The sequence below is a fragment of the Aeromonas sp. Prich7-2 genome, from assembly GCF_017939255.1.
Taxonomy (GTDB): Bacteria; Pseudomonadota; Gammaproteobacteria; order Enterobacterales; family Aeromonadaceae; genus Aeromonas; species Aeromonas caviae.
On the sequence record NZ_JAGKRI010000373.1, the window covers coordinates 1,975 to 59,645 of the forward strand.

46 protein-coding genes and 1 pseudogene (1 of these 47 running past the window's edge) are annotated in these 57,671 nt (G+C 62.5%); 24 read left to right on the top strand and 23 right to left on the bottom strand.

Annotated features, from left to right (window positions below; genetic code table 11):
* The first annotated feature begins 25 nt into the window (after nucleotides 1-25).
* The 3 genes from J9892_RS23920 to J9892_RS23930 all read left to right on the top strand — a co-directional run bounded on the left by J9892_RS23920 (nucleotide 26) and on the right by J9892_RS23930 (nucleotide 5,275).
* Nucleotides 26-3,874, top strand: a complete 3,849-nt coding sequence (locus tag J9892_RS23920) for a type I secretion C-terminal target domain-containing protein (RefSeq protein ID WP_210539155.1) — start codon at nucleotides 26-28, stop codon at nucleotides 3,872-3,874.
* Between the two features lie 87 nt (nucleotides 3,875-3,961).
* A complete protein-coding gene (locus J9892_RS23925) occupies nucleotides 3,962-4,519 on the top strand; it encodes a hypothetical protein (RefSeq protein ID WP_042879892.1) in 558 nt (185 codons plus the stop codon).
* A gap of 54 nt (nucleotides 4,520-4,573) precedes the next feature.
* On the top strand, nucleotides 4,574-5,275 hold the full coding sequence (locus J9892_RS23930; protein ID WP_010675156.1) for an SIMPL domain-containing protein: 702 nt from the start codon (nucleotides 4,574-4,576) through the stop codon (nucleotides 5,273-5,275).
* Nucleotides 5,276-5,435: 160 nt separating this feature from the next.
* On the opposite strand, the gene J9892_RS23935 is transcribed toward J9892_RS23930, so the two are convergent.
* Entirely contained in the window at nucleotides 5,436-6,812 is a 1,377-nt protein-coding gene (locus tag J9892_RS23935; RefSeq protein ID WP_053288369.1) for an amino acid permease, read from the bottom strand.
* Between the two features lie 356 nt (nucleotides 6,813-7,168).
* Here J9892_RS23935 and J9892_RS23940 point away from each other — a divergent pair, with 356 nt between their 5' ends.
* On the top strand, nucleotides 7,169-7,444 hold the full coding sequence (locus J9892_RS23940) for a hypothetical protein (RefSeq protein WP_081000923.1): 276 nt from the start codon (nucleotides 7,169-7,171) through the stop codon (nucleotides 7,442-7,444).
* Nucleotides 7,445-7,573: 129 nt separating this feature from the next.
* Here the strand turns inward: J9892_RS23940 and J9892_RS23945 are convergent, their stop codons facing one another.
* Nucleotides 7,574-8,386, bottom strand: coding sequence for a pyruvate, water dikinase regulatory protein (locus tag J9892_RS23945; RefSeq protein ID WP_010675153.1), 813 nt, complete (start codon nucleotides 8,384-8,386; stop codon nucleotides 7,574-7,576).
* Between the two features lie 307 nt (nucleotides 8,387-8,693).
* Between J9892_RS23945 and ppsA the strand changes: the two genes are divergently transcribed.
* Together ppsA and modF are read left to right on the top strand one after the other, a co-directional pair.
* On the top strand, nucleotides 8,694-11,066 hold the full coding sequence (ppsA, locus tag J9892_RS23950) for a phosphoenolpyruvate synthase (protein ID WP_125117302.1): 2,373 nt from the start codon (nucleotides 8,694-8,696) through the stop codon (nucleotides 11,064-11,066).
* A gap of 118 nt (nucleotides 11,067-11,184) precedes the next feature.
* Complete coding sequence (modF, locus tag J9892_RS23955) at nucleotides 11,185-12,639, top strand: molybdate ABC transporter ATP-binding protein ModF (protein WP_210539156.1); 1,455 nt, start codon at nucleotides 11,185-11,187, stop codon at nucleotides 12,637-12,639.
* Nucleotides 12,640-12,657: 18 nt separating this feature from the next.
* On the opposite strand, the gene J9892_RS23960 is transcribed toward modF, so the two are convergent.
* The 3 genes from J9892_RS23960 to J9892_RS23970 all read right to left on the bottom strand — a co-directional run bounded on the left by J9892_RS23960 (nucleotide 12,658) and on the right by J9892_RS23970 (nucleotide 13,850).
* On the bottom strand, nucleotides 12,658-12,849 hold the full coding sequence (locus J9892_RS23960) for a hypothetical protein (RefSeq protein ID WP_223915819.1): 192 nt from the start codon (nucleotides 12,847-12,849) through the stop codon (nucleotides 12,658-12,660).
* Between the two features lie 5 nt (nucleotides 12,850-12,854).
* Entirely contained in the window at nucleotides 12,855-13,394 is a 540-nt protein-coding gene (locus tag J9892_RS23965; protein ID WP_109113225.1) for a hydrolase, read from the bottom strand.
* A gap of 69 nt (nucleotides 13,395-13,463) precedes the next feature.
* Nucleotides 13,464-13,850, bottom strand: coding sequence for a VOC family protein (locus J9892_RS23970; RefSeq protein WP_210539157.1), 387 nt, complete (start codon nucleotides 13,848-13,850; stop codon nucleotides 13,464-13,466).
* Between the two features lie 338 nt (nucleotides 13,851-14,188).
* On the opposite strand from J9892_RS23970, the gene J9892_RS23975 reads away from it, so the two are divergent.
* Complete coding sequence (locus tag J9892_RS23975) at nucleotides 14,189-15,010, top strand: MetQ/NlpA family ABC transporter substrate-binding protein (RefSeq protein ID WP_041214971.1); 822 nt, start codon at nucleotides 14,189-14,191, stop codon at nucleotides 15,008-15,010.
* A 53-nt stretch (nucleotides 15,011-15,063) separates the two neighbouring features.
* Here the strand turns inward: J9892_RS23975 and J9892_RS23980 are convergent, their stop codons facing one another.
* Complete coding sequence (locus J9892_RS23980) at nucleotides 15,064-15,786, bottom strand: phosphatase PAP2 family protein (RefSeq protein WP_029314731.1); 723 nt, start codon at nucleotides 15,784-15,786, stop codon at nucleotides 15,064-15,066.
* 250 nt (nucleotides 15,787-16,036) lie between these two features.
* Here J9892_RS23980 and J9892_RS23985 point away from each other — a divergent pair, with 250 nt between their 5' ends.
* The 7 genes from J9892_RS23985 to dedD all read left to right on the top strand — a co-directional run bounded on the left by J9892_RS23985 (nucleotide 16,037) and on the right by dedD (nucleotide 24,949).
* Entirely contained in the window at nucleotides 16,037-17,158 is a 1,122-nt protein-coding gene (locus J9892_RS23985; RefSeq protein ID WP_210539158.1) for a 4-phosphoerythronate dehydrogenase, read from the top strand.
* A 147-nt stretch (nucleotides 17,159-17,305) separates the two neighbouring features.
* The gene (locus J9892_RS23990) at nucleotides 17,306-18,322 is read left to right on the top strand and encodes an aspartate-semialdehyde dehydrogenase (protein WP_041214974.1); all 1,017 of its coding nucleotides are present in this window, start codon (nucleotides 17,306-17,308) and stop codon (nucleotides 18,320-18,322) included.
* A 293-nt stretch (nucleotides 18,323-18,615) separates the two neighbouring features.
* Entirely contained in the window at nucleotides 18,616-20,742 is a 2,127-nt protein-coding gene (locus J9892_RS23995) for a FimV/HubP family polar landmark protein (protein ID WP_210539159.1), read from the top strand.
* Nucleotides 20,743-20,908: 166 nt separating this feature from the next.
* Complete coding sequence (gene truA / locus J9892_RS24000) at nucleotides 20,909-21,718, top strand: tRNA pseudouridine(38-40) synthase TruA (RefSeq protein ID WP_042880093.1); 810 nt, start codon at nucleotides 20,909-20,911, stop codon at nucleotides 21,716-21,718.
* A 119-nt stretch (nucleotides 21,719-21,837) separates the two neighbouring features.
* Nucleotides 21,838-22,701: an acetyl-CoA carboxylase, carboxyltransferase subunit beta gene (gene accD / locus J9892_RS24005; RefSeq protein ID WP_010675139.1), complete on the top strand. Its 864-nt coding sequence runs from the start codon at nucleotides 21,838-21,840 to the stop codon at nucleotides 22,699-22,701.
* Between the two features lie 2 nt (nucleotides 22,702-22,703).
* A complete protein-coding gene (folC, locus tag J9892_RS24010; RefSeq protein WP_210539160.1) occupies nucleotides 22,704-23,963 on the top strand; it encodes a bifunctional tetrahydrofolate synthase/dihydrofolate synthase in 1,260 nt (419 codons plus the stop codon).
* Nucleotides 23,964-24,142: 179 nt separating this feature from the next.
* A complete protein-coding gene (gene dedD, locus J9892_RS24015) occupies nucleotides 24,143-24,949 on the top strand; it encodes a cell division protein DedD (RefSeq protein ID WP_113977525.1) in 807 nt (268 codons plus the stop codon).
* Nucleotides 24,950-25,062: 113 nt separating this feature from the next.
* Here dedD and J9892_RS24020 read toward each other — a convergent pair whose 3' ends face one another.
* From J9892_RS24020 to J9892_RS24035, 4 genes are all read right to left on the bottom strand, one after another.
* Complete coding sequence (locus J9892_RS24020) at nucleotides 25,063-25,407, bottom strand: TusE/DsrC/DsvC family sulfur relay protein (protein WP_039038798.1); 345 nt, start codon at nucleotides 25,405-25,407, stop codon at nucleotides 25,063-25,065.
* A 122-nt stretch (nucleotides 25,408-25,529) separates the two neighbouring features.
* A complete protein-coding gene (yccS, locus tag J9892_RS24025; RefSeq protein ID WP_113977526.1) occupies nucleotides 25,530-27,671 on the bottom strand; it encodes a YccS family putative transporter in 2,142 nt (713 codons plus the stop codon).
* A gap of 264 nt (nucleotides 27,672-27,935) precedes the next feature.
* Nucleotides 27,936-28,592, bottom strand: coding sequence for a Bax inhibitor-1/YccA family protein (locus J9892_RS24030; protein WP_010675134.1), 657 nt, complete (start codon nucleotides 28,590-28,592; stop codon nucleotides 27,936-27,938).
* Nucleotides 28,593-28,755: 163 nt separating this feature from the next.
* Complete coding sequence (locus J9892_RS24035) at nucleotides 28,756-29,694, bottom strand: AraC family transcriptional regulator (protein ID WP_234823592.1); 939 nt, start codon at nucleotides 29,692-29,694, stop codon at nucleotides 28,756-28,758.
* Between the two features lie 130 nt (nucleotides 29,695-29,824).
* Here J9892_RS24035 and J9892_RS24040 point away from each other — a divergent pair, with 130 nt between their 5' ends.
* Nucleotides 29,825-31,981, top strand: a complete 2,157-nt coding sequence (locus J9892_RS24040) for a TonB-dependent siderophore receptor (RefSeq protein WP_246876748.1) — start codon at nucleotides 29,825-29,827, stop codon at nucleotides 31,979-31,981.
* A 97-nt stretch (nucleotides 31,982-32,078) separates the two neighbouring features.
* On the top strand, nucleotides 32,079-33,125 hold the full coding sequence (locus J9892_RS24045) for an alpha/beta hydrolase-fold protein (protein ID WP_210539162.1): 1,047 nt from the start codon (nucleotides 32,079-32,081) through the stop codon (nucleotides 33,123-33,125).
* A 501-nt stretch (nucleotides 33,126-33,626) separates the two neighbouring features.
* Here the strand turns inward: J9892_RS24045 and prpF are convergent.
* The 4 genes from prpF to prpB form a co-directional block, all read right to left on the bottom strand.
* Nucleotides 33,627-34,826 (bottom strand): 2-methylaconitate cis-trans isomerase PrpF, encoded by a 1,200-nt coding sequence (gene prpF, locus J9892_RS24050; protein ID WP_210539163.1) that lies wholly within the window; start codon nucleotides 34,824-34,826, stop codon nucleotides 33,627-33,629.
* Between the two features lie 157 nt (nucleotides 34,827-34,983).
* Nucleotides 34,984-37,602 (bottom strand): Fe/S-dependent 2-methylisocitrate dehydratase AcnD, encoded by a 2,619-nt coding sequence (gene acnD, locus J9892_RS24055; protein ID WP_210539164.1) that lies wholly within the window; start codon nucleotides 37,600-37,602, stop codon nucleotides 34,984-34,986.
* Nucleotides 37,602-38,759, bottom strand: a complete 1,158-nt coding sequence (gene prpC / locus J9892_RS24060; RefSeq protein ID WP_010675128.1) for a 2-methylcitrate synthase — start codon at nucleotides 38,757-38,759, stop codon at nucleotides 37,602-37,604. The genes acnD and prpC overlap by 1 nt, the downstream gene beginning before the upstream one ends.
* A 64-nt stretch (nucleotides 38,760-38,823) precedes the next feature.
* The gene (gene prpB, locus J9892_RS24065) at nucleotides 38,824-39,723 is read right to left on the bottom strand and encodes a methylisocitrate lyase (protein WP_210539165.1); all 900 of its coding nucleotides are present in this window, start codon (nucleotides 39,721-39,723) and stop codon (nucleotides 38,824-38,826) included.
* Between the two features lie 382 nt (nucleotides 39,724-40,105).
* Between prpB and J9892_RS24070 the strand changes: the two genes are divergently transcribed.
* On the top strand, nucleotides 40,106-41,659 hold the full coding sequence (locus J9892_RS24070; protein ID WP_210539166.1) for a PAS domain-containing methyl-accepting chemotaxis protein: 1,554 nt from the start codon (nucleotides 40,106-40,108) through the stop codon (nucleotides 41,657-41,659).
* A 103-nt stretch (nucleotides 41,660-41,762) separates the two neighbouring features.
* On the opposite strand, the pseudogene J9892_RS24075 reads toward J9892_RS24070, so the two are convergent.
* Nucleotides 41,763-43,355 (bottom strand): annotated as a pseudogene (locus J9892_RS24075) (ABC transporter substrate-binding protein).
* Between the two features lie 88 nt (nucleotides 43,356-43,443).
* Between J9892_RS24075 and J9892_RS24080 the strand changes: the two are divergent.
* The 6 genes from J9892_RS24080 to maiA all read left to right on the top strand — a co-directional run bounded on the left by J9892_RS24080 (nucleotide 43,444) and on the right by maiA (nucleotide 48,990).
* The gene (locus J9892_RS24080) at nucleotides 43,444-44,088 is read left to right on the top strand and encodes a TIGR01621 family pseudouridine synthase (protein ID WP_113977541.1); all 645 of its coding nucleotides are present in this window, start codon (nucleotides 43,444-43,446) and stop codon (nucleotides 44,086-44,088) included.
* The gene (locus J9892_RS24085; RefSeq protein ID WP_210539167.1) at nucleotides 44,085-44,738 is read left to right on the top strand and encodes a haloacid dehalogenase-like hydrolase; all 654 of its coding nucleotides are present in this window, start codon (nucleotides 44,085-44,087) and stop codon (nucleotides 44,736-44,738) included. Before J9892_RS24080 ends, J9892_RS24085 begins: the two co-directional genes overlap by 4 nt.
* Nucleotides 44,739-44,977: 239 nt before the next feature.
* Entirely contained in the window at nucleotides 44,978-46,132 is a 1,155-nt protein-coding gene (gene hppD / locus J9892_RS24090; RefSeq protein ID WP_198497968.1) for a 4-hydroxyphenylpyruvate dioxygenase, read from the top strand.
* The gene (locus J9892_RS24095) at nucleotides 46,125-47,273 is read left to right on the top strand and encodes a homogentisate 1,2-dioxygenase (protein ID WP_198497967.1); all 1,149 of its coding nucleotides are present in this window, start codon (nucleotides 46,125-46,127) and stop codon (nucleotides 47,271-47,273) included. Before hppD ends, J9892_RS24095 begins: the two co-directional genes overlap by 8 nt.
* 10 nt (nucleotides 47,274-47,283) lie before the next feature.
* Nucleotides 47,284-48,282, top strand: a complete 999-nt coding sequence (locus J9892_RS24100; protein ID WP_010675121.1) for a fumarylacetoacetate hydrolase family protein — start codon at nucleotides 47,284-47,286, stop codon at nucleotides 48,280-48,282.
* 69 nt (nucleotides 48,283-48,351) lie between these two features.
* Nucleotides 48,352-48,990: a maleylacetoacetate isomerase gene (gene maiA, locus J9892_RS24105; RefSeq protein ID WP_010675120.1), complete on the top strand. Its 639-nt coding sequence runs from the start codon at nucleotides 48,352-48,354 to the stop codon at nucleotides 48,988-48,990.
* A gap of 72 nt (nucleotides 48,991-49,062) precedes the next feature.
* On the opposite strand, the gene J9892_RS24110 is transcribed toward maiA, so the two are convergent.
* The 5 genes from J9892_RS24110 to J9892_RS24130 form a co-directional block, all read right to left on the bottom strand.
* Nucleotides 49,063-49,686, bottom strand: coding sequence for a glutathione S-transferase (locus tag J9892_RS24110; protein WP_198497965.1), 624 nt, complete (start codon nucleotides 49,684-49,686; stop codon nucleotides 49,063-49,065).
* Nucleotides 49,687-49,814: 128 nt separating this feature from the next.
* Nucleotides 49,815-50,315 carry a thioredoxin family protein gene (locus J9892_RS24115; protein WP_210539168.1) on the bottom strand — a complete coding sequence of 167 codons (501 nt, stop codon included), beginning with the start codon at nucleotides 50,313-50,315 and terminating at the stop codon, nucleotides 49,815-49,817.
* Nucleotides 50,316-50,482: 167 nt separating this feature from the next.
* Complete coding sequence (gene asnB / locus J9892_RS24120; protein WP_010675117.1) at nucleotides 50,483-52,147, bottom strand: asparagine synthase B; 1,665 nt, start codon at nucleotides 52,145-52,147, stop codon at nucleotides 50,483-50,485.
* Nucleotides 52,148-52,353: 206 nt separating this feature from the next.
* Nucleotides 52,354-52,722, bottom strand: a complete 369-nt coding sequence (locus J9892_RS24125; RefSeq protein WP_039038770.1) for a cupin domain-containing protein — start codon at nucleotides 52,720-52,722, stop codon at nucleotides 52,354-52,356.
* A gap of 141 nt (nucleotides 52,723-52,863) precedes the next feature.
* A complete protein-coding gene (locus J9892_RS24130) occupies nucleotides 52,864-53,613 on the bottom strand; it encodes an HAD-IIA family hydrolase (protein WP_010675115.1) in 750 nt (249 codons plus the stop codon).
* Between the two features lie 201 nt (nucleotides 53,614-53,814).
* Here J9892_RS24130 and J9892_RS24135 point away from each other — a divergent pair, with 201 nt between their 5' ends.
* Complete coding sequence (locus J9892_RS24135; protein ID WP_210539169.1) at nucleotides 53,815-54,834, top strand: adenosine deaminase; 1,020 nt, start codon at nucleotides 53,815-53,817, stop codon at nucleotides 54,832-54,834.
* A 74-nt stretch (nucleotides 54,835-54,908) separates the two neighbouring features.
* On the opposite strand, the gene J9892_RS24140 is transcribed toward J9892_RS24135, so the two are convergent.
* From J9892_RS24140 to J9892_RS24150, 3 genes are all read right to left on the bottom strand, one after another.
* On the bottom strand, nucleotides 54,909-55,895 hold the full coding sequence (locus tag J9892_RS24140; protein WP_210539170.1) for a zinc-binding dehydrogenase: 987 nt from the start codon (nucleotides 55,893-55,895) through the stop codon (nucleotides 54,909-54,911).
* 141 nt (nucleotides 55,896-56,036) lie between these two features.
* Entirely contained in the window at nucleotides 56,037-57,146 is a 1,110-nt protein-coding gene (locus J9892_RS24145) for an alkene reductase (RefSeq protein WP_210539171.1), read from the bottom strand.
* Nucleotides 57,147-57,322: 176 nt separating this feature from the next.
* On the bottom strand, nucleotides 57,323-57,671 hold the end of the coding sequence (locus tag J9892_RS24150; RefSeq protein WP_210539172.1) for a TerC family protein. It continues 1,193 nt past the right edge of the window; only the last 349 of its 1,542 coding nucleotides appear in the window; its start codon lies beyond the right edge, outside the window; its stop codon occupies nucleotides 57,323-57,325.

A 57,671-nucleotide genomic window follows, 5' to 3' on the forward strand; every position in this document is an offset into this window, starting at 1 on the left:
TGTGCAGGGGGCGGATGGCGCGGCGGTGACCGCGGGCACCCTGAGCGGGACCTACGGCAGCCTGGTGCTCAATGCCAACGGCACCTACACCTACACCCTCAACCCGAACGACGGTGACTTCAAGGCGCTGACCGGGGGCGGGGTGGGCAGCGAAGTGTTCACCTACACCCTGACGGATGCGGACGGAGACGTGAGCACGGCGACCCTGACCCTGACCATCAAGAACGACGATGACGGGGTGACCATCACCAACCTGACGCCCAAGGGCGAGGGCGGGGATGCGAAGGTGTACGAGGACGACCTGCTGGCGACCCGTGGCGCGAATGAGTCGGCGGGGTCGGACAGCAGCAAGGAGTCGACCACGGTGACGGGGGACTTCACCATCAGCGCGCCGGACGGGGTGAAGACCCTGAGCGTGGGTGGCATCAACATCGTGGTGAACGGGGTGGTGGCGGGCTTCCCGCTGAGCGGGGTGACCACGCCGCTGGGCAACACCCTGACCATCACCGGGTACAACCCGGCGACCGGGCTGGTGAGCTACAGCTACACCCTGAACGACAACGAGGCGCACCCGACGGCGAACGGCAACAACAGCCTGTTCGAAGACTTCGCGGTGAGCCTGGTGGACAGCGACGGGGATTCGGCCTCGAACACCCTGAGCGTGCAGATCGTGGACGACGTGCCGACGGCGAAGGATAACAGCGTTACGGTGACGGAAGCCGGGTTGCCTCCATTCAACCTCGTCTTGGTGATCGATACTTCGGGCAGCATGCTCTGGAAGATAGGCACGACCACTAATGGATCCCCGAATCGTCTGGAACTGGCCAAGAGTGCGTTGAACCACATGATTGACTCTTATGTGGCTCTGGGGGTTCCCCTGACCATCACAGTAATCGATTTTGCCAGTGGTGCTTTGCTGATCCCGCAGACGAGCGATCCCGACGTGGCCAAGGCCAGCATCTCCGGCCTGCCAACAGATGGCGGTGGTACCAACTACAATGCGCCTCTTGTATTAGCACAGAACCAATTGACAGCCGATCTAGCCAATCCGGCATTGGCTGGTTACGAAACCAAGGTCTACTTCCTGTCGGATGGTGCACCCAATGAGGGCAACGTTCCGGCAGGCTGGACAAGCTTTGTGAACAACAACAACGTGGAGGTCTATGCCGTTGGCCTCAACGTCAGTGGCAACGCATCGGCCATTTCGCAACTGGCCCTGGTGGAGGATAACGGTGACACCGTGACTCTGGTCGATAATATCAATGACCTGGATGCCACCTTGCAAGCCACAGTGCCGCCACCGGCAACCGGCAACGTGATCACCGACGTAGATGGCAGTGCTGGTGTGGATGTTGCGGGTGCCGATGGCCCCGTGACCGTAGTGCAGATCAGCTTTACCGTCACCAATCCGGCTGTTTATGCCGGGGTGGCCGACAGCATCAACGGCAATGTCGTGACCTTCCTGGTGCAAGGCGGCACAACGGGTCCCATCCCGACGCCGGCAGGGGGCCGACTGACCGTGAATGCGGACGGTTCCTACTCCTACTCACCCCCCAATGATGTGGCGGCTCATACCCAGGAGGTCTTCACCTACACCATCGTGGATTCGGACGGCGATACCTCCAGCGCCCAGCTGAAAATCCTGGTACTGGATACGTCCCCCATCGTCGCCTCCGTGTTTGAAGACGGCCTGCCCACAGGCTTGCCAGGCAACAATCCTCTGCTGACGACGGTCAGTGGGTCTCTGGCGCAAATGGTGGCGGATAGCGTGGGGGTTAGCTTTGGCATGGGGTCGACGGCAGGGCTGCCTGCACTGACCTCGGGGGGCGTGGCGATTACCTATAGCATCACTCATGGTGCCGGGGTCGATACGCTGGTTGCCATGGCTGGTAGCAAACCCATCTTCACCCTGCAGGTGGAGAGTGATGGGGATTACACCTTCACCCTGCAAGGCTCCATTGATCATCCCCAGGGAGATGGAAACGATCTGGAGCTGAAGGCCCTCAACCTGTCCAGCGTGATCAGCGCACATGAAGGCGTGGACAATGTCGCATTGATCCGCAACTTCATCGTCCAGGTGGAAGATGATGTGCCCTTCGTGATGACGCCCGCCATGGGGGTCATGTTGAACCAATCGGGCGTGACCGGCACCTTCTTGCTGGATGGTGATGGTACCTTGTCAAACAACTATGGCGCGGATGGTGGGAGCATCCGCTTTGACAGTGCACTTAATGGCAGCAACAGCGGACTGACGTCCGGTGGCTTGCCCATTACTTATTCATTATCCTCAAACGGAACAGTGCTCACGGCTTCCACGGCTGCAGGGACTGTCTTCATCGCGACCTTGCAGCCTGCCTCTGCCACTTACCAAGTCCAGATGATAGGAGAGGTTGATGGTGGTCAGACCACGATAGACTTTAATGGTGGTGGCTATAACTTCGTCGGTGGCAACGGTCCTTGGGCTGGATTCACCGCTGTGGCTAATGACAGCAAGGATCTGCTGTTGACGGCGATGACGGGTGGGGTGGACGGCGGTACCGTTAATACCACAGCCAATACCGGGGGGATCAGTGGTGGAGCATCTATCGGCCTCGGTGAGGCTATGCGGATCGACTTTGTTGTCGATCTTACAGGTTCTCCTGGGAGTAGTGGGTCTTATGGCGACCCAGCCACACATGCCTTTGAGGCACACTACGACGTCAATGGTGCCTCGGCTCTGTTTACCGCAATCGGCAGTAGTGGATCCAGCGTGAAGATCGTTGCCCGTCAGGATGTAGACAATGACAACGATATAGGCGATGGAAACAAGGAGTCGTTGACAGCGGTGGCCATCAGCTTCAACGGCTCGACTAAGGTTGTCAGCATAGCTGCAGGCATGTCGCAGATTGTCTCCGTGGGAGGGCGAAACTTTACGGTGAACTTCAGTGATGATGATCCCGGTGCTGGTGTGGCCTATGTCGCAACCGTGGTGGGGGTGGTGAGCAATACCAAGTTGGCTGCCTACACGGCGGATGGGTATAACAGCCTAGAATTCCACTACGCTGCGGGCAGTGACTTCAAGATAGGGGACTTTGGTTCCAGCGTTGCCACTCCTGGGATCCCGGTCAGTCTGCAACTGCCAGTCACACTGATTGACGGGGACGGCGATGCAGTCCACAGCAATATCGGACTAAGCCTGTTGCCGGAAGCCCCGTTCACAGCAGACTATGATGCCGCCGCCAGCGCTGTGAATGTGACCTTCAACAGCACGCAAGGGCATGCCATCGGCTCCGATTTTGGGGACAGCATAACAGGGAACAGTCTGGACAATATCTTGTCGGGTGGCGCCGGTGATGATCTGCTCTTAGGAGCTGGCGGCAAGGATACCTTGGTCGGGGGAACCGGAAACGACCAGCTGGATGGAGGCAGTGGTAACGATACCTTGCTCGGAGAGTCCGGCAACGACACTCTGACGGGTGGCCTTGGCAACGACATCCTGCTGGGGGGGGATGGCAATGACCTGCTGATTGGGGGTACCGGCAGTGATACCCTGACTGGTGGGGCTGGCAAGGATACCTTCAAATGGATGGCAGGTGATGCAGGAGGCACGGATACCATCAAAGACTTCACCACGGGGGCCAATGGAGATGTTCTGGACCTGAGTGAACTGCTCAGTGGTGAGCATGCCGATGCGAGCACACTGGATCACTATCTTACCTTTGCTCCTGGTCCGGGCAGTGGCAAGTCGACACTGACCATTGATCTGGATGGAGCGGGAAGTGGCACCACGACTCATATCATCCTCTTTGACAACGTGGATCTGACGGCTGGCAAATCCAATCTGCAGATCATTCAGGATCTGCTGGATCAGGGCAACCTCAAGGTCGATCCGTAAGCAGGGTATGGGGGCCGGGTGTGCCCGGCCCCTGTTATTTGATGGAGTGGGCAGATAAGATAGCTGCAGTATCAGGAGAGGGTCACCATGCAGTCATTCAACTGGGTCGACATCGACGGCATTCGCTATAGCTGGAACGGGCAGGACAATATCGTCTGCACCGGCCGCTTTGGCTATCAGGCCACGATGACGGGTGACACGCTCAACGGTCTGGAGCTGGAGAGCGAAGATGGTGAGGTGGCGGGGTTGCTGAATGTGGACTTTGCCGCTTCTCGTATCAGCTTCACGCCAGCAGAGGATGCGCCCCTGCCCCACATGATGGTGCTGGTCGGCCATGAGTGGGGGCAGCAGGAGTATTCGTTGCAAAGTCTGAGCGATACCTCCTTGCAGGGGCTGCTCAGCCACGGTGAGGAGCTTGACTGGGGGGCGCTGGCCGTTGTGACGACGTCCGAGCCGAATCTGCCATCACAAGGTCATGTTCTGTCGTGGGATTCGTTCCACTTTGAGGATGAATCGCTGTTTGGCAGCCCGGCGCCTGCTCCCGTGATGACAAGCCATGGCAATTCAGGAGGAGGGGAGATCAGCATCAATATCGACATGACCAATCAGGTGCTGGACCAGATCCCGCCGACACACGATATATGAATCCCAATCGACGACATGCATAATGACCTCCATCTAAATGATGGAGGTTTTTTTATGTGGCGTCCCCTTCTTACCCTGTCCGCGCTGGTTGTCAGTGCTCCGTTGCTTGCCATCGAGGTTCCTCAGGCCCCCCATCTGGTCGTCAGTGGCTATGCGGAGCAGAAGGCTGAACCAGACATGCTGACGCTCAATGTCGCCGTCACGGCACTGGAGAAGCAGGGCATCAAGGCCAAACAGCAGGTAGATACCAAGGTAGCAGCCTTCTTTGGCCAGCTGGAGAGCCTCGGCATCAAGCGCAGCGACGTGGAGGCTGGCAATCTGGTGATCTCCCCCGAGTACCAGTACCCCCAGAACAAGCAACCCGAAATGGTGGGTTACCGTGCCCAGCGTCAGCTGGCGGTCAAACTCTACCAGCTCGACAAGTTGAGCCAGCTGATGGACACCGCCCTCAAGGCGGGTCTGGAGTCCGTGACCCAGATAGAGTACGGCCTGAAGTCACCACAGGTCATCAAGGAGCAGGCCCGGCTTGGTGCTGTTGCTGATGCCACGAGCAAGGCGGAATCCCTGGCCAAGGCTTTCGGCATGAAGCTTGGCAAGGTATATAGCGTTGAATACCGCAACAGTTCCCCCATGCCGGTCTATACCCGTGCCATGAAGGCTGCGGCAGCCCCTGCCGCCGACATGATGGAAAACAGCTATCAACAGCAGCAGATCAGCATCACTGACAATGTAGAAGCCGTCTTCCTGCTGGAATAACACAGCCCCTTTGTCCATCACTCAAACCCGAGGCAACCCCTCGGGTTTGTCATTGCAGGGGCTGGCAGGACAAGTGAGCCGCGAATTGGGTCAGGTGAAACGGGAATGGAATAAAAAATGCCGGTCAGTGACCGGCATTTTTGCTGGAGAGGGATGATGCCTAGCCCAGGTTGGTCGCCAGCTTGCGTTGGCTCTTCTGTTTGAGCAGATAGCCGATACCGAGTACCAGGACCCAGGCCGGGATCAGCTCGACCGAGATGCGGGTGCCGTCGTTCATGTACATGATCACCAGGATGGCGGCCATGAAGGCGAGGCAGAGGTAGTTGCCAAACGGGCTCCACAGTGCCTTGAACTTGGTGGTGACGCCTTCTGCAGACTTCACCTTGCGGAACTTGAGGTGCGCCAGGCTGATCATGGCCCAGTTGATGACCAGGGCGGAGACCACCAGAGACATCAGCAGACCAAAGGCCTTGCCCGGGATCAAATAGTTGATGAGCACGCACAGCAGGGTGGCCGCGGCCGAGATGGTGATGGCGGTCAGGGGCACGCCGCTCTTGTTGGTCTTGAGCAGGGCCTTGGGGCCGTTGCCCTGCTTGGCCAGGCCAAACAGCATGCGGCTGTTGCAGTAGACGCAGCTGTTGTACACCGACAGCGCGGCGGTCAGCACCACCAGGTTAAGTACGTTGGCTACCAGGTTGCTGTCGAGCGCATGGAAGATCATCACGAACGGGCTGCCGCCTTCCACTACCTTGCCCCAGGGATAGAGGGAGAGCAGTACGGTGAGGGCACCGATGTAGAAGATGAGGATGCGGTAGATCACCTGGTTGGTGGCCTTTGGGATGCTCTTCTCGGGATTGTCCGCTTCCGCTGCCGTGATGCCGACCAGCTCCAGACCGCCGAAGGAGAACATGATGAAGGCCATTGCCATCACCAGCCCGCCGACGCCGTTGGGGAAGAAGCCACCCTGGGCCCAGAGGTTGCTGACCGTGGCCTCGGGGCCGCCGCTGCCGGAGAACAGCATCCAGCCGCCGAATCCGATCATGCCGAGAATGGCGACCACCTTGATGATGGCGAACCAGAACTCCATCTCGCCGAACGCCTTGACGTTGGAGAGGTTGATGGCGTTGATCAGCACGAAGAAGAAAGCCGCCGACATCCAGGTCGGGATCTCGGGCCACCAGTACTGGACATAGATACCGACTGCCGTCAGCTCGGCCATGCTCACCAGCACATAGAGCACCCAGTAGTTCCAGCCGGAGGCGAAGCCGGCGAAGTCACCCCAGTACTTGTAGGCAAAATGGCTGAATGAGCCGGCAACCGGCTCTTCCACCACCATCTCGCCCAGCTGGCGCATGATGAGGAAGGCGATGAAGCCGCCGATGGCATAGCCCAGCAGCACCGCAGGGCCCGCCATCTTGATGGTGTCGGCAATGCCGAGGAACAGGCCTGTACCGATGGCACCGCCCAGTGCGATAAGCTGGATATGGCGGTTTTTCAGACCGCGCTTGAGCTCGTCGCCGTGTTGTTGAAGATCCATGCTTCCTTCCTTACGTCGCTGAAATCACTCGGCTCGCGTCCCGTCAGCCACAGCACTTCCTCTGCCTGGCGCGGCATCTTGTGCCGAAAACGTGACGAAATCCGTATTTATATCGTTACGGTTTGCCGCTGGCTGTTTTTTGTAGCGGCTACCAACCCGAGCAGAATAGTGATAATCGACCATTCATGCACCTGTTTTCCTCATCATCGGCTGCTATTTTGTGCGACATGCAGGTTTTTCATGATCTGGAAAGGGGTTTTGAGAGTGGTTGCTGGTTTTGTGTTCTGATGGATTTCCATCTATTGACTCAGTCCGGTTTTCATGGCCTTGTTGCCCTTTGATAAAAAGGGACTCATATGATGGAGCGTATTGTGGGTGGCCTGGTGATGGTCGTGCTCTGGCTCGGGATCTGGCTATCCCCCATGTTGCTGACGATGGCGATGAGCAGCCTTGTTGTCTGGGGCTGGTTGGGAGCGGATTACCTGGTGAACCACATCGCCATGGTGCTCATCCTTGCTGCCGGGATGGGGCTGGTGCCAGCCTGCTGGCTGAGCGAGCGAGTCCGCAAGGGCAGGGGACTCATTAATTTTCACGGCATGTTGATGAACAACAAGGAACTCAACAAGCCCTGAGCCTGCTTGCCCCGCGAGTGATGGGATGCCAGCGATGATGCTGGCATCATTTTTTCATCCTGTTCTTCTGTTTCGTTATCTTGCCACTCCTCTGTCTCATGGTGCGTTGTGCTGTCGCAGCCTTGCAGGTTAGCAGAGCTGGCGGCGAAGGCCGGTCGCTTCCAGGATCTTGGCGCTGATCTCCTCGACCGAGTGGGAGCTGGTATCGAGGAAGCGAATCGCCTCCTGGCGGAACAGCCTCTCGACGCTGGCCAGCTCCTGTTTGCATTGATCAAGCGAGGAGTATCGGCTGTTGGCGCGGCGCTGGTTGCGGATCTCGTGCAGCCGCTGCGGCATGATGGTGAGGCCGAACAATTTGTGGCGATTGGCCTTGAGGGCGGCGGGCAGCTCCAGCGATCCCATGTCCTGCTCGATAAAGGGATAGTTGGCGGCGCGAATGCCAAATTGCAGTGCCAGATAGAGGCTGGTCGGTGTCTTGCCGCAACGGGAGACCCCGATGAGGATGATGTCTGCCTCGTCATACTCCCTGGTGGTGATGCCATCGTCGTTGGCCAGCGCAAAGTTGACCGCTTCGATGCGATCGTCGTACAGCTTGCGGTTTTCCATGCCATGGGTGCGATGCAACCTGGGTTCGGCCTTGATACCGAGCTCCTGTTCGAGAGGGCTTACGAAGGTGTTGAGAAAATCGTGGCTGCTGGCCTGGGCCTTGAGCACCTCTTCACGCACCATGGGGTCGACGATGGTGTGAAACAGGATGGGGCGCACCCCGGTCTGGCGAAACTGCTCATCAATGCGTGCCCGTACCTGGCGCGCTTTCTCCTGGGTCTCGACAAAGGGGATGGTGACCTGTTCGAAGGCCAGGGGAAACTGGCTCAACACGGCGTGGCCGAAGACTTCGGCGGTGATGGCGGTGCCGTCGGATACATAGAATACGGTGTGCACTGCGGACTCCTGTGGTGCGCTCCAGGGGGCGGCGAGAAATAAGTATCTCTCGAAACCATATCGTTTTTGTCAACAGATCTGCCATGCCCAAGTTGTGAACTCGCTTGCAAACCTGAGTCGTTACCTTTTTGTGTCGCTATTGTAGAATGCCTGTGTCAAACGACCATCCCCAACTCTTGCTCGGGGATTTTTTTGACAATAAATGGAAAACGTTTTCATGGTCGTTGGCAACAGACACTAACAAAAACACACGACTTGGCACAGCAGGTGAATTGTCACCCTGGCCCCCCAACCTGGAGACATGCAAATGCAACAGTACGTACTCTGGTACGAACAGCTCGGTATGCAGGACGTTGAACGCGTCGGCGGCAAGAATGCATCCCTTGGCGAGATGATCAGCAACCTCTCGGGGGCCGGCGTGTCCGTGCCGGGCGGGTTTGCGACCACGGCCTTTGCGTTTAACGAGTTTCTGGAGTTAAGCGGCCTCAACGGCAAGATCCATGATCTGCTCGACAGTCTGGATGTGGATGACATCGCCGCCCTCAACCGGGCCGGTCAGCAGATCCGCGACTGGGTGGTGGAAGCGCCCTTCCAGCCCGCTCTGGAGCAGGCGGTGCGTGAGGCCTACGACAAGCTGAGCGCCGGGCTCGAGGCATCCTTTGCCGTGCGCTCCTCTGCCACTGCGGAAGACATGCCGGATGCGTCGTTTGCCGGTCAGCAGGAGACCTTCCTCAACGTGCGCGGTATCGATGCCGTCATGACGGCCATCAAGCATGTGTTTGCCTCTCTGTTCAACGATCGCGCCATCTCCTACCGGGTCCATCAGGGCTATGACCACAAGGGGGTCGCTCTCTCCGCCGGGGTACAGCGCATGGTGCGCTCGGATCTCGCTGCCTCAGGCGTCATGTTTACCCTGGACACCGAATCCGGCTTCAACGACGTGGTCTTCATCACCGGCGCCCAGGGCCTGGGCGAGATGGTGGTGCAGGGGGCCGTCAACCCGGACGAGTTCTATGTGCACAAGCCGACCCTCAAGGCCGGGCGCCCTGCCGTGGTGCGCAAGACGCTGGGCTCCAAGCTCATCAAGATGACCTACTCCGGGGATGCCGGTCATGGCCGTCAGGTGAAGGTGGTCGACACCACCGATGCCGAGCGCAACCGCTTCTGCATCACGGACGAGGAAGTGATGGCCCTGGCAAAGCAGGCCCTCATCATCGAGCAGCATTACGGTCGCCCGATGGACATCGAGTGGGCCAAGGATGGTCAGGATGGCAAGCTCTACATCGTTCAGGCCCGTCCGGAAACCGTGCGTAGCCGCCAGGAAGCCAATACCCTCGAGCGCTTTGCCCTCAAGCAAACCGGCAAGGTGCTGATCGAGGGGCGCGCCATCGGCCACAAGATTGGCGCGGGTCCGGCCCGTGTCATCTCCTCCATCAGCCAGATGGATGAAGTGCAGCCCGGCGATGTGCTGGTCACCGACATGACCGACCCGGACTGGGAGCCCATCATGAAGCGCGCTTCCGCCATCGTCACCAACCGGGGTGGACGCACCTGTCACGCCGCCATCATCGCCCGGGAGCTTGGCATTCCGGCAGTGGTGGGTTGCGGCAACGCCACCGACCACATCCAGGATGGTCAGCTCATCACCGTCTCCTGTGCGGAAGGGGATACCGGCTTCATCTATGACGGCGAGCTCGACTTTGACGTGGCGGTGACCGAGGTGGGCAACATGCCGCGCCTGCCCATCAAGATCATGATGAACGTCGGCAATCCGGACCGCGCCTTCGATTTTGCCCAGTTGCCGAATGCCGGTGTGGGCCTGGCCCGCCTCGAGTTCATCATCAACCGCATGATCGGGGTCCACCCCAAGGCGCTGCTGGAGTTCGATCAGCAGACCCCGGAACTCCAGGCCACCATCACCGGGATGATCGCGGGCTACGAGAGCCCCAGGGAGTTCTACGTAGCCAAGCTGACGGAAGGGATCGCCACCCTGGCGGCCGCCTTCTGGCCTGAGCGGGTCATCGTGCGGATGTCGGACTTCAAGTCCAATGAGTACGCCAACCTGGTGGGGGGCCGTGGTTACGAACCCCATGAAGAGAACCCCATGATCGGTTTCCGTGGTGCGTCGCGCTACATTGCCGACAGTTTCCGCCCCTGCTTCGCCCTCGAGTGCGAGGCGATGAAACGGGTGCGGGATGTCATGGGGCTGACCAACGTCGAGGTGATGATCCCCTTCGTGCGTACCCTGGGTGAGGCGGAGCAGGTGGTGGAGATACTGGCTGAGAACGGCTTGCGCCGTGGCGAGCGCGGCCTGAAAGTCATCATGATGTGCGAGCTGCCTTCCAATGCGCTGCTGGCGGACAAGTTCCTCGAGCACTTCGACGGCTTCTCCATCGGCTCCAATGACATGACCCAGTTGACCCTGGGGCTGGATCGGGACTCCGGGCTCATCGCCCACCTGTTCGACGAGCGAAACGAGGCGGTCAAGGCACTGCTGGCCATGGCCATCGCCGCCGCCCGCAAGGCGGGCAAGTACGTGGGGATCTGCGGCCAGGGGCCGTCCGATCACCCGGACTTCGCCGCCTGGCTGGTCGAGCAGGGGATCGATTCCGTGTCGCTCAACCCCGATACCGTGGTCGACACCTGGCTCTATCTGGCCGAGCAGCACAAGGCCGGCTAAACCCGTCCCCGCTTTTTGATGACACGGCGCCGCAATGGCGCCGTTTTTGTCTGCGCCCCCCTTTTTCTGTTACAAGGGGAAAGAGCAAGGTGCTCCGCACCCATCACAGGACGATCCCATGACCTCATTGCAGTGGCAATCCGCCACCCTGGCCCTGCGTGGCCACCACACCCTGGTTATTCCCGAACTCTGTCTCACCCCGCAGGCCTGCTGGGCCTTCGTCGGCAGCAACGGCAGCGGCAAGACGGCGCTGGCGTCGGCCCTGTGCGGCGAGCTGGTCGTGCGTGCCGGAGCGGTATGGGGCCGAGTCCGGGCCGAGCGACTCTCGTTCGAGTCGCAGCAACAGCTGGGGGAGCTGGACTGGCAGCGGCGCAATACCGACATGCTGGGAGAAGAGGAGGAGGCGGGGTATCGGGTATCGACCCTGATGCTGGAGGCGGGGGGCGAGGAGCATGAGGCACGCGCGCTGCTGGCCCGTTTTGGCATTGAATCCCTGTGGGAGCGCCCCTATCGTTACCTCTCGAGCGGGGAGGGGCGCAAGCTGCTGCTGGCCCGGGCCCTGCTGGGGCGACCCGAGCTGCTGGTGCTGGACGAACCCTTCGATGGCCTGGATCAGGGGGCCAGGGCTTCTTTGATGATGTTGCTGGCCGACCTGGTGTCAGAGGGGCTGCGTCTGGTGGTGATCGTCAACCGTTTTGATGAGATCCCCCCCTTTGCCACTCACCTCGGCCTGCTCGGCGAGTGTCGTCTGCTGCTGGCGGGGGAGCGCGAGGCGGTGCTCGGCAGCCAGGAGGTGGCCCAGCTGGCTCGCGCCGAAACCGTATCCCCCCGTTTGCCGCCACCGCTGACGACACCCGAGCCCTTGCCTCCCGGCCCTCGGGTCGTCATGAAAGCCATGCGTATCGCTTACGGGGATCAGGTGATCATCGACGGGCTCGACTGGACCATTGACGAGGGGGAGCACTGGCAACTGGTGGGACCAAACGGCGCTGGCAAGTCGACCCTGCTCTCCCTCATCACCGGAGATCACCCGCAAGGTTACAACAATGAACTCCATCTGTTCGGACGGCGGCGGGGCAGCGGCGAGAGCATCTGGGAGATCAAGCGCCATATCGGGCTCGTGAGCCCGGCGCTGCATCTGGACTATCGTGTCAGCTGCCCGGTGCAGACAGTGATCCTCTCCGGTTTCTACGACTCCATCGGGCTTTATACCCGGCCGGGGGATCGTCAGCTGGCGCTGGCCAACCAGTGGCTGGCCCTGCTGGGGCTGGCCGATCAGGGGGCGCAGCCTTTCCACTCTCTCTCTTTCGGTCAGCAGCGACTGGTGCTGATCGCCCGGGCTCTGGTCAAGCATCCGCCGCTGCTCATCCTGGACGAACCCCTGCAGGGACTGGATCCCCTCAACCGTCACCTGGTGCGGGAGATGGTGGCGCGCCTCGTTGGCGAGGGAACCCAGCTGTTGTTCGTTTCCCATCATGCCGATGATGCGCCCCCCGGTCTGACCCACAGGCTGAGCTTCGTGCCAAGAGAGGGGGGAGGATACGACTATCTGCAGGAGCGTCTGGGGGGCTGAGCCGTCCGGGCGGCATGGTCAGAGAGGGGCTGGTTCGGCGAGGAGCGGCGGCATCCCTAGCAGCGTCCACCACAGTCCGAAGAAGAGCATGATCCCCAGCCAGAGCCAGGCCAGATAGTGACGGGTGGCCGCCATCCCCGTCACCGTCACCATGAGTGCCGCCCCGAAGGCGATGAGGGCGAACAGAAAGGGCGCCATATTGTCCATCATGGCGGTCATTTCACCAGGGAGAGGATCTTGCGAAATGCCGGATGGCGGCAATCCCCCATCAGCTCATAGAGGCACATCTCCACCGAGGTGAGGGCGGCGCCCCGGGCCGCCAGCTGAGCGATGGCGAGATCCCGGTTGGCAAGGGTGCGGGACGACACCGCATCCACCACCAGCGAGACCCCGGCACCGCTGGCGAGAAGCCCCAGCACGCTCTGGTAGACGCAGATATGGGTCTCGATGCCACATACCAGCCAATGCTCTACCCCGCTTTCGGCCAACGCGGCCGCCACCGTCGGCTCACCCAGGGCGCCGAAGCTGTATTTGGGCAGCACAAGATCGCCTGCCTGCAGCGACTGCAATTCGGGCACTGTGGCACCGAGCTTGTCCGGGTTCTGCTCCAGCCAGACAACCGGCAGCCCCAGCACCCTGGCCCCTTGCACCAGCCTGGCGGTATTGGCAATCAGGGTGTCGCTCTCCTCGACCAGACGGGCCAGTTTGCCCTGGATATCGACGACCAGCAGGCCGGTGGTGTTTTGCTCAAGCATGAATGTCTCCTTGTCTGTGGCGGACTGCCTCGCCTGAAGGCTTTCGTTGGCTGACTGAGTGGCGCTGCTTCACTCGCTTGCCGTGTCTGGGCATTCAAGGTAGGTCATCGCCTCGATGTTGTTGCCATCGGGATCGCGCAGGAAGGCGGCGTAGTAATTGGGGGCATAGTGGGAACGCAGTCCCGGCAGCCCATTGCAGGCAAAACCTGCCTTGATCCCCGCGTGATGGAACGCATCCACCTGTGTCGTGTCGTCGGCCCTGAATGCGAGATGGCAGGAGGCGCCCTGCTGCCCCCGCTCAATCAGAAAGCCCACGTGATCGCGGCCCATCAGGCCAAAACCGGCCGCCGCCTCATCAGACCATTTGAGTTCTATCAAAAGAGGAGTCAGTACGGTGGCGTAGAAGTGCTGACAGGAGTCAAAACGCACCACCTTGATTTCAACATGATCGAACACGGTGACTCCTTGTGTTGTCTGGGTGTAGAGCAGCCCATCAGGCCCTCATGGGAACCGTTGAAATGGGTATCGAATGACCACAATAAGCCAGTTTGACGCCAGGCAGGGAGAGGGCAAGGCGCATAACTGCGCGCTCCGTCAAAGATTTTTCATCCAGTTGCGGGATGCGCTTTGCTTCGTGCTGGCCAAGCTTGCCCGGTTTTGTTGCTTGGCGAAGGCTACGAGCTCTGTTATGGTGTGCTAAATTAGCCGTTTAGATGGCTAGATGGTTGTGTGGTGGCTGCATGTTCGCCCCCGACCGTTCACCGTTTTGATGATCATGTTGACAGGGAGTTTTTATGCAACGTCGTTCCTTCTTCACCCTTTCCGCCCTGGCGCTGCTCGCCAGCAGCCTGCCGCTGTCCGCCTTTGCCATCGATGAGGCGAAGAAAGAGATCGTCATCGGCACCACGGTTGGCGACTTTGCCGACATGGTGACCGACTCTATCAAGCCGCAGCTCGAAGCCAAGGGCTACAAGGTCAAGCTGGTGGAGTTCACCGACTACGTGACCCCCAACATCGCCCTGGCGGACGGGTCGCTTGACGTCAACTGCTTCCAGCACAAGCCCTATCTGGAGAGCTTCGCCAAAGACCGGGGTCTCTCTCTGGCGCCCATCACCCAGGTACCGACCGGTCCCATGGGGCTCTACGCCGGCAAGCTGGGGGATCTGAAGGCGGTGAAAGAGGGAAGCACGGTCGCCATCCCGAACGATCCCACCAACCAGGCCCGAGCACTGCTGATGTTGCAGGATCTGGGCTGGCTGAGCCTCAAGGAGGGGATCAATCCTCTCAAGGCGAGCGAGTTCGACGTGGTGAAGAACCCCCACAACCTCAAGCTGGTGCTGCTGGAGGCGGCGCAGCTGCCGCGCTCCCGTGAGGATGTGGACTTCTCCGTCATCAACGGCAACTTTGCCGCCTCAAGCGGGATCCCGTTCAGCTCCGGCCTCTTCCTCGAGCGCAGCTATGACTTCATCAACTGGGTGGTGGTAAAGAGCGCCGATGCGGGCAAGCCGTTCGCCAAGGATGTGGCGGCCGCCTACAACTCCCCCGAATTCAAGGCTTATGCCGCCAAGCGCTTCGTCGGCTACAAGTATCCCGAGGGCTGGCAGCAGAAGGGGTGAGTGGCGTACAAGCGATAAAAACGGGCACCCAGGTGCCCGTTTTTTATTGGAGGTCAGTAGTGGCGCAACCACCAGCGGGCGGCCAGGAGGGCGGTAAGGCTGCCAAGCAGGGCGCTTGCCAGCACATCCAGGGGCCAGTGCATGCCGATAAGGGTGCGCGAGAGGCCGATCCCGATGGCCCAGAGTGGCAGCAGCCAGGCCCCGGCGGGTGCCCGGGCCAGCCAGATCAGGCCGAAGAACTGGGCGAGGCTCATGGCGGCGATGCTGTGACCGGAGGGAAAGGCGTAGTTGACCTCTGCCTGCCAGTGCTGGCCGAGCCAGGCGGGCAGCGCCAGCAACTGGGTCGCGGCGTGGACCTGTTCGCTGCGAAGGGCCTGGCTTCCCCCATAGAACTGGCGGATGGCGGGGATCAGCTCCTGGCTCTCCAGCCAGATGAGGTAGGGCCTGGGCTCCTCGGTCAGCAGCTTGATGAGGCTCTTGATGACCCAGTCGCTCGCCAGCACGGCAAAGAGGGCGCCAGCCAGCGCCAACAAGGCGCGACCGTCCAGCGTCAGCTTGTGTCTTGTTAGCAGCAGCAGGGCGGCGATGGTGAAGACCAGCCCCGGCAAGTCCACCATGCGGGTGAGGGCGTAGGGCCACCATAGCCAGCCCGATTGCAGGGCCTGGGTCATGAACGGCTGCCAGGGCAGGCAGACGAGCAGCAGCAGGGGAAGGAGCAGGAGGGCATTGAAATGAAGCACCTTGCGGCGTGGCAACGAAGAGGAGTGAGTCGGCATCAAGGGGTCCGGTTCGGTGGCGCGAGCGGCTAGAAAGAGGCGTCATTGTGCCAGTCAGGTTGCTCTGGTCAAGGCGAAGGGGGCGAGGGCAACAGGCTGTTACATATGATGCTGCCGGGCATCGTGCCCGCACCTGAGGCCGGAAGGTGGAAAGATGGCCGCAGAGAGGTCTGCCAACAAGCCTCTGAAAATCCGCCGCGTTTGGGCTAGAATGGCGCGCCTGTGGCCCTTGTGGACGAGATGCGTGCCGATGAAGATCGTCGTTGATGAAAATATGCCCCATGCGGTGGAGCTGTTTGCGGAATTTGGTGAAGTGGTTCCCCTGCCGGGACGAGAAATAAAGGCCGCGGATCTGCAAGAGGTGGATGTGCTGCTGGTGCGCTCCGTGACCCGGGTCAACGAAGCGCTCCTGGCGAGTTGCCCCAGGCTGGGGTTTGTCGGCACGGCCACCATCGGCACGGATCACATCGATCAGGGGCTGCTGGCGGCGCGGGGCATCCCCTTCTTCAGCGCCCCCGGCTGCAACAAGGTGTCGGTGGGGGACTACGTGCTCTCCGCCCTGCTGGTTCTGGCGGAACGCCATGAGCTGACCTTGAGCGAGATGAGCCTCGCCGTCATCGGTGCCGGCAACACCGGCGAGAGCGTGGCCGGCAAGGCCGAGGCGCTCGGGATGAAGGTGCTGCGCTGCGACCCGCCCCTGGCCCGTAGCGGCGCCGCTGGCGACTTCGTGGATTACCGCACTGCCCTGGATGCCGACATCGTCAGCTTCCATGTCCCCTATCTTCGTGAAGGGGATGAGGCCACCTTCCACCTGCTGGGAGCCGAGGAGATCGCCGAGCGTCCGGCCGGGCAGATCCTCATCAACGCATCCCGCGGCGAGGTGTGGGACAACCGTGCCCTGCTTGTCCGCCAGCAGGGACCCCATCCCCTGCGACTGGTGATGGACGTGTGGGAAGGAGAGCCGGAGCCCCTCAATGAACTGGTGCCCCATACCGAGCTGGCCACCCCGCACATCGCCGGTTACAGCCTGGAAGGCAAGGCCCGTGGCACCTGGATGCTCTATGAGGCGCTGTGCCGGCAACTGGGGCGCACCCCGCGCCAGGATCTGCAATCCCTGCTGCCTGCCCCCGAGGTGCGCGAGCTGACGCCGGGGCAGCCGGCGGATCAGGCGCTCATCAAGCAGCTTGTCCACCTTGTTTATGACGTGCGCCGTGACGACGCCCGTTTTCGCAACCGGATCGGGCTGCCCGGCAGCTTCGATGAGCAGCGCAAGCGCTACCCCGAGCGGCGCGAACTTGGCGCCCTGCAACTGAAAGGGCCCTTCGCCGACGACAGATTGGCCCGACTGGGCTTTGCCGTCTCAGAGCAATAAACCCGATTTCAACAAGGGGAAGGGCTTGCCCAGGCGGCGCTTCCCCCCGGCCCGGCATCATGGCGGGCCTGTCATCAAACCGATACGCGTGCCAGCCGGGGCCCTCATGCCCGGCCCCGACGGGCCGCATCACAGGAGAACAGATCAGTGAGTCAGCAATTCAACGTAGCGGTATTGGGTGCCAGCGGCGCCGTGGGTCAGGCCATGATCGAGATCCTGGAGGAGCGCGCCTTCCCGGTAGCGACCCTCTATCCGCTCGCCTCCAGTCGCAGCGCTGGGGACACGGTGCGTTTTGGCGGCAAGAACGTCGACATCCTTGATGTGGAGGCCTTTGACTGGAGCCAGGTGGAGATTGCACTCTTCTCCGCCGGTGCCGAGGTCTCGGCCAAATGGGCGCCCATCGCCGCCGAGCACGGCTGCATCGTCATCGACAACACCTCCTGCTTCCGCTACGACGAGGACATTCCCCTGGTCATTCCGGAAGTGAACCCGGACGCGCTGGCCGATTTTCGCAACCGCAACATCATCGCCAACCCCAACTGCTCCACCATCCAGATGCTGGTGGCCCTCAAGCCCCTGCACGACGAGGTGGGCATCAGCCGCATCAACGTGGCGACCTACCAGTCCGTCTCCGGTTCCGGCAAGGAAGGGGTGAGCGAGCTGGCGGGCCAGACCGCCCACCTGCTCAACGGCCGCCCGGTGGAGCCGACCCTCTATCCGCAGCAGATCGCCTTCAACCTGATCCCGCAGATCGATGCCTTCACTGACAACGGCTACACCCGGGAAGAGATGAAGATGGTGTGGGAGACCCAGAAGATCCTGGGGGATGCCAGCATCGCCGTGAACCCTACCTGCGTGCGGGTACCGGTCTTCTACGGTCACGCCGAGGCGGTCCATGTGGAGCTGCACCAGCCGCTGGACGCCGAGCAGGTCAAGGAGCTGTTGCGCAATGCCCCGGGCGTCACCCTGTTTGATGATGAAGGGGACTACCCGACCCCGGTGCGCGATGCCACCGGTCAGGATGACGTGATGGTCGGGCGGGTACGCCAGGATATTTCTCATCCGAGTGGTATCAATATGTGGATCGTGGCCGATAACGTTCGTAAGGGCGCGGCGACCAACAGCGTGCAGATTGCCGAACTGCTGGTACGCGATTACCTCTGAGGCCGGATGTCGGCCCCGGGCGGGGAGGGAACCCCGCCTTGATGTGGGCGCCCTGGCCCCGGTATGTGACCGGGAACCCACTCTCCGGTTTTTGGAATACCGTGTGATATCAGTGGACTAGGTTTTTTTCTACACTCTGGTTCGCGTCTGGGGCTGCTTTCTGGTCGCCGCCGGGCGCGAAATATGTCGGATCGCTGGCTTGAGACCGGCGCCTGATTTATATTGAGCCGATTGTTTTGGGGTAACTATCCAGATTTTTCAATGTGATAGGGCCGTCATACGAAGGAACGAATATGGGACATTCCCGCATAACGCTGGCAACGCTACTCGCATTGGGGCTTCTGGGCACGGTTCAGGCCGAAGAGGGGGCGCGAGAACCCTTCTTTGTCGAACTCAAGGGACCGGATGGCTCACCGCCCCCCGCGGTGCAACCAGAGCCCCGGGCCCAGCCCGTGGCGCCCGTCACCCTGCCCAGAGCCCAGCCCATCGTGCGTCAGGTGCCTGCTGCGTCGGCTGGCAGTTATGGTCCCGTGCGTCCCACCGACACCCTCTGGAGTCTGGCGAGCAAGCATCGCCCGTCCAACCGGGTAAGTGTCTACCAGACCATGGTGGCCATCTATGACAAGAACCCCCGAAGCTTCGCAGACGGCAACATCAACCATATTCTGGTGGGTTCCCACATCCTGCTGCCCACCGCCGCAGAGGCGGGGCGCATCACGGATGCCGAAGCACGCCGTCGCTTCAACAGCGACAACGCGAGCTGGAAGGGGCTGAGCCCCAAATACCTGGCCAACAAGCAATCCCACGTCGCCCAGCCGGTGGCGAGCAAGCCTGCTCCGGCCAAGCCGACTGTGGTGGCCAAGAGCACACCGCCCAAGGCGGCGCCGATCCCGGCGGCACCCAAGGCGACGGCTCCTGCCCCCGAGGTGAAGGAGACCACCAAAGCGGTCGTCTCCACTCCCGTGGTGGTGAGCGCTGCTGCGAGCAGCGCCGTCAGCACGGCGCCGGCGCCCCTGCCCGCCACTGCGGTGGGCAAACCCTCCACCGAGATGGCGCTGGCCCTGGAGGATGCCAACGCCCAGCTCGGCCAGGTCACCGAGATGAACCACAGGCTCAAGCTGCGTCTGCAAGCCCTGACCGAAGAGGTGGAAACCCTCAAGGCCCAGTTGCAGGATCAGACCGCCCTGCAAAAAGAGGTGGCGGAACTCAAGGCCAATCCGACGCCTCCCGTGGTGGCGCCGGTGCCCAAACAGAGCTGGCTGATGGAGCTGCTCTCTTCGCCGCTCAATCTCGCCATGATCATCCTGCTGCCGGTGCTCCTGGTGCTTGCCCTGGTCACGCTCTGGCTGCGTGCTCGTGCCCGCCGCGAGCTGGAAGAGCAGGAGAAGAGCCTCTCCGAGTCGACCTCCATGGTCATGGGAGACGAGAACAGCGAGTTTGATCAGTTGATGACGGTGGGCATCGCGGATGACGAGCCCCTCCATGGCATGCCGGATCTCAACGAGCCGGAAGTGAGCAGGAAGCAAGATGGCGCCAGTGCTGCCGCCGATGTCATCTTCCGGGATGACGAGACGGCGCTCTCCGCTTTTGATGTGGAGCCTGCGGTGACGACGGCGAACCGGGATCCGGATCTGGTGCCCGAGCTGGATCTGGCCCACGAGGGGGACTTCGATCTGCCCGTGGTGCCGGAACTCGATCTCTCCGACGAGCCCACCTCCTCTGCTCGTGGTCATGACGAGATCATGACCGAGGAGGAGCTGCAGGCCGCTCTGTTTGCCGAGCTGGACGCGGATCTGGAAGCGGATCTGGCCCAGGCCCAGGAGGAGAGCCGCAGCCAGCGTGACGAGACACTGGCCAACTTCGATCTGAGCGATCTAGAGACCGGGTTTGGCGAGCCGACCGACGATGAGCTTGCCACCAAGGCGCCGCACATCGACGAGACGGGGTTTGGCAAGGACGATATGGACGACATGCTGGCCGAGCTCGGGCTGGAGCCTACCAAGCCGACGGCGTCCGAGTGGGATCCCAGCGAGCTGGCCCTGGCGGACTTCGAGGATGCCTTCGCCGAGGTGGAGTCCCATCAGGGGGAGGTGAAACCCCGCGAACAGGTGCAAGACAGCGACTTCGTTGAAATCGACAAGCTGCTGGCCGATGCCGATGCCAGCAGCACGGAGCAGGAACCCTATCAGGGCTTCTCCCTGGATGTGGGGCTGGACGGTTTCCCCGAGGTGCTGCCGGAGTCCAACGGCTTTGATGTGGATGCCGATGACGGCGGGGTGGGGGCCAAGCTGGATCTGGCCCGGGCCTACCTCGAGATCGACGACAAGGAGAGCGCCCGTGAGCTGCTGGAAGAGGCGGTGGCCCAGGGCAGCGAGCACCAGCGCAGTGAGGCGCAGAAGCTGCTCAAGCGCCTGGGCTAGGCAGGCCCTTGTCATCCATGCACCAGAGAGGGCAGCCCGCGGGCTGCCCTCTCTCTTTGGGGGCCCCGCACCGCGGCCTCGCCCGGTCTGGGACTTTTGAGCCCGAGCGCGTATAATCCGCCCCGTTTCTTTCACTGCATCCTTTCATCAGAAGACACCGTTACCCATGCGAATTGCCCTTGGTATTGAATATGACGGCAGCCGGTACTTCGGCTGGCAGCGCCAGCGCGAAGTGATCAGCGTTCAGGAGGAGCTGGAAAAAGCCCTCAGCCGCATCGCCAACCACCCCGTCTCCATCCAGTGTGCCGGTCGCACCGATGCGGGGGTGCATGCCACCGGCCAGGTGATCCACTTCGATACCGAGTCGAACCGCGCAGAAGGCGCCTGGACCCTGGGGCTCAACTCCAACCTGCCCCCTGACATCGCCGTGCGCTGGGTCAGGGAAGTGGACGAGCATTTCCATGCCCGCTTCAGCGCCACCGCCCGCCGCTACCGTTACGTCATCTACAACCACAACTACCGCCCGGCGATCCTGAGCCAAGGCGTCAGCCACTACCACGAAGCCATCGATGCGACGCTGATGCACCAGGCGGGCCAGAGCCTGCTGGGGGAGCATGACTTCAGCACCTTCCGGGCCGTCGCCTGTCAGTCCAACACCCCCTGGCGCAATGTGACCCACCTGTGTGTCAGCCGTTCCGGCCCCTACATCGTGCTCGACATCAAGGCCAACGCCTTCCTGCATCACATGGTGCGCAACATCACCGGCTCCCTGCTGCTGGTGGGGCAGGGGCTTCAACCGGTGGAGTGGATTGCCGAGGTGCTGGCGGCGAAGGATCGCAACCTGGCGGGCCCGACCGCCAAGGCGGGCGGCCTCTATCTGGTGGATGTGGATTACCCGGCCGAATTCGGGTTGCCCCGGCCGCCCCTCGGCCCGCTGTGGCTGCCGGACTCGGCACCGGGTACGACCAGTTTTTAGTAACTGGGCCCGAAAATTTGTGGTTTAATGATCCGTCGTTTATTGCCATCGAGCCGTTAAGTCATTGAACAATCAAGGCTCGATGTGTTTTGTCAGGCACAAATGCATTAAGGAATTCCATGAGCTGGCTTGAGAAGATCCTTCCCAAGAGCAAGATCACCACACCGCGTCGTCACAACATTCCGGAAGGGGTGTGGACCAAGTGTACTGCTTGCGAACAGGTGCTCTACCGGGCAGAGCTGGAGCGCAATCTCGAAGTGTGCCCCAAGTGTGACCATCATATGCGCATCAGCGCACGTGCCCGTCTCGAGAGCTTCCTCGACGCCGAGGGACGCAGCGAAGTCGCGGCCGAGCTGGAGCCGCAAGACATCCTGAAATTCAAGGATTCCAAGCGCTACAAGGATCGTTTGTCTGCCGCCCAGAAAGAGACGGGCGAGAAGGATGCGCTGGTGGTGATGAAGGGCACCCTCAAGGGGGTACCGGTCGTCGCCTGTTCATTCGAGTTCTCCTTCATCGGGGGCTCCATGTCCTCCGTGGTCGGTGCCCGCTTCGTGCGCGCCGTCGAGGAGAGCATCAAGGAGGGCCGCGGCCTGGTCTGCTTCTCCACCTCCGGTGGTGCGCGGATGCAGGAAGCCCTGTTCTCCCTGATGCAGATGGCCAAGACCAGTGCGGCCCTAGATCGCCTCACCAAGGCGGGCCTGCCCTTCATCTCCGTGCTGACCGACCCCACCATGGGTGGCGTCTCCGCGAGTCTGGCCATGCTGGGTGACATCAACGTAGGCGAACCCAAGGCGCTGATCGGCTTTGCCGGCCCCCGCGTCATCGAGCAGACCGTGCGCGAGAAACTGCCGGAAGGCTTCCAGCGCTCCGAGTTCCTGCTGGAGAAGGGCGCCATCGATCTCATCATCGACAGGCGCGAAATGCGCAACCGTCTGGCCGGTCTGCTGGCCAAGCTGATGAACACTCAGGTCATCGAAGACTGAAGATGAGTTCACACATGCAACAATCCCAAAGCCGGTCGCTGGTCGACTGGCTTTCTTATTTGGAGCAGATCCACCCGGCCAACATCGACATGGGGCTGGAGCGGGTCGGCACGGTTGCCCGCCGCATGGGCCTCACCGAACTGCCGTTCAAGGTGATCACGGTGGCGGGCACCAACGGCAAGGGCTCCTCCTGCGCCATGGCGGCCAGCATCCTGATGGCCGCCGGCTACCGGGTCGGTGTCTACTCCTCCCCCCATCTGCTGCGCTTTACCGAACGGGTGCGCGTCAATGGCCAGGAGCTGGCCGATGGCGATCACTGCGCGGCCTTTACCGAGGTGGAAGCCGCCCGGGGCGACATCGCCCTCACCTTCTTCGAGTTCGCCACCCTGGCGGGTCTGTGGCTGTTTCGTCGCGCCGCGCCCGATGTGCTCTTGCTGGAAGTGGGGCTGGGGGGGCGGCTCGACGCCACCAATGTGGTGGAATCGGACGTCGCCCTGATCACCTCCATTGCCCTGGATCACTGCGACTGGCTCGGGGATACCCGGGAGGCGGTGGCAGTGGAGAAGGCTGGCGTCTATCGCAAAGGTAAACCCGCCATCAGCGGGGAGCACAATCCGCCGTCGACCATCGCCAGCGAAGCGGCGCGCCTCGGCGCCTGCCTGCGTCAGGTCGGCATCGATTTTCGTGGTGACGAGCATGAAGGTGACTGGGATTATCACGGCCTGCACCACTGGTCGGGATTGCCCAAACCGGCCCTGCCGCTGATGAATGCGGTCACCGTGCTGGCGGCCCTGGAGTCCCTCGGTCTGCCATTGGCGGAGTCCGCCATCCGCGACGGCCTGGCCAATGCCCGCCTGGCTGGCCGGATGCAGCAGTTGCAAACCTCGCCGCTGGTCATCGTCGACGTGGCCCACAATCCCCACTCTGCGGCCTATCTCGCCAGCCAGCTGCGTCAGCGCCCCGGCAAGGGCAAGCGCCGCGCCGTGGTTGGCATGCTCAAGGACAAGGACATGGCGGGGTCGCTGGCCGAGCTTGACGGTCTGATTGACGAGTGGTTCCTGGCAAGCCTCCACGGCCCGCGCGCGGCCACGGCCGACCAGTTGGCGACGGCCCTTGGCAGCGGCCGGGGCGCGGCGCTCACCTTTGCCAGCGTGGGGGATGCCTACGGCGCCGCCTTGGCCGCATCGAGTCCTGACGATATGGTCATTGTGTTCGGCTCGTTTTACACTGTCGCCGACGTGCTGGCTCTGGGCTCGGTCTGAGCCGTTCGCTCCCCTGGCTCCGTCAACGTGACGACGGGCCGGGTTTTGCACTGGATAATCCCCTTTCAGGCCAAGTGGGTGGCGAGGGACCCGGCTTCGCCAGCCGGCGTGAGGGGAGGCGTTCTTTGCGAAGTGTGCAAGATTGCAATGGATCCTAAGTAACATGGGTGGAAATTAACTTGGCTTCGAAGTTTCAAAACAGATTGGTGGGGACCGTCATCCTGGTCGCCCTGGTGGTCATCTTTCTGCCGGACCTGATGGACGGCAACAAGCTGGAGCAGAAGGACGAGGCCTTCGCCAAGATCCCCCTGCGTCCGGAGCTGGAGCCCGCCAAGCCTGCGCTTCAGGTCTCGGCGGCGAGCACCCTGCCGGCCGAGCATCTGGCGAGTCAGCAGCAGGCCTCTGCCGCGACCCAGTGGCAGGTAGAGGAGATTGGCGATACCGTGACCCTGGCCAATCAGGGGGGAGCCAATCCAGCGGGAGCCAGTCAGGCTCCCATTACCCAGCAGCAGCCGGTACAGGCCGTGGCGCAACCCAAGCCCCAGCCCCAGCCCAAACCCGAGCCCAAGCCGGAAGTGATCGCCAAGAAACCGGTGGAGCAGCCTAAACCCAAGCCGGTGCCAACCAAGCCGGTAGAGGTGCAAAAACCGGTGGAGGCCAAGCCACAGGCGGGCCAGATCAAGACCATGGATGATCTCATCGCGAGCAAGATGGCCCAGCCGACTACGGCACCGGCAGCCCCGGCTCAGGGGAGCTGGATCCTGCAGCTCGGCGCCTTCAAGAATGCAGACAGCGTCAATGCCCTGGTGAGCAAGCTGAGGGCGGCGGGCTACTCGGCCCAGACGTCGCCGAGAACCCCGGTGCAGGGGCAGATCAACCGGGTCTTCATCGGGCCGGATGTCTCCAAGGCCAAGTTGCAGGGCATGCAGAGCCGGATCAGCCAGATGACGGGCCTGAGCGGCTCCGTGGTGGCCTACAACCCCTGACAGCATGATGAAATGAAAAGACCGCGCCTCATGGCAACATGGGCGCGGTCTTTTTTTGTGTCCAACACGGGGGAGGCAGTGTGGCTATCGGGCTATCGGGCTGCCGAGGAGGCCTAGATGCACTTCACCGGCTTGGGGAGGCCTGCGATCTTGGTGGCCTGCTTGGCGGGGCCTTCCGGGAACAACTTGTAGAGGTAGCGGCTGTTGCCCTTCTCCGGGCCGTACTGCTTTTCCATTGCCTTGACCAGGGCGCGGATGGCGGGGGAGGTGTTGAACTCCAGATAGAAGGCCCGCACGAAACGCACCACTTCCCAGTGGGGATCCTCCAGCACTATCCCCTCTTTTTCGGCCAGCACCAGGGCCAGCGCCTCGCTCCATTGCTCGCTGTGGCGCAGATAGCCTTGGGCATCGGTCTCGATGAGTTGGCCGTTGAACTGCAAATGGTGTGGCTCGGACATGACGCTTCCTCGAAAAGGCTATCTCAATGGGGCGGGCATGGTAGCGCCTTGCGTCCCGTCCGGCAACCGGGGCGGCGCTTGGCACCTGCCTCGGGCGGGACTGGTCCGGCGGCTATGTCCGGCTAGGTTCGCCCCTGACCTGTCAGCAACTGGCCGTCGTTGGCCAGCACCAACAGCTCGTCTGCCAACTGGCTGATGAGGGTGAGCTGCTGGCTCAGCATCAGCTGCTCCTCGCTGCTCTCCGGAGCGATGGCTGGACAGGCTCCCGCGAGCGGCGTCGGCATCTCCCCCGCCAGGTGACCGGCGGCCTGCTCCAGGGTCTGGCTGATGTGGCGGCTTATCTCCTCCAGCCCCTCGATGGGCTCGAGTTTGTCGCGATGGGCCCCAAGCGCCGAGATATAGGAGAGCAGAGCATGGTTGCGCCAGGTGAGAGTGAAGCAGAGATCCAGGAAGCGGCGGCGCTTGCTCGGCTCTACCAGCATGCTCTGCCAGGCCATGGCCAGCTCGCTGTCGGCGAGGTGGGCACACTTGCGGGCCACCCGGTAGTCCAGGGATTCATCCCGTTGGCGATGCAGGCTGGCGAGCACCGCCGAGAGGTACTTCGCATTGGCGGACAGGGAGTTGGCGATAAGGGTCGGCAACCGCTTGTATTGCCAGTCGGGCCAGAGCCAGGCCACCAGGGCGTAGGAAAGCAGGCAGCCGAGTAGGGTATCGAGCAGCCGGGGTCCGAGGATGGCGAAGCCGATGCCATCCAGCAGGTTGAACGCCATCAGCACGTAGAGGGTGATGAAGCAGACGGCGGCGCTGTAGTTGCTGCGCACCTGGGTGAAAAACAGGAAGGCGGCCAGCCCCATGATCCCCAGTTGCAGGTGCAGCTCGGGGAAGAACCAGAGCACGGGCACGCCGATGAGGATACCGGCAAAGGTGCCGAGCATCCGCTGCACCAGGCGACGGCGGGTGGCGCTGTAGCTCGGCTGGCAGACGAACAATACGGTGAGCAGGATCCAGTACCCCTTGTCCAGGTGAAACGCCTGCAGAATGCCATAGCCCACTACCAGCCCGAGGGAGAGCCGCAGGGCATGGCGAAACACCATGGAGTTCGGGGTCAGGTTCTGCCTGAGCAATGCCAGCAGGGGCAGGGCGATCGGCCGTGCCAGGGGAGGCAGGCTGGTGGGCGGCGCGGCGGGGTTTTGCAGCTCTTCGGCGCTTTGCAGCAACTGGTTGATGCTGGCCAGGTTGCGACGCAGGAACTTCATCGGTGTCAGCAGGGTCTTGGGGTAGTGCTGCTTGAGGTGGGTGAACTCCAGCTGATCGCCGAGGGCCTCCAGGGTCCAGTGAATGCGTTTGTGGTGGGTGTAGGGCTTGTGCACCAGGATGGCGTAGCCAAGCTGCTGACAGGCGTCGGCAAGCTGTGACAGCACCTCCTGGAAGCCGTCGAGGACGATGCCCTGCTTGAGCTCCGCTTCCAGCTTGCTGTAGGGGTAGTGGCTGGAGGTGGCCCGCTCCTGGATCTCCAGGGCAAGCAGGTAGAGGCGCAGCAGGCCCGCGAGCTCGGGGGCAACCCCGTGGCGGCCGGGGGCATGAAGACGGGCATTGAGCGCCGTCTTGGCCTGGTTCAGGGCATTGACCAGGTTGATGTTGAGCTGGGCCAGATTGTGGCGGATGGCCTGGGCGCCGTGTTCGTCGGCCGGGAAGAAGCGGGATTTCTCCTGCAAGTAGCGGGCGAGGGCGAAGTAGCTCTGGGCCAGTTGCTCGTGCAGGGTCTTGTAGGGCAGCAGCCAGAGCCAGACCAGGGACACCAGGCCGTACCAGAGGGCCCCGGCGCACAGGGCCAGCGGCTGATAGAAGAGATCCGGCGCCTTGGCGGCCCCCAGCATGGTGTAGATGGCAATCAGCAGGGAACCAAAGCTGATGGTGGCGTAGCGCTGGCCGAGGGCACCCACCATGACGAAGATAAAGGTGGAGCCCGCGAGCCCGATGGCAAAGAGCCAGGGGGTGGGGAAGAGATACTGCACGCACAATGAGGCGAACAGGAAGCAGAGCAGGGTCATGGCGAGGTTCTTGACCCGGCCCCAGAGGCTGTCGTCGGTCTCGGCGATGGCGCCGGCCACCACCCCGAGGGAGAGCAGCACGGTGAGCTGGATGTCACCGGTTGCCAGCGCGAAGGCGAGCAGCCCCGCGATGGCGAGCAGGACCTTGAGGGCGAAATAGATGTGGCTGTCTGTCAGCAGCCGGCGCAGCAGGCCGGAGAAATCCATCTGCATGCTAGGCACCCCCCTTGAACGAGGTGAAATCGATGTGGCTGTCGGTCAGCAGACGGCGCAATAAACCTGAGAAGTCCATGGGCATGGGATGAAGGCAACCCTTGAGCGAAACGAAAGCGACAGCATAACCTGTCGATAACGAAACGGCCCTGATTTGGATCAGGGCCACTTCGCTTCATATCCTTGATTTGCAACTTATCCTGACAGAAATGGGCGCCAATAAAAACCCCGCCGAAGCGGGGTCTTGTGCATCTTAAGCATCCATCAGTTGCGGTTGCCGCCAAGCAGGCTCAGCAGGCTCAGGAAGATGTTGTAGATGGAGACATACAGAGTGACGGTGGCAGAGATGTAGTTGGTCTCGCCGCCGCGCACGATCTGCTGGGTGGTGAGCAGGATGGCGCCGGAGGAGAAGAGCATGAACATGGCGGACAGGGCCAGGCTCAGGGCGCTCATCTGCAGGAAGATATTGGCAACCATGGCTACCAGCAGTACCCAGAACCCGACGAACAGCATGCCGCCGAGGAAGGAAAGATCCCGCTTGGTGGTCAGGGCATAGGCAGACAGGCCGAAGAAGGTGAGCGCAGTACCGCCCAGCGCCGTCATCACGATCTCGCCGCCGCCGTTGTTCATGTACATGTTGATGATGGGGCCGAGGCTATAGCCCAGCAGGCCGGTCAGGGCGAAGGTGAACACCAGCCCCATGCCGTTGTCACGGTTCTTCTCGGTCAGGAACATCAGGCCGTAGACACCGATGAGGAACACGGCCCAGTGCAGGGGCGGCATGTTCATGACGGTCGCTACCCCGGCTACCACGGCTGAGAAGCCAAGAGTGAGGGAGAGCAGCATGTAGGTGTTGCGCAGCACCTTGTTGGTGTCGCGCACGGCACCCTGGGTGCCAGTGTAGATAGAACGGGTATCCATCTTGATGTCCTCTTGATTTCCGGGGTGAAGCGACCATTTGTGCTTCGTTAACGCATTGTATGCACTGAATGTGTGGATGACGAGCGCTGATTTCAAGCGCCACCCCACCTGCGTGGTGCCTACTATCCCAGAGCAAAGATGTATTGCGCATGAACAAGGAGGCTCAAGGCGTTGCAGAGGGCGCCTGCTCCTGTTCTTTACCCTGTCTGGCGATCCGCGTCGGCGAGAAGCCGAACTGCTTTCTAAACGCCGTAATGAAATTGGCCACATGGTCATAGCCGGCGTGGGCGGCGGCCCCTTGCAGAGAGAGGCTGCGCGCCTCCAGCCTGGCCCGCGCTTCTTGCAGCTTTCGCTGGCGAAGGTAGCGCTGCAGGCTCATGCCCAGCTCTTTTTTTGCGGCCCGCTGCAAGGTGGAGACGCTCATGCCGAGGGTGGCCGCGATCTCGGTCAGGGTCATCTCGTCCACTTTTTCATCCCTGAGCAGCATCTTGAGGCGCGTCGGTTGCTCGTTCTGGCGCTGGCAACAGGAGGAGGCGGCCTGCTGGAGGTGGGTCATCAGGCTCTCCCATACACTGAGGGCAAAGGCCTTGCGCATCAGCATCTCGGAGGCGTTCTGGCTGCTGGTGAGATTGAGCGCTTCCGCAATCTGTCCAAGGGCAGCTGGCAGGGTCCAGTCGACGCGGCTCAGGTGGCGGCTGAAGGTCTGTGCGAAAGCCTTGCGATGCGCCTGTGCCAGATTGTGGGCGAGCCAGGTGTGGTCCAGGGAGAGGACGATGCTGCGGCTGCGCACCTGGGCTTTGGCCGCCCCCTGCACGATGTCGGGCTCGGTATAGAGGATGGCGGTTGCCACTATGGGGTCGGACTCATGGAAGCGGCACCCCTTGAGCCTGTGAGTGGCGCCATAGGTCATCAGGGCACGGCTCTCGAGAGGAATGGCGATGATCAACTGCGGCGGCAACTCCCGCTCGGTGGCGAAGTCTGCCTTGTGAACGATGTCCTTGTTGTGAAAGCGAAGACCCTCCTGGATCACCAGGTTCTCCACCCTGCCGGTGAAACGGCCTCGCTGGCGTGCGCTGGTGTCCCTTGCCACTGTGTCAGTCATGTGCAATTTGACCATGTCGAAGAGTGAAATGACCACACCGCAAAACTGCGGCGGAAGATGGAGTGATATATTAGCCCCCGGAAAATTAAATGAAAATGATTATCATCTCTATCTTGGGGTCACTGTTACTATGGTTGTCTTGAAGGATAAAGCGCGAAGCCCGCTGGCTCTGGCCATCTCTGCCGCTCTGGCCGTCACCTTTGCCGCCCCGGCAGGGGCACACACACCGGACATCAAGCCGGACGAAACCCTGGTCGTCTATGGCAATCCACTCTACGGGATGTCGCCGTCGGAGGAGACGGGAGGCTATGGGGTCGACTCGGCCACCGTCGGCACCAAGACGCCGGCGGCCCTCAAAGACATCCCCCAGTCGATCACCGTGTTGACCAACGACTACATCGAGGAGCGCAACTTCGTGGCGGTGGACGATCTGGCCAAGTTCACGCCGGGTCTGCGCACCCTGGTCAACGACAGCGGCCGCTCCTCCATCTTCTCCCGCGGCTATGAATACGACGAGGTGAACCTCAACGGCCTGCCATCGCCCATGCAGAGCAAGTACGGCACCCTGCCGTCGCTGGCGGCGGTGGATCGGGTGGAGATCATGCGGGGCCCCTCCGGCCTCTTCAACAGCATCAGCGAGCTGGGGGGCGTGATCAACATGGTGCTCAAGCGTCCGACCGACGCCTTCAAGGGCTCGGTCACGGCGCGCTATGGCAGCTGGGACAGGCATTACCTGGAGGCGGACATGGGGGGCGCACTCAACGACGAGGGTTCCCTGCGCGGTCGCGTCGTGGTGGCCAACGCCGACATCAAGAACCAGGTGGACTACAACAACAACGACAACGGTACCTACTACGGCACCCTGGAGTTCGATCTCTCGGATCGCACCCGCCTCTCCGTCTACGCCCTGCACCAGACCAAGGACATCCTGCCCACCAACGGCCTGCCGGCGTACAAGGACGGCTCCCTGCTCGACATCGGCCGCAGCACCTACCTGGGGTCGGCTGAAGACTTCTTCGACGCCGACACCACGGATGTAGGGGCCTCGCTGCAGCACGCCTTCGCCAACGGCGGGGTGGGTCAGGTCTCGGCCCGCTACATGGATCACGACATGCGGCTGGAGCAGACCTTCACCAACGGCCCCATGGACGCGGCGGGCAACACCGGGCTGATGTTCAACGGCCAGGGGAACCAGCAGAAGAACATGGCCTTCGATGCCAACTACAGCCAGATGTTCGATCTGTTGGGGCACAAGAGCGAGTTTGTGCTGGGCTCCGACTACAAGCGCTACGAGTCGGACATCCAGACCTACACCAACCGCAACCTCGGCAAGATCAATGTGTTCGATTTCGACCCGACCCGGGTCGCCAAGCCGGACTACAGCTACACCAAGAATGATCATGAGGAGCAGTCGGAGCTCGGTCTGTACGGCAAGGTGACCTGGCGTCTGTTGGAGCCGCTCTCGGTGATCACCGGGGGCCGCGTCTCCTGGTACGATCTGGATGCCGTCAGCACGACCCTGAGTTCCGGAGTCCAGAGCGGCGAGTCCGGTACGTTCAACGGCAAGCTCACCCCCTACGCGGGGGCCGTCTATGACCTGAGCGACGAACACGCCTGGTATGCCAGCTACTCCAAGGTGTTCAAGCCCCAGACCAGCCAGGACGAGAGCGGCAACCTGCTCAAGCCCCGGGAGGGCAGCCAGTGGGAAACCGGCATCAAGTCCTCGCTGCGTGACGGCCTGCTCAACACCCGGGCGACCCTCTTCCTGATGAAGGACGACAACATCGCGGCCCAGGCCTACGACGATCAGGGCATCGCCATCACCAACACCTACTGGGCGACCGGCAAGGTGGAGACGCAAGGGGTGGAGCTGGAGGCGAGCGGCTATCTCAGCCAGAACTGGATGGTGATGGCCGGCTATACCTTGACCGACATCGAGGAGAAGGCGGGGGATCACAACCCGAAATTCGACACCATCCCCCGTCACGCCCTCTCCCTCTGGACCGACTACCACTTGGCCGACTGGGTGCAGGGGCTGCACCTCGGGGCAGGCATGACGGCGGTGAGCGACTACGGCTTCAACCAGAAGGGGGTCGAGACCCATCAGGGGGGCTATGCCCTGTTCGATGCGGCGGTGCGTTACGAGATCAACGACAGAATGCAGGCGACCCTGAACCTCTACAACCTGCTCGACCGGGAGTACTTCTACCGGGTCGGCTCCACCAGCACCTTCAACATGTACGGCGAGCCGGCGAACCTGATGGCAGGCTTCACCTACAAGCTGTAACGACCGACGACAGCAGGGCCTGCGGGCCCTGCTGTCGTCTCTGTGCGCCGCCCTACGAGGGATCCCCAAGGCTGGCGACACAATCCTGGTTCATCCAATGACAAGACTCATCATCCTGCTGCTCACCATGATCACACTCTCTTCTGCCCAGGCAGACATGCTCCACTACGCCCAGCGCTTCACCCACCATTCGGCCCTGCTGGGGGAGACGCGGCAATACAGCGTCTCCCTGCCCCAGGAATATGAACGCGAGCCCGGGGCTCGGTTCCCCGTGCTCTATCTGCTCGACGGGGAGAAGAGTTTGCTGGAGGTTGTCGGCATCACCCGGGCCCTGCGGGCCGGGCTCAATCCGGCGATTCCCCCCCTCATCATCGTCGCGGTGCACAACACCGACCGGATGCGGGATTACACCCCGAGCCACACCATGACCTTGCCCAATGGGGCACCGGCGGGGCCCGGCTATGCCGTGACGGGGGGCGGGCCCCGGTTCCTGCGCTATCTGAGTGAGGAACTGCGCCCCCTCATCGAGGAGAGGTTTCGGACCCAGGCGCCGGCCCTGCTGGTGGGTCACTCCCTCGGCGGCCTGCTGGCGTTCGATGCACAGGCGCAAGACGGCGGCCAGTTCCAGGGGGGGATCGCCATCGACGCCAGCCTCTGGTTCGACTATCCCCGCAATTACGAGCGCATCGCGTCGGAGTTGACCGGGCCGCTCAAGCACGCCTCCTCGCTGTTTATCGCGGTGGCCAACAACCCCTTCACCCCGGGATTCGGGCGCTCGGCGTTTCACCGGGATCGCCTGCAGCAGTTTGCGCGGCGGGTAGTGGGGGCACCCGGCGCAAACCTGTACGTCACCAGCCGCTACTTCGAGGAGGAGGATCATCACAGCGTCTATCACCCCGCCGTCTATCAGGGACTCCAGTGGTTGTTTCAGGGCTACCGGCTGGATCTGGCGCCCGGGCACTTGAGCCGACAGGGGGTGATCGCCCGCTTTGATGCCCTGAACCGCCACCTCGGCAGCGCACTGCGCCCGGAGCTGGGGAGCCTGCGGGACATCAGGGAGAAGGCCGCGCGCTGGCCGCAGATGGCGATCCCCGTGGACGAGGCCGATGCCCTGCTGGCCCACTACTACGGGTCGAAGCCGTGAAAGCCGATATTTTTGCCTGTGTCTGGAATCGTCACAACGGCGCCGGAGACGGGTGTCGGTCCGGCGCCATCCCTGGGTAGACTGCCGAAACGAGGGGCGCCGGGTCGGTGCCCCGACAGAGGCAGGGAGTGAGCGATGGCGGTTGCAGGAAAGAGGGGAGGCATGCTGGCCCTGTGGTGCAGCGCACTCCTGATGTCTGGGTGCAGTGGGTTTGCGCCTACGCCCATTCCCGTCACCTATCTGAGTCAGGATCCGCCCCCAGGCTGGCTGCCCCTTGGGGAGACCGCTTATGTGGATGACGGTCGCTGCCCACCAGGGCAGGTCAAGCGGCTCATCGGCGGGGACGCGAAGCACAATGTGCCAAGAAAGGTGGAGTGTGTGGCAAGACCGCAATGATGATGTGATTTTCACAGCCTGAAACATCCAAAAAAAGTGCCCTGAGGCAGTCGCCTTGGGGCTCTTTTCGTCTGGCTGGCCTGGTCGGTGTGATGCCGCAGCGGGCTAGAAGGCATCTCCAGGGACCCGCACCCAGCCTTCCATCAGGATGCGGGCGGAGCGGGACATCACTGCCTTGGTGACCGTCCACTGTCCCGCTACCTGCTCTGCCTGGGCTCCGACTCTCAGGGTGCCGGAGGGGTGACCAAAGCGCACCGCTTCGCGCTCGCCGCCCCCGGCGGCCAGATTGACGAGGGTGCCGGGAATGGCCGCCGCCGTGCCGATGGCCACGGCGCAGGTGCCCATCATGGCGTGGTGCAGCTTGCCCATGGAGAGGGCCCGCACCAGCAGATCGATCTCGCCGGCAATAATCTCCTTGCCGCTGGCGGTGCGGTAATCCTTGGCGGGTGCGACGAAGGCAATTTTCGGGGTGTGCTGGCGAGTAGCCGCCTCTTCGGGGCGCTTGATGAGCCCCATGCGCAGGGCACCGGCAACCCGGATCGCCTCGAAACGGGCGAGCGCTTTCGGGTCTGTGTTGATCGCCTCGCGCAGCTCGGTGCCCTCATAACCGATGTCCTCGGCGTTGACGAACACCGTGGGGATGCCGGCGCTGATCAGGGTGGCTTTCAGTACGCCGCTCTTTACAACAGACGCGGGTACCTCCAGATCGTCCACCAGATTGCCGGTGGGGAAGAGGGCGCCGCCGTCTTCACCCTCGTCGGACGGGTCGAGAAACTCCAGCACGATCTCGGCGGCGGGGAAGGTCACCCCGTCCAGCTCGAAATCGCCTGTCTCCTGCACCTGGCCGTTTGTCACCGGCACGTGGGCGAGGATGGTCTTGCCGATATTGGCCTGCCAGATCCGCACCTCACAGGTGCCGTGCTCCGGGATGCGGGACGGGTCCACCAGGCCGGCGTGGATGGCGAAGGCCCCGGCGCCGGTGGAGAGGTTGCCGCAGTTGCCGCTCCAGTCCACGAATGCCTTGTCGATGGCGACCTGGCCGTAGAGGTAGTCCACATCGTGATCGGGTTGCTGGCTTTTGGAGAGGATCACGCACTTGGCTGTGGAGGAGGTGGCCCCCCCCATGCCGTCCATGTGGGCGCCGTAGGGGTCGGGGCTGCCGATGACCCGCAGGAAGAGGGCATCCCGTGCCGGGCCCGGCTGCTGGCAGCGCTCGGGCAGGTCAGATAAGCGAAAGAAGATCCCCTTGCTGGTGCCGCCACGAACGTAGGTGGCCGGGATTTTTACTTGTGGTATGTGGGCCATAGAGAGTGTCCTAAAAAGAGTCATGGATCCTGCTCCCTCTGGGAGAAGGTGCCCGAAGGGCGGATAAGGGGGATGTCCCCTCACCCCAACCCTCTCTCAAAGGGAGAGGGTGCCTTATGCCTTCCCCTTTTTCAAAGGGGCGGAGCGGGGTTGCGATTTAGCTCACGGCCTTTTGCGCGGTCGACGCCAGGAAGTCCTGGGCGAAGCGTTGCAGCACGCCGCCCGCCTCATAGACCGAGACCTCCTCGGCGGTGTCGAGGCGGCAGGTCATGGGCACCTGGATCACTTCGCCGCTGCGACGGCGGATCACCAGAGTGAGATCGGTGCGCGGCTGGCGTGCTCCCACCACGTCATAGGTCTCGGTGCCATCGAGGCCCAGCGTGAGGCGGGTGGTGCCCGGTTTGAACTCGAGCGGCAGCACCCCCATGCCGATGAGGTTGGTGCGGTGAATGCGCTCGAAGCCTTCCGCCGCGATCACCTCCACCCCGGCAAGGCGCACCCCCTTGGCCGCCCAGTCCCGGGACGAGCCCTGACCGTAGTCGGCACCGGCCACGATGATGAGGGGCTGCTTGCGTGCCATGTAGGTCTCGATGGCTTCCCACATCCGCATCACTTTGCCATCCGGCTCGACGCGGGCGAGGGACCCCTTCTGCACCACGCCGTTCACCACCGCCATCTCGTTGACCAGCTGGGGGTTGGCGAAGGTGGCGCGCTGGGCGGTCAGGTGATCGCCGCGGTGGGTGGCGTAGGAGTTGAAGTCCTCCTCCGGCAGGCCCATCTTCGCCAGGTATTCCCCCGCCGCGCTGCCGGGCAGGATGGCGTTGGAAGGGGAGAGGTGGTCTGTGGTGATGTTGTCCGGCAACAGCGCCAGGGGCCGCATGCCGCGCAGGGTGCGCTCGCCCGCCAGTGCCCCCTCCCAGTAAGGCGGGCGACGGATATAGGTGCTCTGCGCACGCCAGTCGTACAGGGGCGTCACCTTGGGACCCTGATCCTCTTCCTGGGTGAACATGGGGATATAGACCTGGCGGAACTGGGACGGCTTGACCGACGCCTTGACCACGGCGTCGATCTCTTCATCAGACGGCCAGATATCCTTGAGGCGAATTTCCTTGCCGTCCACCACCCCCAGCACATCTTTTTCAATGTCGAAACGGATGGTGCCGGCGATGGCGTAGGCCACCACCAGGGGTGGCGAGGCGAGAAACGCCTGCTTGGCATAGGGATGGATGCGGCCGTCGAAGTTGCGGTTGCCCGAGAGCACCGCCGTGGCGTAGAGGTCCCGCTCGATGATCTCCTGCTGGATGGCGGGATCCAGGGCACCGGACATGCCGTTGCAGGTGGTGCAGGCAAACGCCACGACGCCGAAGCCGAGCCGCTCAAGTTCCTCGTCCAGTCCCGCCTCTTTCAAGTAGAGGGCGACTGTCTTGGAGCCGGGGGCGAGGGAGGATTTGACCCAGGGCTTGCGCACCAGACCGAGCCGGTTGGCGTTGCGGGCCAACAGGCCTGCGGCAATCACGTTGCGCGGGTTGCTGGTGTTGGTGCAACTGGTGATGGCGGCGATGATGACGGCGCCATCGGGCAAGAGGCCGTCAGCCTCCTGGGCACGGGCCTTGTCCAAATCCACGGCGATTCCGCGCTCCGCCAGGGCGGAGATCGGCAGGCGACGGTGGGGATTGGAGGGGCCCGCCAGGGTGCGCACCACGCTCGACAAGTCAAAGTGCAGCACCCGCTCGTACTGGGCGCTCGCCAGGGCATCGGCCCAGAGACCGGCCTCCCTGGCATAGGTTTCCACCAGCCTGACCTGCTCGTCGTCACGGCCAGTGAGCTTGAGGTAGTCGATGGTCTGCTGGTCGATGAAGAACATGGCCGCGGTAGCGCCATACTCCGGCGCCATGTTGGAGATGGTGGCCCGATCGCCGAGGGTGAGGGCGGCGGCCCCCTCGCCACGAAACTCCAGGTAGGCGCCGACTACCTTCTGCTGGCGCAGGAATTCGGTGAGGGAGAGCACCAGATCGGTGGCGGTGATGCCGGGTTGCGGCTTGCCGGAGAGCTCCACGCCGACGATCGAAGGCAGCCGCATCCAGGAGGCGCGCCCCAGCATCACATTCTCGGCCTCTAGCCCACCCACCCCCACCGCGATGACGCCCAGGGCATCCACGTGGGGGGTGTGGCTGTCGGTGCCGACGCAGGTGTCCGGGTAGGCAATACCGCGGTCCGCGTGGATGACGGGGGACATCTTCTCCAGGTTGATCTGGTGCATGATGCCGTTGCCTGGCGGGATCACCTCGATGTTCTTGAACGCCTGCTTGGTCCAGTCGATGAAGTGGAAGCGATCCTCGTTGCGGCGATCCTCGATGGCGCGGTTCTTCTCGAACGCATCGGGGTCGAAGCCGCCGCACTCCACGGCGAGGGAATGATCGACGATGAGCTGTACCGGCACGACCGGGTTCACCTGGGCGGGATCGCCCCCCTGATCGGCGATGGCGTCGCGAAGGCCAGCGAGGTCCACCAGGGCGGTCTGCCCCAGGATGTCGTGGCAGACCACCCGGGCCGGGAACCAGGGAAAGTCGCGATCGCGCTTGTTGTGCACTATCTGGCCGAGGCACTCGCCGAGGATGGCCGGATCGCATTTGCGAACCAGGTTCTCGGCGTGGACGCGGGCGGTGTAGGAGAGCCTGTCCCAGGCGCCGGGGGCGATGGCGTTCACCGCCTCCCGGGCGTCGAAGTAGTCAAGCTGTGTGCCGGGCAGGGGCTTGCGATATTGCGTGTTGATCATCACTTGCGCTCCTTGAGCGGCACGAACTGGAGATCCTCCGGGCCGACGTAGTTGGCGCTCGGGCGGATGATCTTGCCGTCGATGCGTTGCTCGATGACATGGGCCGACCAGCCTGAGGTGCGGGCGATGACGAACAGCGGGGTGAACATGGCGGTGGGCACCCCCATCATGTGGTAGCTGACGGCGCTGAACCAGTCGAGGTTCGGGAACATCTTCTTGGCCTCCCACATGGTGGACTCCAGCCGCTCGGCGATGTCGAACATCTTGGTGTTGTGCTGCTCCTGGCTGAGCTCGCGCGCCACCTCCTTGATCACCTTGTTGCGGGGATCGGAGACGGTGTAGACCGGGTGGCCGAAGCCGATGACCACCTCCTTCTTCTCGATGCGGGCGCGAATGTCGGCCTCCGCCTCGTCCGGGTTCTCGTAGCGCTTCTGGATCTCGAAAGCCACCTCGTTGGCGCCCCCGTGCTTGGGCCCGCGCAGGGCACCGATGGCTCCCGTGATGCAGGAGTACATGTCCGAGCCGGTGCCGGCGATGACGCGGCCGGTGAAGGTGGAGGCGTTGAACTCGTGCTCGGCGTAGAGGATGAGGGAGGTGTGCATGGCGCGAACCCAGGAGTCGCGTGGCTTGTGCCCGTGCAGCAGGTGCAGGAAGTGGCCGCCGATGGAGTCGTCGTCGGTCTCCACATGGATGCGTTTACCGTTGTGACTGAAGTGGTACCAGTAGAGCAACACGGAGCCGAGACAGGCCATCAGCTTGTCGGCGATGTCGCGGGCGCCCGGGTGGTTGTGATCGTCCTTCTCCGGCGACAGGCACCCCAGCACGGAGACGGCGGTGCGCATCACGTCCATGGGGTGGGCGGAGGGAGGCAACTGCTCCAGGGCGGTCCTGACCCCGGTGGGCAGGCCGCGCAGGGCCTTGAGCTTGGCCTTGTAGGCGGCGAGCTCCGCCACATTGGGCAGGTGGCCGTGCACCAGCAGGTGGGCTATCTCTTCAAACTCGCAGCTGGTGGCTACGTCCAGGATGTCGTAGCCACGGTAGTGCAGATCGTTGCCGCTGAGGCCCACGGTGCACAGGGCGGTATTGCCGGCGGCGGTGCCGGAAAGGGCGACGGATTTCTTCGGCTTGAAGCCGGTGGTTTCGGGCAGGGCGCTCATCACATGTTTCCTCATTCAGTCCGTTGATGCGCCAGCCGCCAGCATAAGGCGGCCGGTCGCCGTCTTATTCCTTGGTCGAAAGATCCTGGGTGAACAGCCTGTCCAGGGTCTGCTCGTAGTGGTGGTAACCGAGAAAATCGTAGAGGGACTCCCGGGTCTGCATGGTGTCGACCACGGCGCGCTGGTGGCCGTCGCGGCGAAGCGTCTGATAGACGTTGAGGGCGGCCTGGTTGGCGGCGCGGGCGGCGCTCAGGGGGTAGAGCACCATGTCCACGCCGTGGGCGGCGAGCGCCTCCTTGTCAAACAGCTCGGTCTTGCCGAACTCGGTCATGTTGGCGAGGATCGGCACCCCGGCCGCCTGCCTGAAACGGTCGTACTGCTCGAGCTCGGTGACCGCTTCGGCGAAGATCATGTCGGCGCCCGCCTCCACATAGGCGGCGGCGCGCTCCAGGGCCGAGCCCAGCCCTTCCACCGACAGGGCGTCGGTGCGGGCCATGATGACGAAACTCTCGTCCTGGCGGGCATCCACCGCCGCCTTGATCCTGTCCACCATCTCGGTGACGCTGACCACGGCCTTGTTGGGCCTGTGGCCGCAACGCTTCTGGGCCACCTGATCTTCCATGTGGACGGCGGCCACACCGCCGCGCTCGAAGGCGCGGATGGTGCGGGCGATGTTGAAGGCGCCCCCCCAGCCGGTGTCGATGTCCACCAAGAGTGGCACCTGGGTGGCGGCAGTGATGCGTTCGGCATCGATGAGCACGTCATTCATGGAAGTCATGCCGAGATCCGGCAGGCCATAGGAGGCGTTCGCCACCCCGGCGCCGGAGAGATAGAGGGCCTGGAAGCCGCTGCGCTCGGCCATCAGCGCCATGTAGGCATTGATGGTGCCGACTATCTGCAGGGGCTTTTCGTTGGCCAGGGCCGTGCGAAAACGCTTGCCGGCCGAGGGGGAGAGGTTGGACATGGTGACTCCTTTCATGGGGTGCGTGTCTGCTGGATGTGTAGGGTGAAAGGCATCATCTCACACTACGTTTACGTTAACGTCAATTATGCTTAGGTCCAAGGTCGTATCAAGTGTGCTCTCCCCTGACGGGCCCCTGGTAACACCAGTAACACAGACTCGTTGGAACCATTTTTTGGTGTGATGCATCGTGTGGGAGAGAGGTGAACCTGGGAAAATGCCGAGTGTTTTTTGGCCAAACCTGGTCTTTTGGGGTCATAATCTTGCGCGGCGTCAAACAGGATGCAAATTGTGTCTCAGCCATCCTCCCCGACTGGGTCTCTGCGTTGCTTGCCCGTAGGCGTTTGGCTACGCTCAGTGGGTGATCAAACAAGGGGTGTGCGCCATGAAGAAAAGCCAGGTTCATCTCATCGACGAAGAGGTGGATTTTCCTGCTAATGAACAGCTGGTCTCTACTACGGACCTGCAGGGTGTGATCACCTACGCCAATGATCACTTCTGCCGGGTAGCGGGGTACAGCCGGGCTGAGCTCATCGGCCAGCACCACAACATGGTTCGCCACCCGGACATGCCCAAGGCTGCCTTTGCTGACCTCTGGGGCAAGCTCAAGCAGGGCAAACCCTGGCGCGGCATGGTGAAAAACCGCTGCAAGGATGGGCGTTACTATTGGGTGGATGCCTATGTCACCCCTATCTTCGAGCAGGGGCGGATCAATGGCTACCAGTCGGTCCGCAGTCGCGCCGCGCCGGAGATGAAAGCCGTGGCCGGGCGCACCTATGCCAGATTGAAGAGCGTGGAGCGGGGGGAGCGAAAGGGCGGATTGAGCCTGCGCCCGATGCGCCACGGGCTGGCCATCATCGGTGTCTTGCTGATGCTGGCAGGGGGGGCCTATCTGATGGGGCCCTGGGGGCCGTTGTTCACCCTGTTGCCTCTCTTGTGGCTGGCCCTGATCTATCGTGACACCCTCATCACTACCCCCCGTTATCTGCGACAGCTCGCGGACGAATATGACAGCCTGACCCGGCTCATCTATTCGGGGGAGGATGCCAGTGCCATTGCAGACTTCCACATCAAGCTGTTGCAGGCCAGGATCCGCACCGTCCTTGGACGAGTGGACGATGCGACCCTCTCCCTGCAGGATCTCGCGGTGCATCTGAAAACAGCCTCCAGCGAGGCGAGCGCCGACATCGCCGAACAGGATGTCCAGACCCAGCAGGTGGCGACGGCCATCACCGAGATGGCGGCGACAGCCCACGAGATTGCCCGCAATATCCTGGAGACGGACAACCAGATAGCCCAGGCCAAGGCGCACTGCCAACACACCGATCAGCAGCTGGAAGATACCCAGCACAGGGTGACGGAGCTGGCCACCCAGGCAGAGCATGCCTTCACGGCCGCCGTGGCACTGGCGGAGGAGTCGGACCGCATCGGTGTGCTGATGAGCGAGATCCAGGGCATTGCGGATCAGACCAATCTGCTGGCGCTCAACGCCGCCATCGAGGCGGCGCGGGCAGGGGAGCAGGGGCGAGGCTTTGCGGTGGTGGCGGACGAGGTGCGAACCCTCTCCACGCGCACCCACAAGGCGACCGAGCAGATCCAGAGCAGCATAGGCCAGATCCAGCGTACCCTGAACGGCTGGAAGGGCATGATGCAGCAGAACCTGCAACAGACCCAATCCTGCGTGACCCTGACCCGCCAGGGATCAGAGAGCCTGCATCAGGTGCTGGCGGAAATAGAACGGGTGGTGGACCTCTCGGCCCAGATCTCGACGGCGGCAGAGGAGCAGCAGGTGGTGGTGGAGGACATCAGCCGCAACGTCAACGCCATCTCCCAGCACTCCCACACCAACAGCAACAAGATGCAGGACATGGACGCCTCGAGCGACATCCTGCTCACCAAGGCTCGCCAGCTCAAATCCCTGGGGCAGACCTTCGGGTAAGAGCGGTCAGACTCATGCAATGCAGGAAGGCCACCCCTGGGGTGGCCTTCCTGTTTATTGGTTTCATGGGGGTATCGGCTCTGTGTGCCGGGAGATGAACCAGTCAGCCGGACTGCTCCGCCAGCGTGATGACGCGGCCACCCTTGTCACAATACATGGCCCTGTCGGCCTGGATGAGCCACTGCTCCGGGCTCCAGTCATGCTGGTAGTGGCTGACGCCGATGCTGATGCCCACCTGCATCGGCTGGTCATTGACCACGAAGGGGGTCTGCATGGCCTGGCGGATCACGGCGGTGACCTCCTCTGCCTGACGGATATCGTAGCCCGGCAGCAGCAGGATGAACTCGTCCCCTGCCAAGCGGGCAAAATAGCACTGGTGGCCGATGGCGTCGTGGATCCGTCGGGCCAGTTGGCAGAGGATGGCATCCCCCTGGCTGTGGCCGAAGTTGTCGTTGATGCGCTTGAAGTCATTGAGATCGCAAAACAGCAGGCAGCCCGGATTGTCGCTTTGTACCTGGTGTTTCAACTGCTCCATCAGGCTCAGACGATTGGGCAGCCCGGTAAGGGGATCGAGGCGGGCCAGTTGCAGTATCTCCTGCTCTCGCTGCTTGCGCAGGGCCACTTCCTGGTTGAGCCGCTTGTTGCTCATCAGAAGATAGAGGGAGAGCAGCAGGATGAGACCACCAACACCCAGGCTCAGCAGGAACCATGGACGCCAGAAGCTCCACTGTTCTGAGGGAACCTGATAGAGAAAACGGGTCAGGGAGACCGGTTTGGCAAGGAGGCCTATCTCCACCAGCTGCTGCATGATGTGAGCGAAGCGATCCGGATTCATATACCCGATCTCCACATAGAGCGGCTGGATCATCTCCTTGCTCATCTGCAACTCTTATTCCATGTGGGCCTGACTGCGGTTGACGCCATACTCTGTGCGCAGCAGGGCGATGGCTTCCTCGGGGTGGGTGAGGGCATAGCGCCATCCCTTGAGGCTGGCTGCACGAAAACGTGCCACCCGCTCCGGATTAAGCCGCTCCTGTGCCTGGGTGGTGAAGAGAATGTCGCTGTAGAAATCGATGCCGTAGTTGCGAGGGTTGATGACGGACACCGAGATGCCGCGCTCTTCCAGATAGAAGGGCTCATTGCTCAGATAGGCGTTGAAGATGTCTATCCGGCCGGCGATCAGATCGTCGATGTTGACCGAAGTGGGTACCGGGATGAGCTGGCGCTCGTGAAGCCCCTGATAGTAGAGGGTGGCCAGCAGTTCGGCATCCTGATGACCCGGAAACATCATGATCCGTTTGCCACGCATGTCCGCAACGGTGAGAATGCCGCTGTCGCGGCGTGCCAGGAAGATGGAGGGAGAGTGCTGGTAGACGCTGGCCAGCGCCAGCAGCGGCTTGCCCTGGGCGTAGTGGGTCAGCACCTCGGTGTTGCCGACGCCAAAGTCGGCGCGTCCGGCCAGCACCTCCTGAACCGGACTTATTCCCTTGCCACCTGGCCTTATCTCGACATCCAGACCGGCGTCGGCGTAATACCCCTTGGCCTTGGCCATGTGATAGCCCACAAACTGGGGCTGATGCAGCCAGCGCAACTGCAATACCACCTTCTCCGGCAGATCACGTGTCCGTTCACTGGCCTGGAGGGGCGAGAAGCAAGTGATGCCAAGCAACAACAGCCAAAACAGGCATTTTTTCATTCGTGCGATTCTTGTGCTGAGGGTCCATGAAGATGGCCTGCAGGCCTGCATTCAAGTTGTTAACAAATAACATTCTAAAGGGTTATACATGTACCGGATACAATTGCAGCACAAAGATTTCATGGTGATCAACAAGCGTCCGGGCATTGGCATGCACGATGATGCCGGCGAGCCGGGTCTCGTCAATCGGGTCAGAATGGATACCGGTCTTGACCTCTATCCGGTCCATCGACTGGACAAGATGACCTCTGGGTTGGTGCTGCTGGCCCGCACCCCCGAAGCGAATCGCGCCCTCAGCATGGCTTTCGCGGCGCGGGAAGTGAGCAAGCAGTATCTGGCCCTCTCCGATCGCAAGCCGAAGAAGAAGCAGGGCTGGGTGAAGGGGGACATGGAGAAAGGGCGAGGCGGCAGCTGGATGCTGAGCCGCACCCAGGATAACCCGGCCATCAGCTGGTTCGACTCCGTTTCGGTGCGCGAGGGGCTGCGCCTTTATCGCATCAAGCCCCGGACCGGCAAGACCCATCAGATCCGGGTGGCCTTGAAGAGCGTGGGAGCCCCCATCCTCGGGGATGAGCGTTACGGCGGCACGGTGGCGGATCGCGGTTATCTGCACGCCTGGCGCCTCGCCTTCACCCTGGCAGGTGAGAGTTTCGATCTCGTCTGTCCGCCCGATGAGGGGACACTGTTCCTCCTGCCCGAGTTGCATGCCGCCATCGCAGAACTCACCGAATGAGCGCTGCAACTGCGAGTGTCTCAGCCCGCGGCTGGATCCTGGCCGACTTCGATGACACCCTGGCGCCGGATGACAGCCATGCAGGGTTGCTGCGTTTCATCTTGCGCCGCCGTATCTGGCCGCTGCTGCTGTGGCCACTGATGGCGTTTGGTGCCGTGATCTATCTGCTGCCAGGTCAGCGCAGTCGCGGCATTGCACTCATCTGGTGGACCATCACCCTCGGGCTATCCCCCCTGGCCTGGCGCGCCTTGATACGGCAGTACAGCCTGACCCGGCCCGGTCTGTATCGGGAGGCGCGAGCCCTCCTGACGGGGGAGGGGTACCGCTGCTGGGTCATCTCCGCCAGTCCCCGCGCCCTGGTCCGTGCCCAGCTCCATCGTCAACTGCCAAGGCTCCCTCACCGCATCATCGGCTCGCGGATGGGTTACCGTTTCGGCGGCCTGGTGCCGCGCTTCTATTGCCATGCCAGGCACAAGCTGCTGCCCGAGCTCCTGACCCTGGAGGCCGCACTCACCCTGAGTGACAGCCTGCACGATCTGCCCCTGCTGGCGTTGGGGGAGCAAGCCTGGCTCATCAACCCGCAAAGGACTCGATTGCTAAAGGCGAGGGCGGTGCTGCCCCATATCGAACCCCGTTATTGGTCGCTGTAAGGCAAAGCTGACAGCCTTGCGGGACGCTAACGAGCGCAGTGCAAGGTTGGGGCTGCCATGTCACATTTCATTTACATTTTTTGGCGCGGATCCCCGCCAAACTATCTGAACGCCGCCCCTTCTCATTCCCTGCGCTCGCCACTCTAATGAAACAAGTTGTTAACAAAGCCGTGCGGGCTGCCTGTCGAGCCCTTGCGGCGTGAACCGTTTCGTTATCAGTTCATCGCAAGGAGCGCATCATGACCACCCCTTCTTCCCGTACTCACACCATCAACCCCCTTGGCACCGACGGGTTTGAGTTCGTCGAGTACACGGCGCCGGATCTCAAGGGCATTGCGGCTCTCAAGGCGCTGTTCGTCTCACTGGGCTTTGCCGAAGTGGCCAAGCACAGGCACAAGCAGTGCTGGCTCTATCGCCAGGGGGACATCAACTTCGTGGTCAATGCCGAGCCCCACTCCCAGGCGGAGGAGTTTGCCCGGGCCCATGGTCCGAGCGTGTGCGGCATGGCGTTTCGGGTGAGCGATGCCGGCCGTGCCCAGCAGTACGCCATTGGCCAGGGGGCCAAGCCGTTTGTGGGCAGAATCGGCCCCATGGAGCTCAACATCCCCGCCATCTACGGTATCGGCGAGAGCACCCTCTCCTTTGTCGATCGCTATGGCGAGCGGGGCTCCATCTATGACGTGGACTTTATCTTCTACCCCGACTGGCAGGCCCGCATGACCGAGGTGGACGCGGGGCTCTATGAGATCGACCACCTGACCCACAACGTCCATCGCGGCAACATGAACCTCTGGTCGAATTTCTACGAGCGGATCGGCAATTTCCGGGAAATCCGCTACTTCGACATCGAGGGCAAGCTGACCGGACTGCACTCGCGCGCCATGACGGCCCCTTGCGGCAAAATTCGCATTCCCATCAACGAGTCGGCAGACGACAAGTCCCAGATAGAGGAGTACCTGCGTCAGTACAAGGGGGAGGGGATCCAGCACATCGCGCTCGCCTCTGCCGACATCTATCACACCATCCGCACGCTCAGAGGGCGGGGAACCGGCTTCATGCCGACGCCGGACACCTACTACGAGAAGGTGGACAGCCGGGTCGCGGGTCATCAGGAGGATCTGGCGGCGCTGAAGACGCTGCGCATCCTCATCGACGGCTCGCCGACGAAGGACGGCATCCTGCTGCAGATCTTCACCGACACCGTCATCGGGCCCGTGTTCTTCGAGATCATCCAGCGCAAGGGCAACGAGGGCTTTGGTGAGGGCAACTTCCAGGCATTGTTCGAATCCATCGAGCTGGATCAGATCCGCCGTGGCGTGCTGGACGGATCCACGCAAGGGGAGGTGAACAGTGCCGCTCAGGGCCAGAAAAATGGAGAACCGAGCGATGCGTAACTGGATAAGCTTCCCCCATCGGGAGGGAACCCACTCCCGCCAGGCCCATGCCGATCTGCCGGAGCAGGCCATCTATGAGCGCGAGCTGGGGCGCTCGGGCTTCTTCGGTCCGGCCACCCACATGCACCACAAGCATGCTCCCACCGACTGGAGCCACTGGGAGGGGCCGCTTCGGCCACGGGCGTTTGACTTGAACGATCTGCAGGAGGAGGTGAGCTCCCTCTCCCCCTGGGTGATGCCGGATATTCTCAGCAACCCCCACTGCCGCTACCGCATCTGGCGCCTGCATGAGCCCATGCCGTTTCTGGTGCGCAACGCCGATGGCGACGAGCTCCTGTTCATTCACGAGGGGAGCGGCGAGTTCTACTGCGACTACGGGCACCTCATCTTGAGAGATGGCGACTATGTGGTGATCCCCCGTGGCACCATGTGGCGCATCGAGCCCACCGCGCCCCTCTTCATCCTGATGATCGAGGCGACGGAAGACAGTTATCAGCTGCCGGACAAGGGACTGGTGGGCAATCACGCCATCTTCGATCCGGCGGCCCTGGACGTGCCCGCCATCAACGAGCGCTTCCTGGCCCAGCAGGATGAAAACCCCTGGTCGCTGCAGATCAAGCGCCACGATCAGGTCTCGGTCGTCACCTGGCCGTTCAACCCGCTGGATGCACAAGGGTGGCACGGGGACTTGTGCGTGGTGCGCCTCAACTGGCGGGATATCCGCCCGCTGATGAGCCACCGCTACCACCTGCCTCCCTCGGCCCACTCCACCTTCGTGGCGAGCCGTTTTGTCATCTGCACCTTCGTGCCGCGTCCCATCGAGAGCGACCCAGGTGCCCTGCGGGTGCCTTTCTACCACAGCAATGACGACTTCGACGAAGTGCTCTTCTACCACGCCGGGGACTTCTTCAGCCGGGACAACATCAAGCGGGGCATGGTCACCTTCCACCCTGCCGGCTTCACCCATGGTCCCCATCCCAAGGCCTTTGCGGCGGGGCTGGCCCATGCCAAGACCTTCACCGACGAGGTGGCGGTGATGCTCGACACCCGTGATGCCCTGGTCGTCGGCCCGATCTGCGAAGGGGTCGAATACCCCGGTTATGTCACCAGCTGGCAGCGTCCAGAGACGCTCGGCAAATAAGGAATTCGATATGAAATTGGCAACCCTGAACAATGGCAAGCGCGACGGCGCCCTGGTGGTGGTGAGCCGCGATCTGGCGCGCGCCGTCCATGTGACGACCATTGCCCCGACCCTGCAGTCGGCCCTCGACCAGTGGGGCGAAGTGGCGCCGCAATTGGCGAAGGTTTATCAGCGACTCAACGAGGGCGCCTGCCCCGACGCCTTCCCCTTCGATGAGGAGGCGTGCCTCTCCCCGCTGCCTCGCGCCTACCAGTGGATTGACGGCAGTGCCTACGTCAATCACGTGGAGCTGGTGCGCAAGGCGCGCGGCGCCGACATGCCAGAAAGCTTCTGGCACGATCCCCTGATGTATCAGGGAGGCTCTGACAGCTTCCTGCCGCCCCGTGGCCCCATCGTGATGGGCTCCGAGGAGTGGGGCATAGATTTTGAGTCGGAAGTGGCCGTCATCACCGACGACGTGCCCATGGGCACCCGTTCGCAGGGGGCGGCGAGTCACATCAAGCTCTTGATGCTGGTCAACGACGTGAGCCTGCGCAACCTCATCCCCGGGGAGCTTGCCAAGGGCTTCGGCTTCTTCCAGTCCAAGCCCTCCAGCAGCTTCTCGCCGGTGGCCATCACCCCGGACGAGCTGGGGGATGACTGGCGCGATGGCAAGGTCCACCTGCCCCTGGTGACCCACCTCAACGGCGCCCTGTTCGGGCAGCCCGACGCCGGGGTGGACATGACCTTCAACTTTGATGAGCTGATTGCCCATGCCGCCAAGACAAGGCCGCTCGGGGCGGGCTGCATCATCGGCTCGGGCACCGTATCCAACTACGACAGAAGCCGGGGATCCTCCTGCCTTGCTGAGCGGCGGATGCTGGAAATTATCGAGTCAGGTCAAGCCACTACACCCTTTCTGCGCTTTGGTGATACAGTGTCCATCGCGATGCAGGATCGCAACGGGATGAGTCTGTTTGGCACCATTTTGCAGCGGGTCACGCAAGCAACGGCCGAGCGGGCGAGCTAGGAGAGCCCGACCCCTGGAGGGGCGGGCGACACGGCAGGTGGCAGACACCTGCCACCACAGGGACACACTATGCTGCAGTTGTTTGGATATTGGCGCTCATCGGCCAGCTTTCGCGTGCGTTTAGTACTGCAACTCAAGGGGCTCGATTATGAGCAGCACCCGGTCAACTTGCGGCAGGGTGAGCAGAAGGAGAAGGCCTACCGCCGGGTCAATCCCCAGGGGCTGGTGCCGTTTCTCGTGGACGATGACGTGCATCTGGGTCAGTCGGTGGCCATCATGGAGTACCTCGACGAGACCTATCCCGCCTACCCCCTGATGCCCTCCGCCCCCATCGAGCGCGCCCGGGTGCGCCAGATAGTCAACATGATCGCCTGTGACACCCACCCCCTCAACAACCTGCGCGTGCTGCACTACCTGGAGCAGGAGTTGGGGCAGAGCAAGATGGCGCGGGATGCCTGGTATCGCCACTGGATAGACGAGACCTTCACCGCGCTGGAGCAGCTTCTCATGACCACCGCCGGCATCTATTGCGTGGGCAATGAGGTTACCCTGGCGGACTGCATGCTGGTGCCCCAGGTCTACAACGCCCGCCGCTTCGACATGACCCTGGATGACTACCCCACCATTGCGCGCATCGTCGCCAACTGCGAGCAGTTGCAGGCCTTTATCAAGGCCGCCCCCGCCAATCAGCCGGATGCCCAGCCCTGAAGCTGTGCAGACCGGACCAGCGCGTTGGCCCGGTCTGCCGTCTCTTTCCTTGCCCAGGTTATCTTGCTCGCCTCAGGGCGTGCCATTGGCCCCATAGCGTCGAAACCCCGGCCGCTCTTTCAGTCGCTGATAGTAGTCGTCCACGGCGGGTAGCGACGGGCGATCATAGGGCGTCTCCAGCCAGCGGTTGACTGATAGCCCGATGGGAATGTCTGCCAGCGAGAAGTGCGGACCAGCCACATATCCTCCGGTTGTTTGAAGCTGTCTCTCCAGGATCTCCATGCAGTGAGACCACTGCAGGCAAGCTGCGTGAAGGGCCTGATGGTCTTGATGCTGGAGAGAGCGCCTCACCAGCGACAGGAAGGCGTAGCGCCAGGCGGTGTTCAAGTCCGATGCCTGCCAGTCAATCCATTGATCGACCCTGGCCCTGGCTCTCGCCTCGGCGGGATAGAGTGCATTGGCACCATGGCGCGTCGCCAGGTAGCGGATGATGGTGTTCGACTCCCACAGCGTAAAATCCTCATCCTGAATGACGGGCACCATGGCATTGGGGTTGAGCGCCAGAAACGCCGGGGTGTCCGTGGGTTTGAAGCCGGATCCCCACTCCTCCAGTTCGAACGGGAGGGTGAGCTCGGCACAGGTCCACAGTACCTTGCGCACATTGATTGACGACGCCTTGCCCAGTATTCGCAACATCTTTTTCGTCCTTGTCCGGGGTGATGGATGGCCTGTTTGTCGCAGACATGCCACTTCCCTGTTTGCGTAGCCATCAGTGCCCTGCACTGTCACTGACCGTGCGGGGTCCTGTTTGATTGACTGGCGAGTCAGCCGTGGGTGGTCCTGGGCTGGAAATAGGCGATAAATTTGCCGAGTTTCTCCCCGTCGTAACTCTTCCCCTTCTCTAGCAGCCCGGTGTTGAAGGACTCAAGCAGCCTGCCCTTGGCATCCAGCACGTAGAAGTGGGGGACCCCCAGATACTCGGGATAGTCTTTCAGGAAGGATTCATTCTTGTTCTGCTCGCTGACGTTCACCTTGACCACCACGAAGGTGCGGTTGAGCTGGCCGGCGAGATCGGGTTCCCGGTCCAGAAAGCGGTTCATCTCCTGGCACCAGCTGCACCATTCGCCCCCCACCAGCAGCAGGACTTTCTTGCCCTCGGCACTGGCCTTGGCGGTGGCGGCAGCGAGATCGCGGGCCGGATCCCGCGTCTCGTCATAACCCTGGCTGTAATCGGGCAGGCTCTGACACCAGAGGTGGTCGCCCGCGCAGGCGGTGCCATTGAAAAGGAGGGTGCCCAGCATCAGGGGCAGTAACAGTCGTTTCATGGTCTCTTCCTTGTGTCGTTATCTTTGCTTCCAGGCGCAGACAATGTGACACGAGGCGTTTCCTGCGCCAAGCCGCAAACAGGGAAGGGGAAGGCAAAAAGCGGCAATGGAATGGCAGAAAACAACAAAGCCCCTCGAGAGGGGCTTTGTATTCAGGTCAGGGGCGATCAGTAACCCTGCTGGTGGACGTCCATCACGGCGCGACCGGACGGGTCGGCCATCTCCTTGAACTTGGCATCCCATTCCAGCGCGGTCGGGGTGGAGCAGGCGACCGACTTGCCGTAGGGCACGGTGCGGGCGGCGGACTCCAGCGGGAAGTGCTCGTCAAAGATGGCGCGGTAGTAGTACGCCTCCTTGGTGAGCGGGGTATTGACGGGGAAGCGGAAGGCCGCGGCCTCGAACATCTGATCCGTCACCTCTTCCTCGACCATGGCTTTCAGGCTGTCAATCCAGGAGTAGCCCACACCGTCGGAGAACTGCTCCTTCTGACGCCACGCCACTTCGTGGGGCAGCAGATCCTCGAAGGCTTCCCGCAGGATGTGCTTCTCGATCTTGCCCTTGCCGCACATCTTGTCGGCGGGATTGAGGCGCATCGCCACGTCCATGAACTCCTTGTCGAGGAAGGGCACGCGGCCTTCCACGCCCCAGGCGGCCATGGACTTGTTGGCGCGCAGGCAGTCATAGAGGTGCAGGGAGGCGAGCTTGCGCACGTTCTCCTCGTGGAACTCACGGGCGTTGGGGGCCTTGTGGAAGTAGAGGTAGCCGCCGAACAGCTCGTCGGAGCCCTCTCCCGACAGCACCATCTTGATCCCCATCGCCTTGATGTAGCGGGCCATCAGATACATCGGGGTGGAGGCGCGGATGGTGGTGACGTCATAGGTCTCGAGGTGATAGATGACGTCCCGCAGGGCATCCAGCCCTTCCTGCACGGTGAAGTGGATCTGGTGGTGGATGGTGCCCAGGTGATCAGCCACCTTGCGGGCGGCGGCGAGATCCGGCGACCCTTCCAGGCCGACGGCGAAGGAGTGCAGCTGGGGCCACCAGGCTTCGCTCTTGCCATCGTCTTCCACCCGGCGGGCGGCATAGAGCTTGGTGATGGCGGAGATGACGGACGAATCCAGACCACCGGAGAGCAGCACGCCATAGGGCACGTCGCACATCAGCTGGCGCTTGACCGCCGCTTCCAGGGCCGCTTTGAGCTCGGCCTTGTCGCTGACGTTGTGCTCGACCGGCGCGTATTCCATCCAGTCCCGCTTGTACCACTGTTTGAGCTCGCCATCCTTGCTCCACAGGTAGTGTCCCGGCGGGAAGGTCTCGACGCTCTTGCACACCGGCACCAGGGCCTTCATCTCGGAGGCGACATAGAAGTTGCCGTGTTCGTCGCGGCCGGTATAGAGGGGGATGATCCCCATGTGGTCGCGACCAATCAGGTAGGCATCCTGCTCGGCGTCATAGAGGATAAAGGCGAAGATGCCGTTCAGATCGTCCAGGAACGCCGGGCCCTTCTCCTTGTAGAGGGCCAGCAGCACTTCACAGTCGGAGTGGGTCTGGAACTGGAAGTCGACCTTGAGGTTCTTCTCCAGCTCCTTGTGGTTGTAGATCTCGCCGTTGACGGCCAATACGTGCGTGCGCTCGGGGTTGTAGAGAGGCTGTGCGCCGTTGCCCGGATCGACGATGGCCAGGCGCTCGTGCACCAGGATGGCCTTGTCGGAGCTGTAGACGCCGGACCAGTCAGGCCCGCGGTGACGCAGTCGCTTGGACATCTCCAGGGCCGATTTGCGCAGGGCAGTGGCGTCGGTCTTGATGTCCAGAATGCCGAAAATAGAACACATTGGCGGTAATCCTCTTGATTTTTATATGAGCCCCCCACGTTTGGGCTCGAAATTCCATTTACATTCCTCGCCAATCACAATGCCTAGCGGAAAACCCTTTTGCAAGCAGGAAAACCGCAGAAAATCATGCCGTAAGCGTCAAGTTGCGCCAGGGAATGGCGGCCGTTCGGCCGCCTGAAGAGAGAGGGTCAGGGTTGACGTTCGCGTCAAGTCGCGGCGGGTTCGAAGATCACATAGAGCTTGCGGCAAGGGGTGAGGGTCTCCCACTGCCCGACAAAACCGGCGGGAATGACGAACTGATCCCCCGGTTTGAGGTGCAGCCGGCCGCCCTGCTCGTCGTGGATCACCGCCTCCCCTTCCAGCATCTGGCAGTATTCGTGTTCGGTATAGTGAACGGCCCAGCAGCCCGGCTCGCAAGCCCAGAAGCCCACGTGAAACTGCTGGCTCGGGTCGGAGTAGTGGTTCCATGCCGTCTGGCTCGGCGTTCCGGCCCTGATGCGCTCGGGGGCGGGCATCATCGGGGTGGGGGAGACAGTGTGCTTGTCCAGCAGGATCCAGTCGTTCAGGCTCTTCATGGTGCGTCCTTGAGTGGCGAAGGAGCATCCTGCTCCCGTTTAGTTTGTTTAACGATGTTGCGCTTACGTTAAACGAAACGGGCCCCCTTTGCCAAGGGGGCCCGTGCAGGCTGAAGGCTACCGGAAGGGCGGCACCCGGGATCAGACGATGTCGATGTCCACCACGGAGTCAAAGATGTGGTTTGGCCGAAACGGCATGCGGTCGATGTCCGCCACCTTGCTCACCCCGGAGAGCACCAGCACCGTCTCGAGACCGGCCTGGAAGCCTGCCAGGATGTCGGTGCGCAGGTTGTCGCCGATGATGATGGTGTCGTCGGAGTGGGCCTCCATCCGGTTGAGGGCCGCGCGAATGATCCAGGCGCTCGGCTTGCCGACATAGAAGGGCTTCTTGCCGGTCATCCGCTCGATGGGGGCGCACAGGGCGCCGCAGGCCGGGTACATCAGGGGGCCGTGGGTGTCGGGGTTGGTGGCGATGAAGCGGGCCCCCTGATCCACGAACTTGGCGCCCTGCTGCATCATGGTCCAGTTGTAGTTGCGGGTCTCCCCTACCACCACGAAGTCCGGGTCGATGTCGGTGATGGTGAAGCCGGCTTTATAGAGCTCGTGGGTCAGGGCCCCTTCGCCAATCACATAGGCCTTCTTGCCATCCTGGCGCTTGAGAAAGTCGGCGGTGCCCATGGCGGAGGTGTAGAAGCACTCCTCGGGCACCTCTATTCCGGCGGAGCGGAAGCGGTTTTGCAGATCTTTCTGGGTCTGGGCCGGGTAGTTGGTGAGGAACAGGAGCTTGCTGCCCTGCTCCAGCAGGCGGTGGACGAAGCGGTCGGCGCCGGGAATGAGATCGTTGTTGTGCAGGATGACGCCGTCAATGTCACAGATGACGTTTTTCTTCATGAATTCTCCTTGTAGGGCGCAAGAGCGGGGACAGGGCATCCCTCTGTTCGTCTCTTCAATCGGTTATGGTTTTTGTGCCGCCATTATAAGGCCCTTTGATGACAAGTCTCCTCCAGCGGGCCAGATGGGTGCACAATGAAGGCGAAGGGAGGGCGCCGCCCCGGTGGTGCCCGCACGGAGTCTGACGATGGAGCCGTCATCATGGAGCACTTTATTGCCGGCTTGCCCAAGCTGGAACTGCACCTGCATATCGAGGGGACCCTCGAACCCGAGCTGATGTTCGCCCTCGGCCAGCGCAACGGGGTGGCGCTGCCCTGGCCCGATGTCGACAGCCTGCGCGCCGCCTATGAGTTCGACGGCCTGCAATCCTTCCTCGATCTCTACTACCTCGGCGCCAGCGTGCTCATCCACGAACAGGATTTCTTCGACCTCACCTGGGCCTATCTCGAGCGCTGCGTTGCCGATCACGTGGTGCACGTGGAGATCTTTTTCGATCCCCAGACCCACACCGCCCGCGGCGTGCCCTTTGCCACCGTGTTGGGGGGCATCGAGCGGGCGCTGCAGGCTGGCGAAGCAGCCTTTGGCATCAGCTGGCGTCTTCTCATGAGCTTCCTGCGCCACCTGAGTGAAGAGGCGGCATTCGCCACCCTGGCAGAGGCCACGCCCCACCTGGCGCGCCTGCACGGGGTCGGCCTCGATTCGGGGGAACGGGGCAACCCGCCCAGCAAGTTCGCCCGGGTCTTCGCTCGCTGCCGCGAGCTGGGGTTGCCGGTGGTGGCCCATGCCGGCGAGGAGGGACCTGCGGACTACATCTGGCAGGCGATCCGGGAGCTCGGGGTGCAGCGCATCGATCACGGGGTGCGCTGCGTCGAGGATCCCGCGCTGCTGAGCTATCTGGCGGATACCCGGCTGCCCCTCACCGTCTGCCCCCTCTCCAACGTGCGGCTCAGGGTGTTTGACCAGATGGCCCACCACAATGTGCTGAGGCTGCTGGAGCAGGGGCTCTGCGTCACCGTGAACTCCGACGATCCCGCCTATTTCGGCGGCTACATGAACGCCAACTTCCAGGCCCTGGCCGACGGGCTTGGCGCCAGCCAGGAGCAGCTGTGCCGCCTCAGTCTCAATGCTGTGGAGGCGAGCTGGCTGAGCCTTGCGGACAAGGTGCGCCTGACCCGGGACATTCGCCTCCATGCCGCCCTGCACGGGGTGAGCCTGCACTGAGCAGGCCGCCTTGCACACCTTGAATGGAGGAGGCCCGCCATGGCGGGCCTCTTTGTGCCATCGTTGGGCGGGTATCAACCCACCCGCACCAGATACTTTTCCCCTTGTCCCTCCTGCTTGACGTGGGTGAGCAGGGCGGGCAGGGCGTCGAAGTCGCCCACCACCAGCGGCGGCAGGGTCAGCTCGCCGCTCGCCATCTGCGCCATCATGGCGACACCGGCCGCCACCAGACGGCTCCACTGTTTGTCCGAGCCAAAGGCGTGCTGAGCGCCGAGGGCAATCTCGTGCAACGAGTGGCAATGGCTAAAGGCGGGCAGCGGGTTGCGCGCGATGCGCCCGAGCACCGTCACCATGTGGCCGTAATAGCCAAGGGCAGGCAGCAAGGCTTCTGCCTGCTGGCTGGAGACCAGATCGATGATCCCCTCGAAGGGTTCACCGCCGTTGGCGGCCTGCAACTGGGCCAGCCAGTCGGGATCCCGATAGTCCGCCACCCCCTGCACGCCTAGCTGTTTGAGCCACTGGTGGTGGCGCGGGCTGGCGCTGGCAAAGACGCGGGCCCCCTTCTGGAGGGCAAGTTGCACCGCGAAGCGGCCGACACTGCTGCCAGCCCCCGTGATGAGCAGGGCCTCCCCGTGCAGGTGCGGCAGCTTGGCCAGCGCCTGCCAGGCGGTGAGGCCGGGGCAGGGGAGCGCGGCGGCCGCCTCGTCGCTCAGGGCATCGGGCACCGGCATCAGGGCGCGAGCCGGCACCAGGGTGTGGCGGGCAAAGCTGCCGCCGTGGCGCAAGTCGGTGTGATAGGCGACCCGGGTGCCGGGGCGCAGGTGGGTGACGTTGGCCCCCAGTGCCACCAGGGTGCCCATGCCATCGACGCCGGGCACATGGCCTGGCTGCCAGTGGGGATGACCCTGTTCGATGAGTTTCCAGTCCACCGGATTGAAGGCGATGATCCGGTTGGCGACGAGGACCTCGTCGGGCCCGGGGGCGGGGAGCGTCTGCCGGGTGAGAGTGAGCTGGTCCGGTTCGCCGGGGGCGTGCCAGCACCAGGCCTGGGTATGGTTCATGGTGACTCCTTGAAAGAGAGGGGGCGCAGATTGAGTCATATGGCGTAACAATGCCTTGAGTTGTTGTTACACTGGCAAGACAACTAGGCGGACCACCACGCTGGTGGGGGCCGCCCGATAAGGCGTTCGGCGCGAGCCGCTTTATGCCCGCTCTGCCCCATAGACGGGGTAATCGGTCAGCCCTTTCTCGCCGCCGCCAAACAGGGTGGCGGGATCGTGGGGGGCGAACGGATGGCCGTGGCGCAGGCGGTTCGGCAAGTCGGGGTTGGCCACGAAGGGGCGACCGAAGCCAATCATGTCGGCCCAGCCCGCCTCGATGGCGGCGCGGGCGCGTTCCCCATCGTACTTGCCCGCGTAGATGAGGGTGTTGGGGAAGGCATCGCGCAGCCCCTGCTTGAAGCTCTCCGCCATCAGGGGGGCGTCGTCCCAGTCCGCTTCCGCGACGTGCAGATAGACCACGCCGAGCTGGCCCAGCAGGCGCGCGGCGGCCAGATAGGTCTCCTGGGGGTTGGCATCCACGGTGCCGTTGAGGGTGGTGAGCGGCGCAAGGCGTACCCCGACCCGGTCGGGACCGATCTCGTCACAGACCGCCTCGGTCACCTCTTTGAGGAAACGCAGCCGGTTTTCGAGCGAACCGCCATAGCCGTCGGTGCGGGTATTGGACTCGGAGTCGAGGAACTGGTTGATGAGGTAGCCGTTGGCGGCGTGCAACTCGATGCCGTCAAAGCCCGCCTCCATGGCGTTGCGGGCGGCCTGGCGAAACTGCCCCACCACGGCGTCGATGTCGGCCTGGGTCATGGCGCGCGGGGTGACGGTCTCCACAAACCCCGGGGCATCGCTGCCGTTGTCGACGAACACCTTCACTCCCTTGGCCTGGATGGCGGAGGAGGAGAGGGGCTGGGCGCCGCCGATGTTGTCAGGATGGGTGACCCGGCCCACGTGCCAGAGCTGGGCGAACATGATGCCCCCCTGGGCGTGGACCGCGTCTGTTACCTGCTTCCAGCCTGCCACCTGCTCGGCGCTGTGGATGCCCGGCGTCCAGGCGTAGCCCTTGCCCAGGGGATCTATCTGGGTGCCTTCGCTGATGATGAGGCCGGCCCCGGCACGCTGGGCGTAGTAGGTCGCCATCATGGCGTTGGCCACGTCCCCGGGCTGGCTGGCGCGGGAGCGGGTCATGGGGGGCATGACGATGCGGTTGGCAAGGTGCAGCTGGCCGAGGCGAAGGGGGCAGAACAGGGGATCGTGGTGCATGATGGATTCCTCAATCTTTGGGAGTGAGATGACTCTAAAGGGGATTGTTATTGTGAAAAAGAGGGGGTATTGCAGAAGAGAATTGCCGTTATCGCAGCAATGGCCCGGGAGGGGCCTGGCTCGCGCCAGAAAAAAGAGGGCCAAGGGCCCTCTCTTGCTGTGATTGCCGCCGATGATCAGGGGGAGAGTGGGGTGACCCGTACTCGCTCGATGCGCCGCTCGCTCACGGCCATGACCTCGAAGCGGAACTGGCCGAGGTGCAACTGCTGACCGACGTCGGGCAGGCTGCCGAAGTGGGAGAGCAACATGCCCGCCAGGGTCACGTACTCGTCGCTCTCGCTCACCAGACCGTCGCAGTTCAGGGCCTGCTCCACCTGATGGATGTTGGTGGTGCCGTGGATGAGCCAGTGCTCGCCCTCGCGCACCACATCGGGGGTCTCGTCCTCGTCCGGCAGCTCGCCGACGATGGCCTCCAGCAGATCGTGGTTGGTGACCAGCCCCTGGATGACGCCAAACTCGTCCGCC

Coding starts and splice junctions, on each gene's coding strand:
- J9892_RS24095 (WP_198497967.1), top strand. CDS start 46,125: ATGCGTAACTGGATAAGCTTCCCCCATCGGGAGGGAACCCACTCCCGC.
- J9892_RS24045 (WP_210539162.1), top strand. CDS start 32,079: ATGACAAGACTCATCATCCTGCTGCTCACCATGATCACACTCTCTTCT.
- J9892_RS24135 (WP_210539169.1), top strand. CDS start 53,815: ATGGAGCACTTTATTGCCGGCTTGCCCAAGCTGGAACTGCACCTGCAT.
- J9892_RS23960 (WP_223915819.1), bottom strand. CDS start 12,849: ATGATGGACAATATGGCGCCCTTTCTGTTCGCCCTCATCGCCTTCGGG.
- J9892_RS24100 (WP_010675121.1), top strand. CDS start 47,284: ATGAAATTGGCAACCCTGAACAATGGCAAGCGCGACGGCGCCCTGGTG.
- J9892_RS23965 (WP_109113225.1), bottom strand. CDS start 13,394: ATGCTTGAGCAAAACACCACCGGCCTGCTGGTCGTCGATATCCAGGGC.
- J9892_RS24130 (WP_010675115.1), bottom strand. CDS start 53,613: ATGAAGAAAAACGTCATCTGTGACATTGACGGCGTCATCCTGCACAAC.
- J9892_RS23930 (WP_010675156.1), top strand. CDS start 4,574: ATGTGGCGTCCCCTTCTTACCCTGTCCGCGCTGGTTGTCAGTGCTCCG.
- yccS (WP_113977526.1), bottom strand. CDS start 27,671: ATGCAGATGGATTTCTCCGGCCTGCTGCGCCGGCTGCTGACAGACAGC.
- accD (WP_010675139.1), top strand. CDS start 21,838: ATGAGCTGGCTTGAGAAGATCCTTCCCAAGAGCAAGATCACCACACCG.
- hppD (WP_198497968.1), top strand. CDS start 44,978: ATGACCACCCCTTCTTCCCGTACTCACACCATCAACCCCCTTGGCACC.
- J9892_RS23995 (WP_210539159.1), top strand. CDS start 18,616: ATGGGACATTCCCGCATAACGCTGGCAACGCTACTCGCATTGGGGCTT.
- J9892_RS24145 (WP_210539171.1), bottom strand. CDS start 57,146: ATGCACCACGATCCCCTGTTCTGCCCCCTTCGCCTCGGCCAGCTGCAC.
- modF (WP_210539156.1), top strand. CDS start 11,185: ATGACCTCATTGCAGTGGCAATCCGCCACCCTGGCCCTGCGTGGCCAC.
- ppsA (WP_125117302.1), top strand. CDS start 8,694: ATGCAACAGTACGTACTCTGGTACGAACAGCTCGGTATGCAGGACGTT.
- prpC (WP_010675128.1), bottom strand. CDS start 38,759: ATGAGCGCCCTGCCCGAAACCACCGGCTTCAAGCCGAAGAAATCCGTC.
- J9892_RS24085 (WP_210539167.1), top strand. CDS start 44,085: ATGAGCGCTGCAACTGCGAGTGTCTCAGCCCGCGGCTGGATCCTGGCC.
- J9892_RS24035 (WP_234823592.1), bottom strand. CDS start 29,694: ATGACTGACACAGTGGCAAGGGACACCAGCGCACGCCAGCGAGGCCGT.
- truA (WP_042880093.1), top strand. CDS start 20,909: ATGCGAATTGCCCTTGGTATTGAATATGACGGCAGCCGGTACTTCGGC.
- J9892_RS24040 (WP_246876748.1), top strand. CDS start 29,825: ATGGTTGTCTTGAAGGATAAAGCGCGAAGCCCGCTGGCTCTGGCCATC.
- J9892_RS23935 (WP_053288369.1), bottom strand. CDS start 6,812: ATGGATCTTCAACAACACGGCGACGAGCTCAAGCGCGGTCTGAAAAAC.
- J9892_RS24110 (WP_198497965.1), bottom strand. CDS start 49,686: ATGTTGCGAATACTGGGCAAGGCGTCGTCAATCAATGTGCGCAAGGTA.
- J9892_RS24070 (WP_210539166.1), top strand. CDS start 40,106: ATGAAGAAAAGCCAGGTTCATCTCATCGACGAAGAGGTGGATTTTCCT.
- J9892_RS23980 (WP_029314731.1), bottom strand. CDS start 15,786: ATGCCGACTCACTCCTCTTCGTTGCCACGCCGCAAGGTGCTTCATTTC.
- J9892_RS24020 (WP_039038798.1), bottom strand. CDS start 25,407: ATGTCCGAGCCACACCATTTGCAGTTCAACGGCCAACTCATCGAGACC.
- J9892_RS24030 (WP_010675134.1), bottom strand. CDS start 28,592: ATGGATACCCGTTCTATCTACACTGGCACCCAGGGTGCCGTGCGCGAC.
- asnB (WP_010675117.1), bottom strand. CDS start 52,147: ATGTGTTCTATTTTCGGCATTCTGGACATCAAGACCGACGCCACTGCC.
- prpB (WP_210539165.1), bottom strand. CDS start 39,723: ATGTCCAACCTCTCCCCCTCGGCCGGCAAGCGTTTTCGCACGGCCCTG.
- J9892_RS23985 (WP_210539158.1), top strand. CDS start 16,037: ATGAAGATCGTCGTTGATGAAAATATGCCCCATGCGGTGGAGCTGTTT.
- folC (WP_210539160.1), top strand. CDS start 22,704: ATGAGTTCACACATGCAACAATCCCAAAGCCGGTCGCTGGTCGACTGG.
- J9892_RS23975 (WP_041214971.1), top strand. CDS start 14,189: ATGCAACGTCGTTCCTTCTTCACCCTTTCCGCCCTGGCGCTGCTCGCC.
- prpF (WP_210539163.1), bottom strand. CDS start 34,826: ATGGCCCACATACCACAAGTAAAAATCCCGGCCACCTACGTTCGTGGC.
- maiA (WP_010675120.1), top strand. CDS start 48,352: ATGCTGCAGTTGTTTGGATATTGGCGCTCATCGGCCAGCTTTCGCGTG.
- J9892_RS24115 (WP_210539168.1), bottom strand. CDS start 50,315: ATGAAACGACTGTTACTGCCCCTGATGCTGGGCACCCTCCTTTTCAAT.
- J9892_RS23925 (WP_042879892.1), top strand. CDS start 3,962: ATGCAGTCATTCAACTGGGTCGACATCGACGGCATTCGCTATAGCTGG.
- J9892_RS24125 (WP_039038770.1), bottom strand. CDS start 52,722: ATGAAGAGCCTGAACGACTGGATCCTGCTGGACAAGCACACTGTCTCC.
- acnD (WP_210539164.1), bottom strand. CDS start 37,602: ATGATCAACACGCAATATCGCAAGCCCCTGCCCGGCACACAGCTTGAC.
- J9892_RS24140 (WP_210539170.1), bottom strand. CDS start 55,895: ATGAACCATACCCAGGCCTGGTGCTGGCACGCCCCCGGCGAACCGGAC.
- J9892_RS23940 (WP_081000923.1), top strand. CDS start 7,169: ATGATGGAGCGTATTGTGGGTGGCCTGGTGATGGTCGTGCTCTGGCTC.
- J9892_RS24080 (WP_113977541.1), top strand. CDS start 43,444: ATGTACCGGATACAATTGCAGCACAAAGATTTCATGGTGATCAACAAG.